A 54,662-nucleotide genomic window follows, 5' to 3' on the forward strand; every position below is an offset into this window, starting at 1 on the left:
CTCAATCTAGGGTCTGTTAACATTTCATAAATGGCTTGCGTTGTAGGTTAAAATTGAGCAGGCAAGGCAGGAAACGAGGAGAATAGCGAGACTATTTTCGAGTTTCATAACGTAGGCTGAGATAATTTTAGCCACAACCCTTCGGGACTAGTGTGTTTTTTGCCGCTACTTCGTTACGAACTACTCATTTAGAATGACTAAATTTCGTATTTCGTGCCTAGTATCGTCTAAAAAACACACGTAGTCGCAAACATAGACGAATTGTCAACAGACCCTGGCTTTATTTTTGCCGCAATGGTTTGGCTTATCCGTGAGGAAAAATCATGATTCATCGATTGTTCTAAAGGTTAGATTAATCCGAGCCGTATGCACTTTCTTTGTTGGGGCTAAGCGGTGCAACCAATATGTTTGTGTGGTGTCTTTCATGACCAGCAAACTGCCATTTTCGAGAAAAACCTCAATCTTTTCTTGGCTATTTTTATGTTTAAAGGCAAATTTTCGAACCGCGCCTAGGCTTAAAGACGCAATTGCACCATTCTTTTTTAGATCTGTTTCACCATCACTGTGCCATGCCATACCCTCTTCACCGGTATGGTAAAGATTCAGCAAACAAGAATTAAATGTTTCCCCCGTGATCAATTCAATCTGTTGTTTCAGTTCGAGTAATTCTTCAGTCCATGGCAAGGCATATTTGGAGCTATTTGAATAAGTGTATTCAAAAGCACGATCTCCATACCAAGCCACTTTCCGTTTGGTGATGATCTTTTTGCCAAAGATAATCGCTTGGTCATTTTGCCATTCAATATGCGTAAGCAATTGCTCAAAATAATCATTGGCGATGGCTTCATCCATGATTTTTCCGAAATAATTCACTGTTCCATCTTGTGGAAGCAAATTCTCATGGGGATCGGTTAGAAACTCAAGTTGTTGCATTTTTCCATTTCACATAGGCTGATTTCATACAATGTCCACACGGGCGGAATTGCAATGCCAAGGCTTCGGCTTCACTACTAAAGAACACCCGATTGGCTTTTAACATACGCTTGCCCGAACCACAGTTTAAACGTCCATAAATTTTTAGCTTTTGATTGCCTGCAAATAAAATTTCAGCATTCCTGATTTTTCGATATAACGCCAAACGCTCAATGTCATCATGCTTAATCATCATTTAACTCACAGCATCATGAAAAATAATCCCCAATGTATAACGCTCCCCTGTACGCACCTGACTGACAGCATGCTTCATATTGACTCGATAATAGCCATGAGTGCTTTTCTTGGGTCTAAACTGCGTGGTAAAAATTAACACATCCCCTTGATCAGGTTGTAAAACAATGGCTTTTGACTGTGCTCGTGGTACTTGCTCAGTCAACACCAACTCACCACCGGTAAAATCGCTATTGACTTGACTAAGAACAAATACCATTTGGATCGGAAAATAGACCTCGCCATATAGATCTTGATGTAAGGTATTAAACCCATCTTGCTGATAGTGCAAAATCAAAACAGTGGCCTTATTTTGACCCGCTTGTTGGCATTGTTGTAAAAATTCAAGATGTGAATCTGGATATTGTCGATCCAACTTTAAAGCATCAGACCAAGCATTGGCGATAGGAACCAGATAGGGATAAAACTGAGTTCGAAGCTGTTGAAGCAAGTTTGGTAGTGGATAATTAAAATATTTATACTCGCCATATCCAAAACGATGTTGCTGCATAGTGACGGTTTTTCGATACAGTTGTTGATGGTTGTAATGACTTTTGATCAATTCACACAATTCATCAGATAAAAAGTCTTTAAGGATTGAGTAGCCTTGCATATGCATCTGAGCACGGATTGACTCCCAATCTAAACCCTCAATTTTATTGAGCAACGCTGTTGCTTGTTGTGAATTAAACGCTGGCATGTACGTGTACACCTTCCCAGCCAATCATTGCAGCTTTACGTGTTTTACCCCAATGGTATTCACCTAAAACACCTGTCGCTTGAATCACACGATGACATGGAATTAAAAAAGCCACTGGATTATTGCCAATCGCAGTACCGACTGCACGGGAAGCTTTTGGATTTCCAATCTGTTCTGCAAGGTCTGCATAGGTCGCCAATTGCCCCATCGGGATTTTAAGCAAACTTTCCCAAACTTTAAGCTGAAAATCAGTACCTTTTAGATGCAGCTTAATTTGGCTCCATGGTTTTTGTTCAGATGAGAAAATGGCCAAAGCATGTTCATGTAAGGCATCTGCTTGCTGATAAAATCTTGCTTTAGGAAATTTTTCAACGAGTGCACTATAGGCATCTTGCTCTTGTTCCACAAAAGACATAAAGCAAATCCCTTTGGCTGTTGAAGCCACTAAAACCATTCCAAAGCGTGTTTCAGCATACTGGTAGTGGATGGTTAAGTTTTCCCCACCACTTTTGTATTCAGCAGGTGTCATCCCTTCAATTTGTATAAATAGATCATGCAAACGACTGGTGCTCGATAGTCCTGTGTCATAAGTCGCATCAAATACCGAATGCTCTTGTTTTAACAAGTTTTTTGCATGTTCAATACTAATATATTGCAAGAACTTCTTCGGACTGGTTCCAGCCCATTCTGTAAATAAACGTTGAAAATGTGCAGGGCTTAAATGAATATGCGCAGCCACCTCATCTAAATTCGGTTGTGCTTTAAAATTGTGTTTAATGTATTCAATGGCTTTTGCAATACGTTCAAACTGATTGTGCTGTTGCATCGCATTTCTCCTCACTTTTCTACATCTAACTTAACAGTTGTTATGCAATGAGCAAATCCGAATCGTGCTGAGTTTAGTGATTCAATATCGTTAAAAACCTCCACAATAAAAAACCGTTAGTCATTAAAACTAACGGCTTTTAAATGGATAAATCTATTCTTCGAAATTACGTTCGTCAAAAAACAAGTAGTCCATACGCAATCTATATAAATTTACCTGATTCTTTGTATTATTGAATCGTACATGGTCGATCTATCGTGTGGCGACATGGATGTCGCTGTTGGGCGGGGGTACAGGACGTACCCCTCGCCCAACGGAAGATTTTTGTCACCTTTTCATCTCTGAAAAGTGAGGCATCGCCTACGCAAAGCTATTTAAACTTTAATTGTAAAGTGTGGCATTGCAAGCGTTATAACCATATGAATCACGTTAATGAAAGTATATAAATATATGATTTATAATTTTGACCTTATTTATAAATCGTCTAAATGCATATTTGCGCAATAAGACTATTGATAGATCTTATGCCCTTGATCACGTATTTCAGCAATTTTCTTGCCTTCCATTTTGGCATGATCTAAATGACCGCCTTTGACTAGCGCTTGAGTCTTATCAATTTGCGCAATCAATTGATCATATAATTGAGTCGAAGTCGGAGCACTGGCATCACCACGACCTTTAAGTTTGACTTTTTTAGCGTCCGTTGCAGCAGCACGCATATTATCTAAAGCTTTATTTGCTTCAGCGGCATTATTGGTTTGATTAAATGCTTTATAGTTTTTACCTAATGCCTGCATATTTTGTTGTAGCGTCGCAGCAAAAGTCATTGAGCTGAAACCTAAAGCAGAAATCATCATGACGGTGGCTAAAGTTTTTTTGATCATTATGATCTTCCTTAAAACTGTGGCTATTGTTGGGTGTAAAAAAGCCCATTGTGGCTATTGTCCATTTCCAAGATTAAACATAGTTTAAAAGCACAAAAAATAGCAAATAAAAATGCAACGAATTCGTTGCATTTTTATATTCAGAAATAATCAGAAAAAGACTTAAATTGGTTCAATCTCATGATGTAAGGCATCGTGGATCGCTTCAACCAATTGTTGTGCAATCTCTTGTTTCGAGGCTTTTTCTAAATCACGCTTTTCCATCTGGTACTGTTCTGCAAAAAACACGGTCATCGCATTTTGATCAGAAGCAAAACCAATATCAGCACGCGAGACATCATTGCAGGCAATCATATCGAGTTTTTTGGCAACCAGTTTTCCTGCTGCATATTCCTCTACATTACGAGTTTCAGCCGCAAAACCCACCATAAATGGGCGCTTTGACTGTTGCGCAATGGTCGCCACAATATCGGGGTTTTTTACCAACGAAACATTCAGCTCATCACCTGCTTTCTTGATCTTATGTTCCGCAACTTCTGCCACACGATAGTCAGCGACAGCCGCAGTTGCAATAAACACGTCACAGCCTTCCTCAAGCTGGTGCATGCTTTCATCAAGCATTTTTATCGCAGAAGAAACATTGATACGACGCACACCATTCGGGGTATCTAAACTGACTGGACCAGCCAGTAACGTCACTTTTGCCCCTGCTGAATAGCAGGCTGCTGCAATGGCAAAGCCCATTTTCCCTGTACTGTGATTGGAAATATAACGTACAGGATCAATCGCTTCACGTGTTGGTCCCGCAGTAATCACTACACGTTTTCCAGCAAGCAAGCCAAACTTCTCAGCAATCGCACGTTGTGCTTGATGGAAGTAGTTTTTAACTTGTTCAGCTAAATCTTCAGGTTCAGGCATACGTCCTAAACCGACATCACCACAAGCTTGTGAACCCGCTTCAGGCATAATCACATGTACGCCATCTTCAACTAAGGTATTTAGATTACGTTGTGTCGGCTTAGCTGCCCACATTTGCTGATTCATTGCAGGCGCAACCCAAACAGGTGCTTTGGTTGCCAAATACAAGGTACTGAGCAAGTCATCAGCCAAACCCGCGCCAAACTTTGCAATGGTGTCACAACTTGCAGGTGCAACTAAAATTAAATCAGCCCAACGCGCCAATTCAATATGCCCCATTCCCGCTTCTGCTTCAGGGTCTAATAATTCGGTATGAACTGGATTGCCTGATAAGGCCTGAAAAGTTAAAGGGGTAATAAATGCCTGTGCACCTTTGGTCATTACCACGCGTACATTAAAGCCGTAATCCTTTAAACGGCGTACCAGGATTGCACTTTTATAGGCGGCAATACCGCCTGTTACAGCGAGGATAATATTTTTATTAGAAAATACACTGAGATCAAAACTCACTATCAGGCTACCTTTCAGTTGCAGTGGCGCTCACAATATCATTAAATAGTCTATCTCCCAAGTCATTCAAGGGAGAAAAATCAGAAGTAAAATAATTTTAAAATGTGAAAAATAATGAATCATTCAATCAAACAATGGCCTGAACAAGAACGTCCACGTGAAAGATTACTCTTACAAGGGGCACACAGCTTATCTGATGCAGAATTACTTGCGATTTTTCTACGTTCAGGCTCAAAACAACACTCTGCTGTTGAATTAGCGCGCTTACTCATTCAACATTTTGGTCATTTAAATGCTGTATTTGATTCGTCTTTAGATGATTTAAAACAGTTTCATGGCATTGGCGAAAGCAAGTATTCACAACTGATGGCGGTGAAAGAATTGGGACGGCGTTACTTGAAACATCAACTAAACCAAGGTTTAGACTTGAGTCGTTCTGATTTAATCCGAGATTATTTACGTTATGAATTGATCGGAGAATCTCAAGAAGTCTTTGCTGTACTCTGTTTAGACAGCCAGTTACGTAAATTGAGTTTTAAAAAACTATTCTATGGTTCAATCAATTACTGCAATATTTCCATCAATCAATTATTACGATATGTCATACAAAAACATGCGACTTTTATCGTTATTGCCCATAATCACCCTAAAGGTTTTGCCAAACCTTCACGTGAAGATTACGATTTAACTCAAGAAATATTAAAAGCCTGTCAACTGCTTGAAATAGAATTATTGGATCATATGATCATTGCTGCTGAGCAAAGCTACTCCTTTGCTGAACACGGACTCATCAAACCCAAAACTTTCCCTACAAATGTGATTGACAAGCACCTTTGAAGCGGTGAAGATCACTAAAAAATATAGATTTAAAAGTATGATTGTCCGCGATCAAAACGATACCCTTAAAATATTACTCTCTTGGCGTGGTACGATTTTACCCAAAGTGCTGCCACCGCTTGGTTTTGTGATGCTGATTTCTGCAATTGTGGGTGGCATTGAGTATACCAATTTATATCGTTTTCCTGAATTACCCTTGGTTGGCTTTACCCTGATTGGTGTGGTGCTTTCTATTTTTCTAGGCTTTAAAAATACCGCCTGTTATGACCGTTGGTGGGAAGCGCGTAAACTTTGGGGAATGCTGATCGCCAATGCACGTCACTTTGACCGTGATTGTCGTATATTCCCTCAAGGGCGTCGTGAACGGATCATTCAACATGTGATTGTATTTGCAAACTTATTAAGAGATCGTCTGAGGCATCAAACAGCAAATCCAGATGCGCTGGTGGAAACCAGTGGTATGAGTCAACAGGCACTGACACAGTTGTATCAACAAACCAATGCGCCGCAATACACGCTGAGTTTGATCCAATGGGAATTGATGCAAGCGCTCAAAGAAGGCGAAATTTCCGACATTATCTATACCCAATTAAACGAACATGTAAATGAGCTCAGTTTGGTACAAACCGGTTGTGACCGTATTGCAACCACACCTTTGCCTTTTGCTTATTCAGTTTTATTAAATCGTACAGTCTATTTTTTCTGCTTTATGCTGCCCTTTAGCTTAGGTTCATTACTGGGTTTAGCAACACCTTTGCTGGTGGGTATTTTAGCCTATACTTTTCTGGGGCTAGATGCTTTAAGTACCGAGATAGAAGAACCTTTTGGTACGCAAAGTAATGATTTACCTTTAGATTCAATGGTAAGAATGATTGAAATTGAATTATTGGGAACTCTAGGGAAACCGACTCCTCCACCGATTCAAGCCCATGATCACAATTTACTTTAATACATCAGTTTCTGATTTTATTGCCCTTTTTAAAGAGAAGTTAAAGTAAAGGCCGAGCACTGAAAATGAAATATGTGGTTATCTTTAAGGCACAGATCAATACGCTTGATCAACAGTATTTTCAAACTGCACAACTTTTACGAGAGAAAGCATTGAGCCAGTTTAACTGCCAAAAATTTGAGTCTCTTTGTGAAAATGATTTTGAAGTTGCGCTTTCTTATTGGAATACACTTGAAGATATCCAGGCTTGGCATAAAGATGCAGAACATCAAGCAGCTCAACGAATTGGTAAACAACAGTGGTATAAAAAATTTAGTGTTGAGATTTGCCAAATTCAAAAAAGCTATTAACTCTAGATCACTTAAAAATCGGTCTATTTAGGAATGTAGATACTAAAAAATAGAATCAAGATAATCCCATTACATCTTGTTCAGTTTCTAGCGCACTTCAAATTCAGATTCAGCTGGATCAAAACGCCAAGTACGCACGATCCGCAGTTCAGAAATATCTTTCATTTTTGAATCAAAACGTCCAAAAGGTGCACCTTTACGCACTGAGTTTTTGGCAGCTTCATCGAGGATTGAATGACCTGAGCTTTCAATCAATCGTATAGCACGAATCCCACCCTCATTATTGAGAATGACCATTAAACGGACCTCACCCGAAAGACGCTGCTGTTTGGCAAGATCTGGGTAATATCGGTTTCCATACATCTCAACTTTTTCGCGAAATTTATCTAAATATCCAGCAGATGCATCTTGTTTGGCTTGAATACCATCTAAGGTTTTAATTTTTTGTTGTTTACTAAAATTTTGTTGTTTCTGTAAATATTGAGCTTCTAAACTCGCCACCATTGCCGTTTTAGCCTGCATCTGGCTCTGCAACTCTTCCATGGCCTTTTTACGATCGTTTTGTTCCGCCTGCTTTTGCCAGCTAAGAACCGTCATTAATACTTTTTCTTCGAATTTCAATTCTCGTTTTTGCTGTATTTGCTCTAAAGCTTCGAGTTGCTGATCACCCGCACTCTTGTCTTCTGCTTGCGCGGGCATATCACTTGAAATACGATGCTCTTTACGGAATGTTCCAGAACCTTGCTGATTTGCTTGCGCTAAAAAGTCTGCATCTTTAATTTCATCTTCACTTGGGCGAATACTGATTGCGATTTCTTTTGTGCTGGTATTATTTTCTTGTGGCATTCCAAATTGAACAGATAAAAAAAGTACATGTGCAATGACAGCTGCAGAAACAGCTCCAACAAATAATGCGTCTTGCCACCAGTACTCAGAATGCTGTGTATTGGCAAATAATTTTTTTATCATGACATTAATCCGACAAAATTCCCCAATCGCCAAATTTAAAATTTATTAAAATAAGTTTAACTTTACATTATTCACAAACTTTGTGACTTATTTAGTAAAAGTAAAAACGTAATTTTAAAACACTCAAAATGGTGCAATGTTTTTTGTTAAACTGCAATCGTTAGACTTGTATTTTTTTAATAATCGACAAGTTTATCGCCTTAAAAAATGATGATGATTTGGGACAATACTTATGCCGACGCTACTTTCTAACATTGTTAAACGTATTCGACAAGTATACCAAAAAGCAGAAGGTTTTATAGAAGAAGAACGCGAGTTTCCAGTATCACAAGTATTTTTAAATGCGACCTTTAAACGTTTTGTCACCGACAACGTCAAAATTTTAGAAGATTTACATGCCGACCTGCATGATGATTGGTTAAAACTTTATGCCACACTCAATGTAAAAGGCATGCATTTGGTTCTTTCGGTGGATCTTAAGTTAGTTCAAATGGAACTCAACAAAGATATGCAGTTGATTGTTTTTGAACAAATCAGTAACACCCAAGTGATCGAAGCCAGCTATCCCAGTGTTTGGTATAAGATGGGCGTAAATACTGCTTTATTCTTCTATCAAAAAGTACTGAAAAAAGATCCTTTGGGGATGATCCTAGAAAAATTTAATGTCATTACCGTAAAAGATGAATTACTTCATTTAGACCTGAATCGTTGGTTAGGAAAAAATCGTTCTATTATGGACACTTTAAACAAAGTCCATGTGAACCATGCAGAATTACGTGAAACTGAGTTGGTGGTGATTGGTAATGTAAACCTAACCGCTTTATTGAGTAAATTTAGAGAAGATAAAGACCCAGACTGGGACGAAGATGATTATCTTGAAACTGAAGTTACACCAATTGAGCAAAAGAATTAAGTCTCAAATTGCAGATTAGATTTCAAGTTATCGCAATCAAAATGTATACATAAATTCACAGGATTAGCAATAAAGTGAATATTTTCTCTTTAATTACACCGCATAATAGGTGTCATATCCAAAAATACTTTTAAATGCATAGGACATTTAATGATGGCAAAAACGTTATTTAAAACATTAAGTATCGCAACTGGTGTTTCAACTGCAATGTTATTGGTTGGATTTTCAAGCAATGCTCTTGCCATGAGTCCGTTCCAAGCAAGCTACCAGTTTGCCTATAATGGTAAAAACTTAGGTACTGCGACCCGTACATTGAGTCAAAGTGGCAATAACTGGACCTATGTATTTGCAGCAAAAGCAGCAGCAATTGCTTCTGCAAGTGAAACAAGCCGTTTTAGCTTTACCAATGGTCAAATTAACTCAAGTAGTTTTAGTCGTACCAGTAAAGTGTTGGTACATAATGACACCATGACCATTAACTTTAATCCAAACAGCAAAACCATTAACACCAAGAAAAAAGATCAGGCACGTTCTTTCCCATGGAAATCAGGTGCTTTAGATGAGTTAAATGCTGAATTACAAGTACGTGAAGACTTAAAAGGTGCCGGTCTAAAATCAAGTTATTTGATTGCAGATGCAAAAGGTTTAGATGCGCGTCGCTTTGTTAAACAAGGCACAGAGTCAATTAAAACCCCTGCGGGAACCTATAACACGGTCAAAGTTGTACTCACCCATGACAATGGTGAAAAGAGTTCAATTTTCTGGTTAGCGCCTCAATTAGACTATTTACCCGTGAAAATGTCACATGTTGATGGTAAAACATCTTATAACCTAACCTTGACCAGTTACAAAAAGTAAGACATTTTTCACCTTTTGATCAATTTCAGCTTGCATTTTTTTTAGTGCTTTTTAAAATACGCCTTTGCTTTAAAAAGCACCTTGCCTCTAGAGGATTCTCCCTGTGCACGCACTAGAACAGAAAATCTTAGCTGAAGGTATCGTTCTATCTGATCAAGTTCTGAAAGTCGATTCTTTCTTAAATCACCAAATTGACCCTGTGATGATGCAGCTCATCGGTCAAGAGTTTGCTCGTCTTTTTAAAGATGCCGGCATTACCAAAATCATCACAATTGAAGCATCAGGCATTGCGCCTGCTGTGATGGCTGGTTTGGAACTTGGTGTACCCGTTATTTTTGCACGTAAATATCAGTCTTTAACCCTTAAAGATGATTTATATCGTTCAAAAGTATTCTCTTTTACCAAGCAAATTGAAAGCACCATTGCGATTTCTAAGAAACATATTAGCAAAGGCGATAAAGCTTTGGTTATTGATGATTTCTTAGCGAATGGTCAAGCCGCTTTAGGTCTTGCTGACTTGATTCATCAAGCGGATGCAGAAGTTGTGGGTATTGGGATTGTGATTGAAAAATCTTTCCAACCAGGCCGTCAATTGTTATTAGATAAAGGCTACCGTGTTGAATCATTGGCACGTGTTGAATCTTTAGCAAACGGTACGGTAAGCTTTGTAGAAGAATAAGCTGGTCTTACTTCAAAAATTTCCATTAAAAAGAGTGCCTTAGGTGCTCTTTTTTATGCTTTTTGATCAGTAGCGTCTTTGTTTTGCCTTTTATTTTGATCAAGCCCTCAGCTATATTGTGTAAATAAAGAGATAACTCAGGTAAATAATAAATGAGATCAATCACTCAAAAATTAGTTGATCTACTCGACGTACAACAATTGGATGATGGTCTATTTCAAGGGCAAAACACACGTTTATTTGGATCACACCTTGTGGGTGGGCAATTGGTGGCACAAGCATTGATTGCCGCATCAAAAACCACCACTCGACCAGCACATTCATTACATGCTTATTTTATTCGCAGTGGTCGCACAGATATTCCGATTTTATATAAAGTTGAAAATTTAAGAGATGGCAAAAGTTTTTCGACTCGCCAAGTTCATGCTTGGCAAAACGGCCATATTATATTTTCGGCCATGGTTTCATTTGCCAATATTGAAGAGGGTTTAGAAAATCAGATTGAACCGCCTCTCTACCCTTCGCCAGATGAACTGATCCCAGAACAACAACTTAAACAAATGATTTATGAGGATGTTCCTGAACCTGCACGCGCAATATTTATGCGTCAATTTTTTATCAACATCCATCCTGTACAGCCATTCAATCCATTTAAACCGATAAAATTAGACACAAATTATGCTGAATATTTTCAAACCTTTGAAACTATTCCCACTCAACAAGATACACCCATGATGCACCAAGCCATTGCTGCATATTATTCTGACTATAACCTGCTGACGGTTTCACTTAGACCGCATGGTGTCAGCTATGCGAACGGCGGTGTACGTAGTGCAAGTTTAGACCATAGCATTTATTTTCATACAGATTTTAGAGTAGATGAGTGGCTACTTTATGATATGAATGCCACAGTATCTAGCCAATCCAGAGGGCTTAATTTCGGCCGGATGTGGCAAGATGGTCGATTGGTGTGTAGCGTTAATCAGGAGAGTTTAATGCGGCTGAAGCAATAACAAGATGTTTCTATAAGCTTGTGTCAATCATTCTAGCGATTACATTCACACAAAATATAAAGACTGGTCACGGTATTCAGTTACAATCAAAATCATGTCATATCCCTGACATGATTGTAACGATAGCGATAAGCATGACAAAAATGCCAGTAGTGAACGTGAATATAACGCTTAACCATAACTTAACGAAGACAAATGGACTTTGTTGAGTGAGTAAAAATCAATGACTGATGAACAAACAGTAAAGTGCCCAAAGTGTGGCGCTACAGACTTAGAACGCCGTGATCATGAACAACTTTTAGGCAAAGCAGGCAGTGTATTATTGACTTCTGCGGGTGCAGCAGCAGGAACTGTAGGTGGCGCTGCCTCTGGTGCTTCTATTGGTGCGGCTATCGGAACGGTTGCAGGTCCTTTAGGCGTTATTGTTGGTGGAACTGTAGGAACCTTCGTAGGCGCAATCAGTGTTGGAATTACAGGTGGATTTCTAGGAAATCGCTTTGGTAAACGAGCAGGTGTGATTGTTGACCAAAATATCTTTTTTGATTACCAATGTAAAAAATGTAATCATCGCTTTAATCTAAAATAACAAAATATAAAATATCAATATGATAAAGAACTTCTCTTTTAATCGATTAGAAACGAGCAAAAAGAGAAGTCTTTGAATTATTATCTAGATCTCACAAGAGCATCAAAAATTATGGGTTTAACTTTTTAACCATTTCACCTAGACGTTTGCCCTGTTCTGCACATAAAGCTTTTTCATCAGAACTTAAGTTTTGGTCATGACGTGGTCCACTGACATGACTGACGCCATACGGCGTACCGCCTGATTTGGTATTGGATAAGGCTGGATTGGCATTGGTCAGCCCCATGATCATCATGCCATGATGGAACAATGGCGGTAACATCGTTAATAATGTACTTTCCTGTCCACCATGCATTGACCCTGACGCGGTAAATACACAAGCAGGTTTATCGTGTAATGCACCATTTAACCAAAGGCTAGTGGTTTGATCCCAAAAGTATTTCATTTCAGATGCCATATTGCCAAAACGTGTTGGTGAACCTAAAGCCAATCCTGCACAATTTTGTAAATCATCCAATGTACAATAAATATCGCCATGTTCTGGAATACTGGCTTCCGCTTCTTTCACGACAGTGGAAAGATTCGGCACAGTTCGAATTTTTACTGCGACACCCGCTGCTTCTACCCCGTTGGCAATCAAGTGTGCCATCTCTTTGGTAGATCCATATTTACTGTAATAGAGTACGAGAACATAAGCTTGCATAGAGATTTCTTGATTTCAACATAAGAAAATAAAACTATACGGTATTTTTCTGCTTTTTTGGGTAAGCTAGACAATGAAAATGCAAGATATGCCGAAAAATAATTGAGATCAAAGATATATATGCTTGAATTACTTAAAAAACTACCCTTCTATGAAAAAACTTGGTTTCAATTCATTCTTTTTGTACTTGGTCGTTTTGAAGCAGATCGTTGTCGTGAACAAGCGGGATCGCTAACCTATACGACATTATTTGCTGTTGTTCCAATGTTGACTGTTTTCTTGGTTATTATCTCATCAATCAAAGCCTTAGAGCCTGCTAGACAGCAACTCCAGCAGATGATTTATAGTAATTTCTTGCCGAAAACCAGCATTGCTTTTGATAAAGCTTTTAATGTCTTTACCGAGAACTCAAGTAATTTAACTGTTATTGGTGTGCTGTTTTTATTCATTACCACAGTACTGATGCTTACCAGTATCGAAACGGTTTTTAATCGGATTTGGCGTGTTCAAGAAACGCGTAATGGCATCATTGGCTTTATGCGTTATTGGACCATTATTTCTTTAGGCCCGATTTTATTGGGGAGTGCCTTTGTCATTTCATCAACATTGGCCTCTATGAATGTTTTAAGTAATAACTTTGCTGGTTATGAAGTTGATGGTACAGCGTTACTTGGGGTCATTTCGTTTGCACTGACCACTTTAGGCTTTTTCATTTTATATTGGACGATTCCAAATCGCAGTATTCCTGTTCGAGCGGCCGCGATTGCAGGTCTTTTTGGTGCGATTGCATTTGAGCTACTTAAAAACCTATTTGGTTTTGTTATGGCAAATTTCACCAGCTATACCCTTGTTTATGGTGCTTTTGCTGCTGTACCAATTTTCCTATTATGGATCTTTTTATCGTGGAATATCGTCTTATTGGGTGTGGAAATCAGCTATGCCCTTACCGCATTTCATACAGGTAAAATCCAAACCCGCCATCCTGTGTTGATGATGCTCGATATTCTGGAATTATTTTATAAAAAACAGAAAACGGGTGAAGTGGTGACTGATGCAGAAGCATTAAATATTTTAGGTCGTGGTGAAATTGGACGCTGGCCAGTTTATATCCAACTTCTAGAAAAACAGAATTTGGTTAAATGTACTGACAATAATGAATATGTGCTGGTCAGAAATTTAGATGAAATTGATTTCTGGTCATTCTATACATCATTGCCTTATACCCTCCCTCGTCGTCATGATGTTGAACATGTCCATGATGATGATGTATGGATGAAGCATATCGGTCCAACCTTAATCGAATCCGATGAATATTTGGCAGCCAAGTTATCAATTCCGCTTTCGACCATTTTGGATGATAAGTAATTTTAACCAAGATAGATAAACAACTTCCCTTTCCAAGCAGTGCTCATTGGAAAGGGAAGTGATATTCCTTTTTCGATGAATCGTTATAATTTCGCAATAGCAAAAACCACTGCATAAAGCGGATAAAAGACACCCCAATGGTATGAACCTGTCTTTTTTATAGGATATAATTCAAAGTAGACAAAAGATCTTTTTATTCAGGCAATCTTTGCATGACGATAACAAAAACCAGCGATAAAAATATACTGACTCAACTCAGTACCAATGATGAAATTGTTGCACCGCTGTGGCTTATTTTTCGACATGATCCTGCACTGTCGGTTTATCCTGAACATGGGCATGCTTGGGGCGAATTTATTTATGCTTTTAATGGGGTGATGGAAGTCAATATTGATCAAATTAATTATATTACGCCACCTCCATATGGAGTTTGGTTACCGCCAAATACGCAACATAGTGGTTTGAATCGGACTCCTGTTTCCCATGCAACTTTGTATATCCACCAATCGTTATGTAGTGCCTTACCTCAACAAGCAGGGATTCTCTTAACCTCGCCTTTGGTTTCAGCGATTTTACAGCACATCAAACAACATCCAATGCAAGCATCTGAGCCTGAATATTTGCGACTATTACAGATATTACTTGATCAATTACAACATGCTGAGTTAATCGGTAGTTATTTACCCCATACCAATCATACTGCCTTAAAACAAGTTTTGGATTTTTTACATGCCCACCCTGCTGATCACAGTACGCTAGAGGCTTTAGCCCAACGGATTAATATGACTGAACGTACCTTGGCAAGACTGAGTCAAAAAGAGTTGGCAATGTCACTCAATGAATGGCGACAACGGCTTAAAGTCATGAAAGCGATGTCTATGCTCAATGAGGGGAAAACGGTTGAAAGCATTGCACTGGATTTAGGTTATGCCAATGCTTCTGCTTTTATCAATATGTTTAAACGTTGGATGATGCGTACCCCAGATCAGTTTAGAAAATTGTTGCATCACTAAATCAACTTTTTACATTTTAAATAGATGAAGTGGAGCGATCTAAATATTGATAATCAATAATCTTCCCGACCAATCTATATGTCGATCTAAAAAGGCATGGGCTGAATTTAACTTTGCTTTATGTATTGATTCACCAAAGTCATCCATTGCTAATTTTATTATGACGAGCCAATTGGCGATTTTAATACGATTCAAACAATAGCTAAAAAATAGCAATACTGTAAATTTTAACTGGCTGTAAATTTCAACGGATAAATCAAGTGGGATATATCGTAAAAGTTAACGATGAATTGTTATTTTATAAAACTGTAGATAATAAAAAACCCAATGCGTATTGATTATAAATAAACATTGGGTTGATTGCATTTTAAATACTTACTTTACAAAGGTTTTCCAAACAAAATCTTGGCTTTGACCATGTAAAGTCATACTCAATTGATCACCAGAAGCCAATGCTGCAACACCTGCAGGTGTCCCTGTCATCACCACATCCCCTGGTTCTAAAGAGAATACTTGGCAAATGTCTGCAAGTAAGTAAGCAATATCAAAAATCAATAAAGCAGTATCGCCCTTTTGACGGACTTCATCATTTACTGCAAATTCAAATGTAACAGCCGACCAATCTTTAATCTCATCCACACTGACCCAATCTGCCAGTACACATGAGCCATCAAAAGCTTTTGAACGTTCCCAAGGCTGGCCTTTGCCCTTTAAGTCATCTTGGAGATCACGTAAAGTTAAATCTAAGCCTAAAGTCACCGCACCAATCGCATCCAATACTTTATCTAAATTGGTTTCGCCCTTAAGTGGCTTGTCGATACGTAACGTCAGTTCACATTCATGGTGACAATTTCCCCACGCCTCATTCCAAGAGATACCGTCTTGCAATGAAATCAAACTACTGGGCGGCTTGATAAATAAGACTGGACGATCTGGAATTGCGTTACCTAATTCTGCTGCATGCGCTGCATAACTACGACCGACACATACAATCTTAGATGGACGTGTACTCATATGGTTCCCTTCTTATTGATCAGCGTTAAAAACTTTATAATTCCAAATTACTTTTTAAAAGTATTGATAAAAATCGTTTGATCTGCGGGTGTCGCAAATGCTCGTTTAGGCACAATCACCACAGTACGATTTTTTAATTCGATCATATAGGTAAGCTTGCCTTCTGCAAATTTATCTACATCTGAATAATGATGAACTTGCTTTGGGCGGCCACTACTGAATAATTCCATATAGTCTTGAAATAATTCAATACCTTGTTCGCTTTTACCAAATTGATATTTAACGAATTGGCGTTTAAACATCATCGGTAAAAACCAATACCGCATCAGCATTTGCAGAATTAAGAAAAAAGCACCTAAGCAAACATAATATTTACCCACACCCTCTAAACCGAGGTAAATCCCCCAAACCATGATTCCGATGCTGACCAAAGGCGTGAGAAATTGGCTAATTTGCTTTTTACCAAAAGTTGCCAGTTTAAAACCGTCTTGAGATTCTTCTAAATTAAGATAATAACGTGCAGATAATGCAGGCTGGGTGTCTGACATAGTTGCTTCAATACAAATATTTTACGATGCCAAGATATTACACTAGATTTTTCCAGCGAGATGCGGATTTTCATCTTGTTTTACAGAACACCTCTATTTTTTAAAAGTGAATCCTTTTAGGGTCTTTCATACAAATGGTTTTTATAAAAACAAAAGATTGCCGCTTATCAAGGCACAAAAGGAATTGTGATGAAAGCTTTTTATTTAAATATCAGTCTCGTGCTCTTAATCGGTATCAGTCAAATCAGTTTCGCGAAATTGGTCACTTGGAGCGATAATATTCCCAGTGCGTTAAAACCATTTGACAATAATGCCCAGCAAATCGCGGCAATTGCACAAGACAATATTTTAATTTATGCCCATCCAGCGACCAAGACGTCGCTACCAACATTCAGCAAACAGCCCCAACCTATAGCTAAATTTTCAACAGCAGCCATTGTTGTGCCTGTAAGTAGCCAAGAAGTGGCTAAAACCTTAAGCCATTACACGCAATATGTTGGGTTATTCCCGACTTTAAAATCAGCAAAAGTCATCGAAACAGCAGGACCTGTCAGTCAATTGAAATATCGTATTTCTATCCCGACACCGATACCTGTATTGAATTTTAATGAAGATGTGGTGATGCAGCATCAAATTGGACAAAATAGCATTTCAACCATGGTGATTGATGGTCCAATTCCTTATGCATTAGGAAAATTTGAATGGTTCAATTTAGCTGACAACAAAACCTTAGTCACCCTGACACAATGGGGCGATTTAAACCAACCGCAGGGTTTCCTATTTAAGAAAATTTTAAATGCTTTCCCTGAAGTAAAACTGGCAATTCCAAATGGTTCGAGCGCCTTTGTTTTAGAAGCACTCAAAAATAAATATACGGCTAAAAAAGTGACGGCATTAAATGCAGGGCAGCTACCTAGCCCACAATTAAATACAGCTCAAATCAATAAAATTGTTCAGGTCAGTGCCAACGCGCAACAGCCCGTCAGTATTGTACTTAATCCTGTCACTGTACCTTATACCCATGGTCGTGAAGTTTTACGTTTTACCACAAGCTATCAATATTTAAATGCCACCCCGCAACAATTACAACGTTGGACACAACCCTTATCCTATAAAGAAATTTTTCCAAAACAAATCAAAAGCATTAAAACCACAGCGATCAACACACAAGGACAAGATGCAGACTTTAAAGTCAGTGTCGGATTGGGGGTTATTAGTATTCCTTTTGATTTTAAAATGCGTTTTAGCTATCCCAAAGCCACCGAAAATAACTTCTATGCCAATGGCGGTGATTTACGTTATCTCAAAGGTCAAATTCAATTTTTACCCCAAGGCAATAACACCTTACTCAAAATGACCACCACCATCAAAATTGATGAAAAAGCACCATTCCTACTCAAAGCAGCACGCAGTTTACCCTACCATGAAATGTTACCTGCGCTGGGTGCAAATGCAATTTTTGCTCAAAAAGTAAAGTAGTGCTGATTGAACTTTTAAAACTCAATTAATCAGCCAGATGTTTAATTGTTGTACCAATATTAAATAGGAAATATAACGGGATTGCGACCAGATCACCGACTAAAGTGACTGGGGTTAAGGCGATTTTCTGCAACAATGTTTTAGAATGTAGTGAGTATTTGGTTTTTCCTTGTGTATACATTTCAATCGTATAATTTTGACTAAAGTTCTGAAATTTCATATTTTTAATTTCAGCATTTAAGCCCACAACACGCCCAACCAATCCAATTTTTCTTTGATAAAATTCAGAGTTTTCCTGACCATACTCGTACTGACTCAGTCCAAGTCGAGATAACTTATTTTCTTCCTGTCGAGTTAAATTGTTTTTTGCATAATACAGTTCAATATCACCGCTAAATTGAGCTGCTTGTGGATTTTTTTGATCATCGCTTTCAGGCATTAAAGACAAGCTAAAATGCTTGTCACTCGGACGGACAGGTTTGATCCGCCAATACTTGGGGTCTAAATCAGATTGAATGGTCTCTAAAATTTCCTTATTTCCAATATCAATCATATACGCATATTTTTGCCCAACCACGATTAAGGAGCGATCTACATTGTTTCTATCATGGCTATTTTTTGAGGAAGCATTTTCTTTTAAATAGGCAAAACCGACAATTTGATCCTGATCTACAATCACACGATCTGCATGGGTTGAAACCACTTTACCCGTCGCCAACCTGCCAGAGTCACTGTTATTCCACAGAATGGCGGTACATCCGATCATTTGACTGATGACCAGCACGATAAACAATGAGAAATATTTATGCATGAATGATTGGCCTTATTTTTATTATCTCGCTCATTGTGCCATTTTTTAGGCACAAAAAAACCGCAATAAAGCGGTTTTTTTTAAATATTTTATCAAGTTGGTGCGCTCAGAGAGATTCGAACTCCCGACCCCTTAGTTCGTAGCCAAGTGCTCTATCCAGCTGAGCTATGAGCGCGACGTCTTGATGGGACGCATTATACGCCTTTTCATTTTTTTGTTAAGGATTATTTCAATAGTTAAACACCAAGTGTTTAGTATTTGGGCTATTTATCTTTAAATCGACAAAAAAACCTAGGATTTATGCATTTATTCACTGCTTGCATGCTGTTTCATTTGAAATTGAATTAAATATTTTTCAGTAAGCAACCAAAATAAATAGCCAACTACACTCAATAATATTCCAGCCGTACACACGGCATACCATCCCCAATGACCATAGAGTGTTGTTGCCAGTAATGATCCCACAGCACTGCCCAATGCATAAAACAACATATAAGCACCGACCAATCGCCCATGTAATCGAATATCCGCTTGGAAGATCAGACTTTGATTAATCACATGAACTGATTGAATAGCCACATCCAATAAAATAATCGCTAAAATAAAAATCCAAATTGAAAAATATAAGCAGGTTAAAATGACCCAAGCTCCGATCAGTAATAGAAACGCATATTGTGTAACACGCTGCGCATAGCCTCGATCAGCCAACCCACCAACACGGATTGCCATAACCGCACCAATAGCACCAATGATGCCTAAAAAACCAATCAAGCTATGTGAATATTCAAAAGGCTGAACAGATAAAGGAAATACCAGAGCATTCCAAAACAGATTTAAATTGACGAAAATGATGAAAGCAAGTACGCCTCTAATCTGTAACACTCTATTTTTAAACAATTGTTCAAACAATGAAAAGATTATCTGGGAATAAGTGAATTGCTGAGTAGGATCTTTTTCGATGCGGATAACAGCTAAGTATTTCCATAAAAACACACTGATCATACTCATACATAATACTGAGAATATATATACCCCTTGCCATCCAAACCAATCGGCTAAACTACCAGACAGTACCCGAGATAAAAGTATACCAATCAACACACCTGCTTGGACTGTACCCACGATTTTGCCGCGTTCATCAGCAGTTGCCAAAACCGATGCATAAACTATTAAGCCTTGGGTCATCGCTGTGCCCAACATGCCCACAATCAGCATACTCAATAACAACGTGAAAATATGATCTGAAAAAACCAACGAGATTAAAGCGAGGCATAAAATGATGGACTGAAACAACATCAAAGATTTGCGTGGTAATAAATCGCCTAAAGGCACAATAAAAATTAATGCAATGATTGATCCCACTTGAGTCAATGAAACAACTAACCCCACCCACGAATAATCTAATTTAAAATCTTGGGCAATCAAATCCAGCAATGGCTGTGCATAATAAACATTTGCAACACTCAATCCAGCAGCACACGCCAACAGCATCACCAAGGCTGGAGAAAGATGGGATTGCTGTTGCTCTCTTGTTTTATTGCGCTGATGATAATTTGTTTTGTTCATTTTGCACCAATCTGGTTTTAATTTGCAACCAGATTAAATTACGCAATCTTGTTTTAAATTACAACTAGATTTATAGTCTATTTTTAAGATGAAAGATGGAACAGCTGATGAATCAAGACAGATATGAAGCTTGCCCAGTTGCACGGTCAGTGCAACTGATTGGAGATCGTTGGGCTTTATTGATCATTCGCGAAGCTTTTGATGGAGTGAAACGATTTAGTGATTTTCAAAAAAATTTAAATGTCGCCAAAAATATTTTATCTGATCGTTTGGCTAAACTTATTGATGCTCAAATTCTAAAGAACCAACCTGCTTCTAATGGCTCAGCCTATTTGGAATATGTGCTCACTGAACAAGGTTATGCACTGTTCCCGATCATCGTGGCATTACGTCAATGGGGTGAGCAATTTTTATTTGCTGAGGATCAACCACATTCTATTTTACTCGAGAAAAATACAGGTGATGAATTGGCACTTATGCAACCTATGACAAAAAAAGGAAAACATCTACTTGCACAAGAGACCTTTGTGAAAAAGATCAATTAAATGCAAATTATGTTTTCCCAGTTAAAGTCGATGATATTTTTTAAAGAGCAAACTTAAGTTTTAAGGGTTTTACTCAACCAATAAATCTTTTGGATTAATGCTATCACCGTAGACAGGTTTTAACGTCTTTTCATAGGCTTGCTGGATAACCCCTGCTTTAGATAATTTTTCTAAGTCTTGATTCAACCAATCCAATAATTCTTTATCGCCTTTTTTGACTGCAGGTGCAATTAAATCATGCTGACCTAAGCTGGTAATACCCACGGTATAATTTGGGTTCTCTTTTGCCCAAGCCAGTACCAATAAATTGTCATGTGCCAAAGCCACACCACGTCCATCTTTCAGCGCATCAAAGGTCTCTGTATTCTGCTCGTACTTTTGTAATTTAATTTCAGGATGTGATTTGCTAAAGAATGAGTCTGCTGTCGTGCCTTTATTGACCAATAAAGTCTGGTCTTTAAGCTGTGCAATATCTGTAATCGGCTTAGCTTTAGGTGATACAACGCCCAAAGAAACCTTTAAATAAGGCTTGGCAAAATCAACAACTTCCTTGCGTTCAGGTGTCACGGTGAAATTAGCAAAAATAATATCCACCTTATTGGCTTTAAGGTACTCCACACGATTGGCAGCTTCCGTTAAAACAAATTGAACTTTGTTTTCATCTCCCAATAGGTCTTTGGCAACATGCTTGGCAATTTCCACATCAAACCCCTGGTTTTTACCTTGTGCATCCAAGTAACCAAAAGGCGGTTTATCACTAAACACCCCGATACGAACCACACCATTTTTCTTAATTTGCTCAATACTTGAGCTGGTTTTTTCAGGTTCAGCAGCTTTTTCAGTTGTTGACGCGTTTTTATTACACGCCGCTAACCCTAAGCTAAGCACTGAGGCCGCAAGTAGATGAGTCAGCTGTTTTATTGATATATTCATTTAATTTTCCTCTGATCTATTTTCATATTTAAACAATGATTTCTTTTCGTATTTAAACGCTTTGATGCAATTTTTATTTCGGTGTCACATCCAAAAAGACTTGAGCATCCACAGTTCCACCGTAAACAGGCTTTAAGGTCTGATCATAAATCTTCTGAATTTCACCTGTTTTTTGTAAGCTTGAAATTTCAGTATTGAGCCAATTTAGAAGTTGGCTATTGCCCTTTTTCACTGCAGGTGCAATAAAGTCTTGATTACCAATTTGTTGAATTCCCGCCGTAAATGTTGGATTCTCAGCTGCCCATGCCAAGGCATAAGTACTGTCTTGAGAAATTGCATCACCACGACCATCTTTCAATGCATTAAAGGCATCAGTATTTTGTTCAAACTTTAATAAATTAATTTTTGGGTAATTCTTAGTGAAATAAATATCTGATGTCGAGCCTTTATTGACGATCAAGGTTTTGCCTTCAAGCTGCTGAATATCTGTAATCGTATTGGCTTTAGGCGATACGATGCCTAAAGCAGCCTTTAAATACGGTTGAGCAAAATCAACCACTTGTTTACGTTCAGGAGTGACTGAAAAGCTGGCAAATACCGCATCTGCTTTACCCGATTTTAAAAACTCCACTCGGTTAGCAGCCTCAGTCACCACAAATTCAACTTTATTTTCATCCCCAAGCAAATCTTTGGTCACTCTTTTTGCTAAAGCGATATCAAAACCTTGTGGTTTACCTGCACTGTCCACATAACCAAATGGTGGATTATCTGCAAAAACAGCCACACGAAACACGCCCTGCTTTTTAATCTGATCTAAAGATTGATCATTCTGGGCATTTTTCTCCGCTGATGCATTTGGTTCAGTTGACTGACTACATGCGCTCAATATTCCCATACATAAGGCCACACTCAATGTTCGAACAACGTTGGAAATATTAAAAAAATTCGATGGTTGAGTTAAATAAGATAAAGCCATACATCCTCATTTTTATAGATCATTATATGTTGCTATTAGGGTGAATATTGATGTCTAAATTACCGTTAGTAATTCAACATATTTAAAAAGGCTTTTGCCCGTTCAGTCTGTGGATGCTCAAAAAATTGTTCAGGTGTGGCTTGCTCAATAATTTTGCCTTTATCCATAAAAATAATTCGGTCTGCGACTTTTCTGGCAAAAGACATTTCATGAGTCACGATCAACATGGTCATTCCTTCATGTGCAAGTTTTAAAACCACATCTAATACTTCACGGACCATTTCAGGGTCTAAAGCAGCGGTGATTTCATCTAGCAGAATCACTTGAGGCTGCATCACCAATGAACGCACAATTGCGATACGTTGCTTTTGCCCACCCGATAACTGTCGCGGATAATCTCGCTTACGATCGTATAAACCGACACGTTTCAATAATTCGTCTGCGACTTTCTCAGCTTCAGCTCTTGTTCGTTTTTGAACTTTTAAAGGGCCTAATAAAATGTTATCAATCACATTCATATGCCCAAAAAGTTCATAGTTTTGAAACACCATGCCAATTTTTTGACGTACATCCACCCACGCTAAATCTTTGCCCAATACACCTGAGCCAGCTAAATTGATTGTGCCACCCTGAATTTTTTCCAAGCCATTGATACAACGTAACAATGTGCTTTTCCCACATCCCGATGGACCAAGGATCACCACAACTTCACCCTGTTTTACGTCCAAATCTATGCCTTGTAAAATATGACTTTCTGCAAATGATTTCTGTAAATGTTGTATAGATAACAAAGTCATGATTACTCCCAAACTTTTTCTAAATGCGTCGCTAAACGGGATAAGGGATAGCAAATGATGAAATATAAAAGAAAGATCAAACCATAAATCCAAAGAGATGCATTCGGAACAATTAACAGCGAATTTTCAATAATTTGCTGTCCAACTTTAATCACTTCGACCACACCAATCAGCACTGCCAAGGAGCTGGTTTTAATCATACGCGTGAATAAATTGATTGCGCCCGGTGTGACTCTTTTTAAACTCTGCGGGAAAATCACATAGCCCAAAGTTTGGATAGGACTCAGGCCAAGTGCATGTGCAGAATCGCGTTGATGTTGATCTATCGATGTGATGGCAGCACGGACTAAATCGCCCATTTCAGCAGTCCCCCACAATACAAAAACCACAATACATACCAGTACCGCTGAGAGCTGCCAGTTAAACCATGTTGCAAAGCCAAAATAGAAAACAAACAATAAAACCAGAATTGGAATAATCCGAATCGCTTCTAAATACAGTCGACACAAACTTTTAATCAGTAAATTTTTCGACGTCATAATGACACCGAAAATCGTGCCAAAAATTGCTGAAAAAAATACTGATATAAAGGCAATTTTTGCAGTAACCCACAGCCCTTCCAGTAATCGTGCAAGGTGGCTAGGTTGAAACAAATAATCAAATTCCATGGCTCACCTTCCGACTGCGGTATTCCAGATAACTGGTGAGAATAGACACAGGCAATAAAATAATCAGATAAGACATGATCAAGAGAAACAATGCTTCTGTGGTTTTATAATCCATACCAATTAAGTCTTTGGTGACAAACAATAGTTCCACCACTGCGATGGCACTCACCACAGAACTTTCTTTAATCAGAAATAAACAATTTGCACCAATTGCAGGAATTGAAATTGCTAGAGCTTGAGGGAAGATCACATATTGAAAAACTTGCAGTGGATTCAGTCCAATACTTTCACCCGAATCAATTTGCCCTTTGGCCACAGCTTGTAAACCCGCACGAAAGGCTTCAGCCATATAGCTTCCACCTAGAAAAGTTAGACCAATGACCCCACAGCTAAATCCATCAATTTTAATCCCCAGTTTTGGTAAACCGTAATAGAGAAAAAATAACTGAATCAATAAGGGCGTATTGCGTGATAATTCAATGTAAATTTTGGCAATTTTGTCAAAGACCCGTACCCGATAGGTAATGAGAATACTGCAAATTAAACCAACCAATATTGCGAGAATAATACTGATGACTGAGATTTTGAGTGTGGTCACCATTGCCGAAGCAAACTGTGGCATCACACTGTAGATATATTGCCAATTCAAAGAAATCGTCCAAAATAATTATTTTATTGTTACGCTCTAAAGCAGAAAAAATGATTTGGAACTATCTTACAGTGAGAATTTTTTCTAAATAAATATGATTATCAGATAAGCTTTTCTATAAAAATAATGCTGGATAATGCTTACTTTTTGCGATGAAAAAATAAGCGAAGTTAAAATTGAACAATCATCGACCCGAAGCAATTATTCGGCATTCACCACGTCTAACAATTCCATACATTCAGCACAGAAGATGACAGATTCATTTTCTAAACTTTGGATTTGCAGTTCATAGACAAAACCTGTCAGCGTGCGATTACAGCCATCACACTGTTGCAGGTTGAAATGACAAATAAAATCAACATGCTGGTAAATATAATATCCATCTGTATATTTCTTCATGTTCTTCTTTCTAAAGCTTCGGTTATTTTATTATTTTAAAGTTTTTAGCTCTAGAATAGATGTTGCAATCCTTACTCTGCGACAAGAATAGACGTGCAAAAAATAATAAAATTCATTTTATTTAAATTCCACATCAATCAATCCTGTACTATTATTTCATAAATATTCCTATAAAAATTCAGATGATAAAAGGAAACAATGGGACATTACTCAACGCTTTGGATTTCATCCGATCTCGATAGAACCACGGGTGAAATGGATGAAAATGAAACCTATCAAGAAGTTAAATACTCGATTCCATTATTTTGGTTGGCCTTATTTAAAGTTGAAGACATTACCACTCTTCAAGATGAAGATGGCTTAAGCTATTACGTCTTTCGGACAACGATCTTAAAAAGCTGTGAAACGTTTAAATCCAGACTCAATATATGGTCAGCACTCTATAATGATGAAAAAGTAGCAATTTTAGCGCAATCATTTTTACAATATTTGCAACGTACTCCAACATTTTCAGTCGAGCTTAATATTACCGATATTATGGCAATGATGATTGATCCATTTAGCCTAGAAGCTAACAATGAAATGGTGAATATGATCCATTTCATCGAAGAAAAACATCGAGATCCCAAAAGTCCATCACCATCCAAATATTGGCTGCCAAAATCTTTTGAACTTAAAACACCCCAAAATCGATATTTAGATATCGATGGTTTTGGAGAGTCTTTACTGCCCTGTTTTGAGGTGGATAGATGGTTAAATAATCATGAAAAGACACAACAGCCTGTTAAAAATAAACTCAATGCGTCTTTTGATGAGATCCATTTTTATCGAATGCTGCTGTCCAAAGCTGAAATCTCGCCAAATAGTTCATTCGGTTTTAAACATCGGTTTTTATTTCTGACGCGAATTAAAAATAAGGCATTACGCAAATGGCTCTTTCAAGTATTCTTCTTTAATGAAATGCTATTTTTCTGTTTATTGTGGCTTAGTCTAAGTTTAATCAGCATCTTTTTTCTTTTTAAAATTAAAACTTTTTCCTATTTAGAGATCACTGGCATTATTATTGGGCTTATTGCATTTAGCTATTTTATTTTTCGAAAAATAGCCAAGAGAATCAAGATATTCAAAGACTCAAATTAAAATCAATTTTGCCTGAGCAATTTACTATAGAACTCGCACTTATCAACTTAAACTGATCAAATAACGACTATGCTTAAAGATACTGAAAATTTTTTGGGAAAGATTGGAACTACACTTGCCTTCTCTGGATTTTTCTTCATCATAATTACCAACAACCATCAATTTTTTTATCAAAATCTTAGGAATATTATTGCATTACAAAATTTAAAATGGAAAGCCATTCATATCGATGTTGGAAATGACTTAAGCTATAATATTGTTAACTATCGTAATAATACTTCTTCTTTAGCAATTACTCTAAATTCAACCACCATCACCGAGGAACCATGCGCAGATTACATCTCAACATTTTGTACAAAAGTAAAAGACGACTTATACACACCAAACAGTTTTAGCTTTTATGCCAGTTATGATCCAAATGATCAGCCCATTTTCTTCTACCATTACATATTAAAAGACATTCACTTTACAAACGATAAAAATGAGCAGCAAACTTTACCTTACTTAGAAGAAATGCCAAACAGTCAAGCTAACATTCTAAAAGCTAAAAGCCATTTATTAAATTCAATAATATATACAGGCATCGGTTACTTTATTTTAGTTTTTACTTTATGGGCTGTTTTCAAACACATTGCCCTCAGATATAAAAAGATAACTCAGTTTTTGGCCACTGTATTAACAGCCACTTTAATCATTCACTTTGTACATTTTATTATTCAATTTATGATTAGTATCTAAACTCCAGACACAAAAAAACCGCAATGTATGCGGTTAATTCTTCAAGTTGGTGCGCTCAGAGAGATTCGAACTCCCGACCCCTTAGTTCGTAGCCAAGTGCTCTATCCAGCTGAGCTATGAGCGCAATACTTGTGTTGCCAAAAGGCATTCGTTACATCATGATTAACTTATTGGTGCGCTCAGAGAGATTCGAACTCCCGACCCCTTAGTTCGTAGCCAAGTGCTCTATCCAGCTGAGCTATGAGCGCGTCATAAGTAATCGTTGGCGGTGAGAGAGGGATTCGAACCCTCGATACAGTTACCCGTATGCATCCTTAGCAGGGATGTGGTTTCAGCCACTCACCCATCTCACCGTAACGAGCCGCCATAATACAAACTAAAACCCGATTCGGCAAGTGATGACATTAAAAAAAATAGAGAAATTTACTCAATTAAATACTTTTTAAGCGATTTTCATCATTTTGTTGTTTTTTTATGCTGTAAAATAATCACAATCTACAAATACCAAGAAAAATTCTCTAAAAACTAAATTAAAAACACAATATTGCAATCAATTACGTGCAGTATTCCACTGTATGTCTTATGCTAATCCTATCTTCTGACTAGAAACCAAATACATCATGAAAAATTGGGTCGATCCTGAAGCCAAAGCTGAAGCTGAGCGTTACGACAATCCCATTCCAAGTCGTACCCTTATCCTAGAAATCATTGAACGAAAACAAGAAGCATTGTCACATGCAGATCTTGTTGAACTGCTTGAAATTGTCGATCAAAAAAGTATAGATGCGCTCAGCCATCGTTTAAGTGCAATGGTGCGTGATGGTCAGTTGATGAAAGATGGTTTTAAATATCAGCTGATGGCAGATCAACCTACCCTAGACGCTACTGTTTATGTCAACGCTAAAGGTTTAGGCGTTGCAAGCTTAGATGGGAAGAAAGATGAATTCCTTCTGCCTGAGCGCGAATTACGTCAAGTCTTCCATGGTGACCGCGTTAAAGTCCAACAAACTTCTGTAGACCGTAAAGGTAAAGCTTGGGGCTATATTACTGAAGTGACTCAACGTCGAGTTAAACAACTGATCGGTAAAGTTGCAGAATTTGAAGGTGAATACTTTATTCAACCTGCACCGCCCAATGCACATCAACCCATAACTTTAGAAAAAGAACTGATTGAACATGCCAAAGCCAAAGTCGGCGATGCATTACGTGTTGAAATTGATGACTATCCAACACGAGATGAATTTGCGACAGGTCATGTGATTCAATCAATGGCGGATAAAGCTGATACTGAAATCATTATCCCACAAACCATTTTAGAATATGGTTTACCTTATGAGTTCCCAGAAGAAGTCATCAAAGAAGCTGAAGCATTTAAAGAACCTTCTGCAAAAGATCGTCAAGGCCGTATAGATTTACGAGATTTGCCTTTAGTCACCATTGATGGTGAAGATGCACGTGACTTCGATGATGCAGTCTATGCGGAAAAACGTCCTGGTGGTGGCTATCGTGTCGTTGTCGCGATTGCAGATGTCAGTCATTATGTCCGTGTTGGTAAACCTTTAGATGATGAAGCGCAAGAACGTGGTACATCAGTGTATTTCCCACACTATGTATTACCAATGTTGCCTGAAGCACTTTCAAATGGCTTATGTTCTTTAAATCCACATGTTGACCGTTTATGTATGGTGTGTGATTTAAATTTAAGTCGTGCTGGTAAAGTGACTAAATTTGAATTTTATCCGTCAGTGATGCATTCAAAAGCACGTTTAACCTATACCCAAGTTGCACAATATTTGGATGGCGACAGCAATGCAATTCCTGAAGATCGTGATGTCCGTAAGTCAGTCAATACGCTCTACCAATTGTATGAAACTTTAAAAGGTTTACGTGCACAACGTCATGCAATGGAATTTGAAACCGTTGAAACCTACATGACTTTTGATGAATTGGGTGGAATTAAAGAAATTTTACCGCGTTCACGTAATGTTGCGCATAAGCTTATTGAAGAATGTATGTTGCTTGCTAACGTTGCAGCAGCGGAATATTGCTTAAAAAATGAAGTTCCAATGTTGTACCGTGTGCATGAAGCACCAGAGTTTTCACGCATTCAAAAAGTAAAAGACTTTGTGAAATTATTGGGCTTTAAATTCCCTGACCAACCGACACAAGCCGATTATCAAACGGTGATTGAAACAACCAAAGATCGTATTGATGCACCGAGTATTCATGCGGTGTTATTACGTTCAATGATGCAAGCCTACTATGGTCCAAAAAATGTGGGGCACTATGGCTTGGCTTATGAAGCATATACCCATTTCACTTCACCAATTCGTCGCTACCCTGACCTGCTATTACATCGTGCGATTAAAGCCAGTTTAACCAACAAAAAGTATCCACTTTCAGGTGCGGCGTTAGAAGATGCAGGTGAACATTTCTCTGCAACTGAACGTCGTGCAGATGAAGCCTCGCGTTCGGTTACTTCATGGCTGAAATGTCACTATATGCAGCAACATTTAGGCGAAGAATTTGTTGGTGTGATCAGTGCAACCGCTGAATTTGGTTTATTTGTAACCCTAAAAGACTTATATGTGGACGGTATGATTCACGTGAGTCAATTGGGCGATGACTACTTTGTTTATGACCAAGTTAGTCAAAATTTAGTCGGTCAAAATCGTGGTCAAGCCTTTGGCTTGGGTGACGAAGTCAAGATCAAAGTTGCTGGGGTTAACCTAGAAGAACGTAAGATTGATTTTGAATTGTTACAACAACTGTCGCATGCGGGCCGTGTAATCCGTAGTCGTGCACCACGTGTTGCAAAACCCGTTGCCAAAGAAGAAGTTTTTTCTGAACGTCCTGTCAAAGTTAAATCTGAATCTGACAGTGGGAATGCCAGCGAAGATGGGGAACGTCCCATTCGAAAGAAAAAGCCCAAAGGAAAACCCAGCTCTTACAATAAAAAACCTGGAAAAAGTGCTGCAACTCAGCCTGAAACAAAGGCTAAAGATAAAGTGAAGAAAAAGGCTAAAGCAAAAAAGAAAAAGTCGAACGCAAAAGCAAAGACTGAGTAATTTTACTTACCACAAAATCAGAGAGCTTCGGCTCTCTTTTTTATCATTAAAATTTTAAATTTGAATACGTCTAAAAATACTTTTCTTGTACCCTCATATAGTCTTCCTTGTTTTATAATGCATCTATAGCGACTCAAATAACTCTAGAAATAACAGCATGAAAATTAAAAATATACTATCACTCTCAATACTGCTACTCAGCTGTGTAGCTTCTGCTGAAACCATCACCTTTAAAACCCAACCTATTCCCTCAAAATATACGAATTTTTCAGGAAATATTCCCTTTATCCAAAGCAAAGGTTTTGAAAAAATCAACCAACAGATCAAACACGAACTTTTGGCAGATGATGCTACACGTATCGACTTTAGTTCAGGAAAGATCTATCAGGATCAAAACTATTTAAGTGTTTATACCCATTTAGAAATTGAAGGCGGACGAAGCTATTTTCGTGAAAAGTATTACGTGATCGATTTAAAAAATAAACAGTTCGCAACATTGTCACAAATTCTACAAAAATATCAATTGTCCGCAGCACAAATCTCAAATGAAATTGCTCAGCAACTTGACCCATGTATTGAAAATAAAACAGCAACACTTTCTAAAACGTCTAATGACTGTGATAGCGCAGATCTGCAATACCTATACCGATACTATGCTGAAGATCGAAATTTTATTGCGCTAAAAAATGCAAATGGCTTTTATCTTAAAAAAGATATTTTAGGCATCAGTTTTGATGCGGGCGCATATTCTATCCCTTTTGAATACAACCTCAAAACCAAACAAGTCCATTAACATCTGTGTTAATTTTATTGTCACACCTTGATTTCCCCTGCCAGAAGCCCTACATCTATCTATAACTTAAGAAATGATTTGGCATAAAGCTCATGACACTAGAACAGGCAACGTTGCCAGTACCGCAATTTGATCAAATTAGTTTAGATCAACTCAAACAAAATATTGAAAAAGCCATCCAAGACGGTCAAAAATTTTTAAATGACTTGGTCCAAGTCCCTGAAAGCATTCAACAACAACTTGCAGTGATCGAAAATGTAGATTCACTTGAAAATAACATGAGTGAATCTTGGGGAATTTTGTCACACCTCAACGCAGTGATGAATAACACTGAAACGCGTGAAGTCTATCAAGCCTTATTACCAAGTCTAAGTGAATACTACACTCAGATCGGTCAACACGTTGCCTTATTCCAAACTTATCAAAATGTTTATGATCATACGATTTTTAGCGACTTGCCAACGGCGCAACAAAGTGCAATTAAGCTGGCTTTACGTGATTTTAAACTTTCAGGTGTTGCCCTCGAAGGTGAAGCTAAAAAACGCTATGCAGAAATTTCAGCACGATTATCCCAATTGTCTTCTGATTTTTCTAATCATGTTTTGGATTCAACCCAAGCCTATAACAAAACTTTAACCACGGATCAGCTTAAAGGTCTACCACAAGGCAGTATTGAATTACTCAAACAATACGGTCAACAACGCGAACTAGATCAGCCTGTTGCTACCTTAGATATTCCATCTTATTTGGCCATCATGACCTATGCAGAAGATCGTGCGCTCCGTGAAGAAATCTATCACGCTTATGTTACACGCGCCTCAGATCAAGCCAGCGATACGCAATTTGACAATGCACCCGTGATGGTTGAAATCCTCAGCTTACGTCAGGAAATGGCCAAGCTTTTAGGTTTTGACAATTTTGCAGAATACTCACTTGCTTCAAAAATGGCACCCGATGTGGCCACTGTTGATCAATTTCTGGTTGATTTAGCAGAACATGCACGTATACCTGCATTAAAAGAAATTCAAGAACTCAAAGCCATTGCCAAACAAGATGGCATAGATGAGCTAAAACCTTGGGACAGCAGTTATTATTCTGAAAAACTAAAAGTTCAACAGTTCAACCTTTCTCAGGAAGATTTAAAACCATACTTCCCTGCGCCTAAAGTGATTCAAGGCTTATTTAATGTGGTCAATCGTTTATATGGGATTCAAGTCATTGAACGCCAAGCACCACTTTGGCATGCAGATGCCCATTATTATGAGCTAGAAGACCAAGGCACTGTGATTGGTGGTTTTTACTTTGATCTCTATGCACGTAACGGTAAACGTGGTGGTGCATGGATGAGTGGTTTCCGCTCGCGTATGCAAACCGAAACGGGGTTACAAAAACCTATCTGTTATATGGTTGGGAACTTTACCCCACCTGTCGGTGATCAGCCTGCCCTATTAACGCATGATGAAGTGAATACCTTATTTCATGAGTTTGGTCATGGCTTACACCATATGTTGACCGAAGTAGACAATATTGCAGTTGCTGGAACACACGGCGTTGCATGGGATGCCGTGGAGTTACCTAGCCAGTTTATGGAATTTTGGACATGGGATACGGAAAGCTTGGCTTTAATCAGTGAACATATTGAATCTAAAGACTCACTTCCTGAGCATCTTTTAAAAGCCTTACTCAATGCTCGTTTCTTCCAGTCAGGTATGCAAACTTTACGACAAATTGAGTTTGCACTGTTCGATTTAACCATTCATAAACTTACACCGGCACTAAATGCTGAACAAATCCAAGCAACTTTAGATGATATTCGCCAGAAGTATGCCGTTTTAGCAACAGCACCTTATAACCGCTTCCAAAATGGTTTTAGCCATATTTTTGCGGGCGGTTATGCTGCTGGTTATTATTCTTATAAATGGGCAGAAGTTTTAGCAAGTGATGCTTTTGACCGCTTTGAAAATGAAGGTGTGTTTAATACCCAAACTGGACAAGAGTTCCGTAAGGCAATCCTTGCAGTTGGCGGAAAAGATACAGCACTTGATGCATTTATCAATTTCCGTGGTCGTGAACCTAAAATAGATGCATTATTACGTCATCAAGGTTGGACGAATAGCTAAAAAAACGCTTAAACTAGCGGTCAAAATTGTTTAAAGTGTGGTGGGTGTATGAATATTAGACGTCGTTTCATTGCTGGTGCAAAATGTCCAAAATGTGAAGCGATGGATCGTATTGTTATGCTCACCCAAGGCGATGCTGAATGGATTGAATGCATCGAGTGTGGATATTCTGAAAATCGCCCTACCCATGTAGATGCGCCTGAAGAACCTGCTATACCTGATGAAATTGGGGTCATTCAATTCAAGCCTCGCTCTTCAAAATAGATCGGACCGAATAAAATGCATATAGAACAAAGAAACAATTCAAAATTAATGTGGATTATTGCAGGCGGGTTGGGGGCAGTTATCGTTTTAATTGCTATTTTTTTCTGGTTGAATAACACCTCTGAAAGCACCCAAATCAATGAGCAATTGAATCAGACTACACCTGCTGCGAAGAAAGTGGAAGCGGCAGCAACGCCTGTTGAACAAAGTACAGCCTCAGAGACTGCCAATGTAGAGTTGGTCAAAGCATCCATTTTAAAAGATAAAATTCCTGAAAATGCCAGTTTAGCGAAAGAAGAAGTGGCTAAACTAGAAGACATCCAAAAACAACTTGATGATCAGCAACAAAACCTCAAATCACAACATGCTGATGCGGATCAATTGATTAAACTTAAGGAAGAGCAAATCAAGCTACTTCAACAGCAAATGGCGGCACAAAATCAATAATTTTTGATCATGTGCAAAAATGACGATCTGCTATCAGAAAGCCTTAACCTCTTTATAAGTTAAGGCTTTTTTCAATTTGAACAATAAACATTTCAATATTTTAAAGTGAGTCCAATGACTGCTGTGTTGATTTTTTCCATTGGATTGGCTTTTGGATAATTTGCGCCAATAAAATTCCACAGAGTGTTAAACCACCACCAATCAAATGAAAAACTTGTAAATGTTCACCCAAGAGCACCACGGCAATTAAAGCTGTAAACACAGGCAATAAATTCATAAAAATACTATTTTTATTGGGTCCCAAATGTCTTACACCTTCAATCCATAGATAAGACAATAAAATCGATGAGAAAATACTGGCATACAAAATCAAAGGAATGGTCTGTTGATTCAGTTGCATTTGTGATGCCGGTAAAAAGATAAAAAATGGCAAAACATATAAGATGGCAAAGCTCGACATCACAAAATTCGATTGCCATGCAGGGATCGGCATTTTCCAACGTTTTAACAGCACACCATATAAGGCGTAGCCGATTGCGGCAAGTAACATCAAGCCATCGCCAAGATGCATCCCTTGGCTAAAAACTTGAGCAATATGCCCATGACTCAATAAATACAAGATGCCATAGAATGATAAGAAGCCTCCGATCACTAAGCCATAACTAATCTGATCCTTTAAAATCCATGTACTTAAAATAATCGTTAATAATGGAATCAATGCTGTCACAATCGCCATATTGGTCGCTGTCGTGGTTGTCGCTGCTTGATAAGACAAAAATTGGAATAAGGATACAGAAAGAAATCCACCTAAAGCCAAATGTTTCCAATACTGCCGAATAATATGACGATTTTTCCAAGTAGGAATCAACACAAAAGTACTCATCACCGCGAGCGCAAAAACCAAACGATAAAATGTAATCGCCACAGGTGAAATTGCATGACTTGCCATTTTAGACACAATCACATTTCCAGCCCAAAATAAAATGGCAAACAATGGATAGAAATAAGCTTTTTGAAACATGCTGCTCTGCCTATACAGAAAGATTCAACCATGTTAAAAAATAATCATTTTGTATTTGTACGACAAAATGACAATAACTATCGCAAAAAGGACATTATGCTTGAGGACTAAGCCAATTCCACGAATATATGATTGGCAGTGCCGTATTGATTGAGGAGTAAATCGTGGGGAATAATTATGATCATGGATTTTTAGATTATCCAATTTATGCCTTTACTGAAAATTATTCCCATGGGCATATTGAAGATTGGCATAGCCATGAGCGTATCCAACTGATTCATACGCTTTCTGGGGTTCTCCGTATTCAAACGACAGAAGGAACATGGGTCACGCCACCGGGACGCGGTGTATGGATTCCAGCATATAAGGCTCATGCCTTACTGATCAGTGGGGATGTGCAAGCTTATGGTGTATTTATTCAGCCAGACGCACGTTCAAAATTAGTCAATGAATGTCGTGTTGTCACGATCTCGCCCCTGCTAAAAGAGCTTATTCGCTCCGCGATGCAGATTCAAACCACGATCCATCCTCAAAGTCGTGAAGCACGATTGCTTGAACTGATTTTAGATGAGTTGGAGCTTCTCCCTGTTCTACCATTTAACTTACCTGAGCCACAAAATATTAAATTGCAAAAGCTTTGTGCTGAAATCAAACTTGATCTTAGCCATACATGGACACTCGAACACGCAGCCCAATTTTTACATGTTAGTCCGAAAACCCTCACTCGACATTTTCAGAAAGAAACCAATATGCATTTTAGTCATTGGGTACGGCAGGCAAGGCTGATGCAAGCCATGACTGATTTGGCAATGAATAAATCTATTTTCAACGTTGCGCTGGATCTGGGTTATGACAGTGCCAGTGCCTTTAGTGCCATGTTTAAACGTGAAACCAGTTTGACGCCGAGTGAGTACATTCAGCAGTTTCAATTTAAAGATCACTAAATCTATTCAAAATCCGTAGACTGAAAAAAAGCGCCCGAAGGCGCTTTTTAGACATTCAACTATTTACTGGCATACCAGTCAAACAAGTTAAACATGTACGGCGCATAGGTCACAATCACCAATGCTGAGAACAGCACCACGATTGGTAAGATCCAACGCTCATAACGATAGTAGAAGCTTGTATATTTGGCTTTTGCCTCTGCATCGGCGGCGGCAACCTCTGCATCACCGACCGAGAGCCTCGTCAGCAAATGGTTGAGCGCAACAGGCGGCGTAACATAACCAAACTCAAATGCAACCAATACGATCATCCAGAAGTGAATCGGATGGATACCATTTTCAAATGCAACTGGCGCAATCGTTGCAGCAACGAGAATCACCGCACCAAATGGATCTGTTGTCATACCAATTAATGCAAGTAACAATGCCATAAAGCCAAGTGTCACCAAGATACTACCCAGATGCGTTGGAACCATGGTCACGATTTCACTACGTTCAATCAGGCCACCAACACTTGCAGACAATGCCATTAGGATAATTAACGCACCAATATGACCAACACTTTCCGATGTTGCAAAACGAATTGCGCTACGGAAGCCACGTTTCGTTTCAGCGGTATCACCATGCTCACGTAAGTATTCAGAATTTTTTTCATGCTCTAGAGCAAGCGCTTTATTTGGATTTTCTGGTATCGGTAATTTATTACCCAATAACTTATCAAATAAAATAAATGCCAATAACATGATTGGAAGAATTACAGGTGCAGTAAATTCATCCATTTTCGTGTCCAGACCAAACTGATAGAAGCCAATCACGACAGCAACAATCAAGATATATGGAAGCACTGGAACGAAAGCACGCAACATACCTGGGACAGCAGTTTTCGGTGAGTTAATACGGAACTTATTCTCTGCAAGGAATAACGACACCCCTAAGAAAATAAATGCGGTTAACCAGAATACATAAATACCATGATCAAATAACTCGTCTGAAGTTACATGACGGCTATCCAGCATTGAAATTAAGATCACCAAGAGACATGGACGTAATACAACACCCAGTGAACCTGACATTGCCGAAACTGCAAGTGCATATTGACGACGTGCACCTGAATTCCACACTTCTTTATAGATAATTGCACCAGCAGCAACAACGAAGATTCCCGAAGCGCCTGTATATGCGGTTGGAATTGCAGCACCAATCAAAATGATCCACGTCAACGTTTCAGGCGCTAAGTTCCAAGGACGAAGAATCGCCAAGAAAAGATCCATCACACGTGTTTGGGTCAATAACATACCCGCCCAAATAAACAGTGCTAAGTTAAGGAAGATATTTGAAAATTCAGTCAACAAGCCAAGGTAAATACCTTGCCCCATTGGGTAGTCCATAAAGAAAGTAAACGCAATACCTGTCACAATTGCCATAAAGGCATATAAAGGTATGCTCAGCAGCGCAAGGCCAAATTTACCGCCTTCTTCAGCATTTTCTGGTGTACGGAATAATTTAAACAGGCTGATGACTGTTAAGACCACAAATAGGATCATCCATAACCAATAGACCCCAATCGTTTCAAGGGTCGATTCAACACCAGAATTGAGTACTGAGCGATATTGGCTAATGACCGAGAAGCTCAGTAAGGCATTCCCCAGCACCATCGCAATGTTATAGACTTTAAAATCAAGCTTGGTACGCGCTGGACGTAGCCCAATATGATGCATCTTCAATGATGCTGTAATTGCCGCGATCACCACCATCAAAATCAGGATGAGTACGCGATGTTCAGAGCCCCATTTCAATATCCAGAAGAAACCCGTTTCCATCGAACGATATGTACGAAGGGATGGATGATCTTCCATATGTTTGATCGACTTATCATAGAACGCATATTTCTGTTCACAATCCGTTTGAGCTGAAACGAATGAAGCGCGAACATCTGCTTCTGGTGTTAAACCAAAAAATGCCGCATCAGGATCACTGGCTTCCTGTTGCATTTTTTCTTTGACAAGCTTATCGATATCTACATTGCGGTCACATGAAGGTTTGTTGGGCTCAGCACGTAAAAAGGAATATTGCATTCCTATTTTTTCATCTCCATATAGGCGTTCACCTAAACGAAGCATTTGCCCATGAATCATATCCCCTGTCCCAATGATCAAGGTCAGGAGAAGCAGAATAAGGATGGAAAAGGTTGAGAACCACTCATTCCAGAGATAACTGAGTAGACCTAATCCCGATCTATTATTTACAGGTTCTTGCATTGTTATTCCAGTTTTTATAACCAGTGTACAATCGCTTGCACAGCTTATCTTTTATTATTAGGTGAGAGGTAAAATCCTTTACCAATACCCATTCCTATCATCACCACTCAAATTTGCCCTAATTTTCCTAAGAAAAACATGACAAAGATTAATTTTTTTGGCGAGCTTTTTGTCAACTCATCTATAGTCTTAACATTAAATGTGAAAAAACAACTCAGTACTTATATTTTTTACAACTAAAATAGATGTAACATTCACATAATTAACCACAAATGAGAATCAGCATCCATTCATTACAAAGTATTCATTCAAATTTATTTTTTAAATATCTTTACACTTCGATGTGCTTAACCTCATAAAAATAATGAAATTTTATAGAATAATACTTCATACAAATAATATTCTTGATTCATTTTCTATTTCATAACATTAAGTCGAAAAATTAAGCTCAAGATGGCACAAATACTTCCAAAAATCACCCCAAGCAAATGCGCCTGTATTAAAACAGGATGACCTATTAATTGTTCAGTTTGTAGTGCACCAAAAAAATGTTCCCATGTAATTTTGCCGAGGATGCATAACAATACAATGAAGGCAAAATTTCGTTCTGGCTTTTCTTTTAAACTGACGATTGCACAAAATACAAACAGGCCATGAAGAATCCCAGACAAACCTGCATAAGCAAAAATATGAGGATAAATCAGATAAAAACAGAGACTGAGTAAAGGCGGTAAAATAAGCAATAAAGCAATAAAAACTTGCTTTTTAATGTTTGGAAATAAAAAGGGTAAACAGGCCAAAGCCAAAACATTTAAAACATAATGAATCCACCCCACATGAACCCAATGCCCTGTCCACCAACGCCAAGGCTGGCTTAAAAAAACATCATGCTGGTAAATGAAATGATTTTGAAAAAGCTGAAGAATTGCAAAAAAAATGATACAGGTTGCAATAAACAATATATTTTTATCTAACTTGTGTTGTTCCATGCTACACCATAAAAAAAGAAGAGCTGTCGCTCTTCCTCAATTCTAACCAATTCATGCAATTGAATACTATGGATTTGCTACAGGTTCGTCAGCTGAAGCACTTGGCTCTTCAGTTGGTGCAGGTAAATCATTAAACAATTCATCATCACCCGTAGATGCTTGTTCATCCCAGAATGTGGTCATTCCATCATCTGCTGCACGAACACCAGTATGTTCAGTCCAATAACGATCTGCAATACCTTGAACCATTTGACCTGCCATACCATCTAACAATCTAAATTCAGGGTTTACTGGCTTATCATCTGCACGCGATGCTGCATAAGCTTTTAACGCCGCTCTTAATTTAGCGTCATCACCACTGGCTTGTGCTGCAACTGCATTCATTGCAAATGCTAGACGAACACCTTTTTGTTCTGCGATTTGCATTGATTGTTTTAAGGTCTGGGTTGGATCAGGCTTACCGTCTCCTGCACCTGGTAACAATATCCAAATCACTGCACGGGTCGCCATTGGCGCACCCCAGAATTTGTTATTGTCTAAACATGCCATACCACGTTCAACAATCGCAGCAATATCTTTCGGTACATTGACTGCACCGCCAGAGTTAATGTCATTGGTCATCGCTTGCAAACCACTGAGCATACCAATTAAATAGATGGTTTGATCTAAGTCCTTACGCATGGTTGGACAAGAATCACCTAAAGTATATTTATATTTTGCTTGCCAACGTTCTGCAAATAATTGATAACCCGTGTATTGACGTTCTGCGGCAAGGGCCGCCCAACGCTTTTGTTCTATACGAGCATCTTGCGCTTCAGTCACTTTACCGTCTTTTGAAGCACGTAAATATCTGAGTTCTGCATCCAAAGCACGATTTTCTGCACACATCCCCGCAGCTGAATATAACAATACCGCCATACGGGTGGGGTCGGCCCCCATATCTTTTGTTGCCATAATCGCTGGCGTTAATGCATTGCCTGAGTTGCACGCCATATCTGTATCATTGCCCGCCAAAATGGGTGGGACGATATGTTTTTCACTAAAGCCAAGCGCAACATTCGCACCTGATTTTACAACATATGAACAACCTGATAACACAGATGAGGCAACAACAGCGGTCAGCATCAATTGACCAAGCTTGTGGACCTTAGACATACTTCCTGTCCTCTATATAATTGTGTTTATATCCCTTTTAAAATAACAATATCAGATGCAATCTCTGAATAACAGAGTAATAGCTCTAATTTCATCTGAAGAATTTGCCACAATATAGAAAGTATTCAATTGACCTGATCTGGTTTTTATACAAATTTTAAGCAAAAAAAAGTAGCATTGCGACGGTTCAGCACATGCTACTTGTTAAAAGGTAAACTCTTTAAGAGAGTTTATTGGTTTTAAGTCTTTTAAATTTGCTACCGTTAACACTGTTAGCGTTAGCTTTCTCAATCTGTTCCCTCAGCATAGTTCCTAGTCTTCCAAATATAATTGCAAAAACAATTGCAACCACTAAGAACCAAAACGTATGAATTTCACCCATTTGGAAATTCCTCCTCGCTGTTGGTAGTTTTAATTTACATGCAAGATCAGATTTTTACAGAGATAATTGTCGGACAATTTTACAATTGCGCTATTTTGTATATATTTGGTCTAACAATGGATATTAAATAAGCAAAAATATAAATAAGAGTATGTTTTATTTAGATTAAATTTAAATTAGATTTTTTATATTTGTTAGACAATTAACTTAATTTTACCCGAGATTTTAAAGATTTCCACTGTATTTTGCTCACTTGATCTTGCCAAATAATTAAACTTTTATTGTTTTTCTCAGCAAAATACACTGCGATATAAAATCGATGATCAATCATTTGCTGAATTTGCACATGATGAATTTGATTGGAATCCTCATATTGTAGGGTCCACTGATCTAAATCAAAATGTTCTAAACTTCGGACTTGTGGACGCATTCTAAATATTTTTAGACTGAAGCACGCCAACAACAGCAGTAATACACTTATCCATACAGTGATAATGGAGTACAGCACTATAAAAATAATTGTTAAACACAAAAGCTGAAAACCCAGTGCAATACGACTGGGTTTGAATTGATATCGTTGGTGAGTCTTTAACTCATCCGTGGACATAATCTTTAAGTTTATTAATCAAGCTTCTAAGTTCAGGTCGAGGTGGCTCTGAAACTTCCATAAACCAATCCAATAAATCTGGATCTTCCTGATCAACTAACTCTTTAAACAAGGCTTTTTCCTGCGCACTTGCTGCTAAGTAATATTGTTTTACATATGGGTCAAAATATACATCAATCTCTTTTAAACCGCGACGAGCACGATAAATCACTTTACGTTCTTCTAAAGTAAGTTCTTCTGACATCATTTTCCCCCAATGGTTAATTCTGACTTAGTTTACCCGATTCCCGATCAATTTCTCGCTAAATTCTTCTAAATGACCAAATTCATCATTTAAAAATGAGTTTTGAGCATTCATCTCATTGCGACAAATAAGCAATTCACATAATTTCAACTCACTAAAACTCATATGGATATTATAAAAATGCAATCAGGTGCTATCCGACCTTTAACCAATATGTTGCCTCGTAAATTGTTTAATTCCGATCACGATGCTTTTCGTGAAACAGTACGTAAATTTTATGAAAAAGAAGTTGTGCCAAATATTGCCAAATATGAACAGCAACAACATGTAGATCGCGATTTATGGAACAAAGCAGGTGAAATGGGTCTGCTCTGTGCAACCATGCCTGAAGAATATGGTGGCTATGGCGTAGATCGCCTCTACAGTATGATTCTGATTGAAGAACAAGCCTATGCAATGGATTCTTCTACAGGTTTTTCTTTGCACTCGGATATTGTTGCCAACTACATCAACAACTTTGGTAATGAAGAGCAGAAAAAACATTGGATTGCTAAAATGGCTTCTGGAGAAACCGTCACAGCCATTGCGATGACAGAACCAGGAACAGGCTCAGACCTACAAGGTGTTCGCACCACCGCCGTTTTAGACGGAGATGAATATGTGATCAATGGTTCTAAAATCTTTATTACCAATGGTTATCTATGCGATATGGCAATTGTCGTATGTAAAACAGGCAGTTCAGAGAAAGGTTCTGCCAACCTATCTTTGATTATCGTTGAAGCTGACCGTGCTGGCTTTAGCAAAGGAAAACCACTCAATAAAATTGGTATGAAAGGACAAGATACTTGCGAATTGTTCTTTGAAGATGTTCGTGTACCAAAAGAAAATTTATTGGGTATGGAAGGCATGGGTTTTATCATGCTGATGAAAGAGTTGGCATGGGAACGTATGCTGGTCGCGATTATCTGCCAAGCAGGCGCAGAAGCAGCGCTGGCACATACTGTTCAATATACCAAAGACCGTAAAGCGTTTGGTAAACCGATCGGTGCTTTTCAAAATACACGTTTTAAACTTGCTGAAATGCGCACAGAAATTGATTTCTGCCGTGCTTACCTCGACCGTTGTATGGAATTACAACTTGAAGGTACATTAGGTGTTGATGCTGCAGCTGCCGCAAAATACAAAATTTCAGAAGTATTCTCTAATGTGGTTGATGAATGCCTTCAATTACATGGTGGTTATGGTTATATGCTGGAATATCCAATTGCACGCGCTTATATCGATAATCGGGCAAATCGTATTTATGCAGGTACAAACGAGATTATGAAAGAACTGATTTCCCGTTCTTTATAATTTATCTGATCATTGTTAAAGGAGCTTTGGCTCCTTTTTCTATCACCAAGCATTCTTTTTATATCAATTTTTATGTCGCAATAAATAAGGAGCTTTCGCTCCTTATTTATTTCATAGCTTGTTTATTTTGCTATTTCTTAATTTGGTTGCTTCTAGGTTTGATTAAGAAACCAGTTTAGGCTTTTTTGCGAGTTGCGCTTCACGCTTATGAAATTTTAAAACACCATCTTCAAACTTGGCATTTTTAAGTTCTTTACGATCTGCTAAATAGTTATTCGACACTTTCCAAGGTGCATGCTTACCTTGTTTCGGCATCACATCCGCCGCACGAGCAATATAACCTGAGCTTAAACTGCCCATCACCGTATCTTCCATCAATTCAGTTGCATCACCTTGTGGAATAACTTCGTCATAGCCTTTCTTGTCCATATAGTTTACAAGACGGCAAATATACTCACCTGCAATATCAACCTTCAATGTCCATGACGCGTTGATATAACCAATGATCATTGCCATATTTGGCACATCGCTAACCATTACACCCTGATACAGCATGTGTTGAGACGTATTCATTGGCTTATTATCAATTGTAGCTTTGATACCACCCAAGATTTGGATTTCTAAACCTGTTGCTGAAACGATGATATCCGCATCTAAATGCTTACCAGATTTTAATTGGATACCTGTTGCGGTAATTTTCTCAATTTGATCTGTTTCAACGCTGGCTTTACCAGAACGTAAAATCTTAAATAAGTCACCATCTGGCACAACACATAACCGCTGATCCCACGGATTATATGTTGGGGTAAAGTGTTTCATATCCACTTTACCTTTTAATTGCATTTCAATCGATTTGAGTAAAAACTTACGCAGTAACTTCGGTTGTTTTTGTGCAAGTGCGTAGATACCGCGTTGCATACCAATATTACGTGCACGGGTTAACTTATAGGCCACATCTTCAGGTAAAACCTTACGCATTTTGTCATAAACAAAATCAATAGATGGGATTGAAGCAATATAGGTTGGTGAACGTTGCAACATGGTCACATGCCCTGCACCACCTTTTGACATCGCAGGCACTAAGGTAATAGCTGTTGCACCACTACCAATAATCACTACTTTTTTACCCGTATAATCTAAGTTTTCAGGCCAAAATTGTGGGTTAATAAATTCGCCTTTAAAATCATTTTTACCTGGATAATCAGGTTGATAACCTTGGTCATAATTATAATAACCTGTACATCCGATTACAAAGTTTGCAACCCACGTATTGAGTTTTTGATTTTCATCTTCAATTTGTACGACCCATTTTTTAATTGAAGAATCATAATTTGCAGTACGTACACGCTGATTAAAATGAATTTTATCTTTTAATTTAAATTCATCGACAACTTCAGCAACATAACCTTTAATCGAAGCGCCATCTGCCAAGACATTGGCTTTTTGCCATGGTTTAAAATTAAACCCAAAAGTAGACATATCTGAATCGGAACGGATACCAGGATATTTAAATAAATCCCAAGTTCCACCGAAGCTCTCACGACGCTCAATAATTTCAAATGAACGTTGTGGTGAGTGTTTTGAAAGATGCGCAGCTACACCAATACCAGAGATACCTGCACCAACGATAAGAATATCAACTTGCTTTTCCATGTTGTTTTTATAACCTTTTTAAGAGTACTTTTTTATTAAAGCACAAATCTGACAATACGCAATGTCAAGTTTGCATTTTTCTGACGAAATTTAAGTCAATTTGGGACAAAACCATAAATTGTCCAACAAAAAGGCATAAAAAAAGGCCGGTGAAACACCGACCTTTTTCGAACAACCGATTGTTCTGTGACGTGAGTAATTAGTTTACTTCACGATCCACAAGTTCTACATAAGCCATCGGTGCAGCATCACCTGCACGGAAACCAGCTTTAAGAACACGTAGATAACCGCCGTTACGTTCTTTGTAACGAGGGCCAAGAACGGTAAATAATTTACCAACTGTTGCTGCTGAACGAGTACGAGCAAACGCCAAACGACGGTTTGCTACAGTATCGTTTTTAGCTAAAGTGATTAAAGGCTCAGCTACACGACGTAACTCTTTTGCTTTAGGCACAGTAGTTTTAATTAACTCATGCTCAAACAAAGAATTAGCCATGTTTTGAAACATCGCTTTACGATGGCTGCTGGTACGGCCTAATTTCACACCACTATTACGATGACGCATGGTGATAGTCCTACTTAATTAACGGCTACGATAGGCGAAACGATCGTCCATACGGAGACTAGCTGGTGGCCAGTTCTCTAAACGCATGCCGAGCTGTAAGCCCTTAGAAGCCAGAACATCTTTGATCTCAGTAAGCGATTTTTTACCAAGGTTAGGAGTTTTAAGCAACTCAACCTCAGTACGCTGTACTAGATCACCAATGTAGTAAATATTTTCTGCTTTCAAACAGTTAGCAGAACGAACAGTAAGCTCTAGATCATCAACTGGACGAAGCAAGATTGGATCAACTTCTTCACGTGGCTCTTGAGCAACTGGAGCTTGATCTTTCTGAAGATCAACAAAAATTGCAATTTGTTGTTGCAAGATTGTTGCCGCTTTGCGGATAGCTTCTTCAGGATCTACAGTTCCATTCGTTTCAAGATCAATGACGAGCTTATCAAGGTCAGTACGTTGTTCTACACGAGCATTTTCAACTGTGTAAGACACACGTTTAATCGGGCTATAAGAAGCATCTAACTGTAGACGACCTACAGGACGCGTTTCGCCTTCAGGGAAACGTGAGTCAGAAGTTTCATAACCACGACCTTGAGAAACTTTCAAGCGCATTTTTAATGAGCCTGAAGCACTTAAAGTACCAATCAGATGTTCAGGGTTAACCACTTCAACATTATGTGGTAAACGAAGGTCAGCAGCAGTTACATCGCCAGGACCTTGTTTTTCCAATGTCAAATATGCTTCGTTTTGATCGAACAGCTTAATAGACAATCCTTTTAGGTTCAGCAAGAGCTCGACGATGTCCTGCTGCAAGCCTTCTAAAGTACTGTACTCGTGCTCGACACCCTCTATCTCTACTTCAACCACGGCTGCGCCAGGTAAAGAAGACAAAAGGATGCGACGTAAAGCATTACCAAGAGTATGACCAAAGCCACGCTCTAATGGTTCAAGAATCACTTTTGCCGAGGTCCCGCTTGCCGCTTCGACCTTGATCGCTTGCGGAGTTAGAAACTCGTTTGCAGTACGCGTCATTATTGCTACCTCAAGGATTATTTAGAATACAATTCTACAATCAAGCTTTCGTTGATTTCAGCAGGTAAATCAGAACGATCTGGTGCAGCTTTAAATGTACCTTCAAGTTTTGAATGATCTACTTCAATCCAAGCAGCTGTTCCACGTTGAGCAGCTAATTCAATTGCGTTTTTGATACGTAATTGTTGTTTAGCGCTTTCGTGAACTGCAATCACGTCGCCCGCTTTAACTTGGATAGACGCGATGTTAACACGACGACCATTTAAAGTGATTGAACGGTGAGATACCAGCTGACGAGCTTCTGCACGTGTAGAACCAAAACCCATGCGATAAACAACGTTATCGAGGCGGCTTTCAAGCAATTTCAACAAGTTTTCACCTGTTGCGCCTTTAACACGAGCAGCTTCTTTGTAGTAGTTACTAAATTGACGCTCTAAAACACCGTACATGCGACGTACTTTTTGTTTTTCACGTAATTGTAGTGAATACTCTGATTGTTTAGCACGGCTTTGGCCATGTTGACCAGGAGCTTTAGCAGATTTTTTTGTTTTGACGTCAAATGGTTTAACGCCAGATTTTAATTGCAGGTCTGTCCCTTCGCGGCGAGAGAGTTTGCATTTTGGACCAATATAACGAGCCATGAATGTTTCTCCTTACACGCGACGTTTTTTAGGTGGACGGCAACCGTTGTGCGGAATCGGTGTCACGTCGGTAATGCTGTTAATTTTATAACCCACTGCACCTAATGCACGAACCGCAGATTCACGACCTGGACCAGGACCTTTTACAAGGACGTCCAAGTTTTTCAAACCGTAATCTAAAGCAGCTTTACCAGCAACTTCAGCAGCTACCTGAGCAGCAAACGGAGTTGATTTACGTGATCCACGGAAGCCTTGTCCACCTGAAGTAGCCCAAGCCAATGCATTACCTTGACGATCAGTAATCGTAACAATGGTGTTATTAAAAGAAGCGTGAATGTGTGCAACACCTTCAGAGACGGTACGAGTGACCTTCTTGCGTGTGCGAGTATCTTTAGCCATCTTTTAGCTTCCAGAAATCTTATTTCTTAATAGGTTTGCGCGGACCTTTACGGGTACGTGCGTTAGTTTTGGTGCGTTGTCCGCGAACAGGCAAGCTGCGACGATGACGAAGACCGCGGTAGCAGCCTAAATCCATTAAACGTTTAATGTTCATGGAAATTTCGCGACGTAAGTCACCTTCGGTCGGAACCTTAGCAACTTCTGCACGAATCGCATCAAGCTGAGCATCATCTAATTCACGAATTTTAGTAGTAGTCGTAATACCTGCAGCAGCTAAAATGTTTTTAGCTGTGTGGCGGCCAATACCAAAAATATACGTGAGAGAGATAACAGCATGCTTGTTATCCGGAATGTTTACACCGGCAATACGAGCCATTCAAATTTCTCCAAAAAGGCAGTAGAGATAATCAACCGCCCCACAAAAATCTTGAGGGGCGGATAATAACCTAATTAGCCTACTGAAATCAACAGGTCTTAATTAAATTAACCTTGACGCTGCTTATGACGAGGTTCTGCGCTGCAAATTACGCGAATAACCCCATTACGACGGATAACTTTACAGCTACCACAAATTTTCTTTACAGAAGCTTGTACTTTCATGATGAAACCTTCTAAGTGCGCTTATCCCTTAGGATGAGCAGTCGTTTTTCTCATTAACGATTGATCGTCATACTGATGTGATGTCAAATGGGCTTGAAGCTGAGCCATAAAGTCCATAACAACAACAACTACGATAAGTAATGAGGTACCACCCAAATGGAATGGAATACCAAAAGAACTTTGTAAAATCATCGGCATTAAACAGATGACTGTAATGTAGATTGCACCAATAAACGTCAAACGATTAAGAATATGATCTAAGTAACGAGCAGTTTGCTCACCTGGGCGAATACCAGGTACATAAGCTCCACTGCGTTTCAAGTTCTCTGATACTTCTTTCGGGCTAAAAACAAGCGCCGTATAGAAATAACAGAAAAAGATAATTAACGCACCGAAGAGCACTAAATACAACGGTTGTCCAGGCGATAATACCAATGCCAAATCTTGTAGGCTACGTTTTACAATTCCTGCATTTGGATCAGCACTGCCTAACCATTGACCTAAACTTGCAGGGAACAACAATAACGAACTTGCGAAAATTGCTGGAATAACCCCTGCCATGTTGATCTTCAATGGCAAATGCGTTTGCTGTGCAGTGAATACACGACGACCTTGCTGTTTTTGAGCATAGTTCACAGGTATACGACGTTGAGCTTTTTCAATAAACACAATCGCTGCTAAAACAGCAACTGATAGCAATCCAAAGATAGCCAAACCAATTAAACTTGATTGGCCATTATCTACTGAAGTAAATGCTTGAATCACTAAGTTTGGTAAACCAGCAACAATACCTGCAAAGATAATCATTGAGATACCGTTACCAACACCACGTTCAGTAATTTGCTCACCTAACCACATTAAGAACATGGTACCTGCAACTAACGATGTTAGCGCTGGAATGTAAAAAGCCAGTCCTGAAGTCAAAGTAATACCTTGACTGATTAGACCAGCACACATCCCGATACCTTGGACTAATGCGAGTAAAAGGGTGCCGTAACGCGTATATTGATTAATCTTACGCTTACCTTGCTCGCCTTCTTTCTTCAATGCTTCTAACGAAGGCACCACGGTCGACATCAACTGCACAATAATAGATGCAGAAATGTACGGCATGATACCTAACGCCAGAATGGACATTCGTTCTAATGCTCCACCCGAGAACATATTAAACAAACCTAAAAAAGTACCTTCATTAGCTTTGAAAAAACGTTCTAGAGCAACATTATCAATACCTGGCAGCGGAATATGCGCTCCTAGTCGAAAGACTACCAATGCACCAATCAAGAACATTAATCGGCGAATAATTTCACGATATTTCACATGAAATGGTTGACCTTTCATCATGTTAACATGACCTGAAGAACTAGGAGACATAGTCACTCGCGATTACTCCTCGACTTTACCGCCAGCAGCTTCAAGAGCAGCTTTAGCGCCTTTAGTCAATGCAACACCTTGAACAGTGAATGCACGAGTGATTTCACCAGAAAGAACAACACGAGCACGCAACATATCTTTACGTACAACATTCGCAGCTTTCAAAGTTTCAAGTGAAATAATATCACCTTCAACTTTAGCAAGTTCAGACAAACGTACTTCAGCAGTTTTCAAAGCCAATTGGCTTGTGAAACCGAATTTAGGTAAACGACGATATAACGCAGTTTGACCACCTTCAAAGCCTGGACGAACGCCACCACTTTTACGTGATTTCTGACCTTTGACACCACGGCCACCAGTCTTACCGACACCAGAACCGATACCACGGCCTAAACGACGATTATCACGTTTTGCACCTTCAGCAGGTGCAAGCTCATTTAAACGCAGAGTCATGGCTTATTCCTCTACACTAACCATATAGTAGACTTTGTTGATCATACCACGGTTAGAAGGTGTATCTATTACTTCTACTGTATGACCAATACGACGCAGACCTAAACCTTGTAGGCAAAGTTTGTGATTTTTCAAACGATGCGAAGAAGATTTAGTCTGGGTAACTTTAATCGTTTTCATGATTGATTACCCTAAAATTTGTTCTACTGAAAGACCACGTTTAGCAGCAACTTTCTCAGGAGACGTCATATCACGTAAACCATTAAAAGTTGCATTTACAACGTTAGCCGCGTTAGTAGAACCATAACATTTCGTCAATACGTTACGTACACCAGCAGCTTCTAAAACTGCGCGCATAGAACCACCAGCGATTACGCCAGTACCTTCAGATGCAGGTTGCATGTAAACACGGCTAGCGCCATGACGAGCATGAATAGGATGTTGTACAGTACCATCAACAAGATCAACAGTGATCATGTTGCGGCGTGCAGCTTCAAGTGCTTTAGAAATAGCAGCTGGAACTTCACGCGCTTTACCGCGACCAAAACCTACACGACCATTACCATCACCCACAACAGTTAATGCTGTGAAAGAGAAGATACGACCACCCTTAACAACTTTGGCTACACGATCAACGGCAACCAGCTTTTCAACAAGACCTTCGTTTTGTTCAACTTTAGCCATGATTAGAACTCCAAGCCGTTTTCACGAGCAGCATCAGCCAAGGCTTTGATACGACCATGATATTTAAAACCAGAACGGTCAAATGCAACTTTAGTTACACCAGCAGCCTTTGCACGTTCTGCGATTAAAGCACCTACTTTAGTAGCTGAATCTACATTACCTGTAGTTCCGCTACGTAAAGATGCATCCAAAGTAGAAGCTTGCGCTAATACTTTGCCACCATCTGCAGAAATAACTTGAGCATAGATGTGACGCGGCGTGCGGTTTACACACAAGCGAGTCGCACCCAATGCACGAATGTGCAAGCGTGTGCTTTTCGCACGACGCAAACGGGATTGTTTCTTTTCGTTCATAAGAACCTCGCGCCTTATTTCTTCTTAGCTTCTTTACGAAGAACAACTTCGTCAGAATAGCGAACACCTTTACCTTTATACGGCTCTGGTGGACGATAACCACGGATTTCTGCAGCAACTTGACCTAACAATTGCTTGTTAGCTGATTTCAAAATGATTTCAGTAGCAGTCGGAGTTTCAGCAGTTACACCTTCAGGAAGAGCGTAATCAATCGGGTGAGAATAACCAAGGTTAAGGTTCACAACTGTACCTTTAACCGCAGCTTTATAACCAACACCGATAAGTTGTAACTTACGTTCGAAGCCTTCATTAACACCTTTTACAAGGTTATTAAGAACAGCGCGAGCAGTACCAGCTTGCATCCAAGAATCGCGAGATTCTTTAACTGGAGCAATATGAAGTTGACCTTCTTCCTGTTTAAGCTCGACCAGCGCATGCAGGTTGAAAGACAACGTACCTTTGCTGCCTTTCACTTCGACCTGCCGGCCGTTCTGAGTAACTGCTACACCGTTAGGTACAGTTACTGGGGCTTTAGCCACACGAGACATGAGGAATCACCTATTAAGAAACAAAAGCAATAACTTCACCACCAACGCCTGCAGCACGTGCAGCGCGATCAGTCATGATGCCTTTGCTTGTAGAAACAATTGCAATACCTAAACCTTGCTTAACGCTCGGAAGTGCATCTTTACCGCGATACTGACGTAGACCTGGACGGCTTACGCGTTTCACAGTTTCGATAACTGGTTTGCCTTCAAAATATTTTAAAGTAATTGTCAAAGTAGCTTTGCCTTCAAGATCAGCAACTTCTACATTTGAAATGTAACCTTCTTGTTGAAGTACGTTTGCAATTGCAACTTTCAACTTAGAATTAGGCATAGAAACAGTTTGTTTCTTTGCCATTTGTGCGTTACGAACACGTGTTAGCATGTCGGCAACGGTATCTTGCATACTCATTTATAGTCGCTCCTTACCAGCTTGCCTTAACAACGCCCGGTACATCACCCTGCATTACTGTGTCACGTAATTTGTTACGGCTTAAGCCGAACTTACGGAAGTAACCATGAGGACGACCAGTTAAACCACAACGGTTACGAAGACGTACTGGAGACGCATTACGTGGTAATGCTTGTAACTTCATCATCGCTTCGAAACGTTCTTCATCAGATGCATTTACGTTTGCAATCGTAGCTTTTAATTCAGCACGTTTTGCAGCGTATTTAGCAACTGTAGTTTCGCGTTTCAATTCGCGATTAATCATACTTTTCTTAGCCATATCGACCTCTTATTTGAACGGGAAGCCGAATGCACGGATTAGCGCACGGCCTTCGTCATCAGTACGAGCAGTCGTAGTGATAGTAATATCCATACCACGAATACGATCGATCTTATCAAAATCGATTTCAGGGAACATAATTTGTTCCTTGAGACCCATTGAATAATTACCACGACCATCGAATGATTTCGCAGAAAAACCGCGGAAGTCACGAATACGAGGGATAGCGATAGAGATCAAACGGTCTAAGAATTCGTACATTTGTTCGCCGCGTAAAGTTACTTTACAACCAATCGGCCAACCATCACGGATTTTAAAACCAGCGATTGATTTGCGCGCTAATGTAAGAACTGGTTTTTGACCAGCAATAGCTTGCATATCCGCCAAAGCGCCATCTAACAATTTCTTGTCGGCTGAAGCTGCACCAACACCCATGTTGATGGTGATTTTAGTAATGCGAGGAATTTCCATCACATTGCCCAAACCAAGTTCTTCTTTCAACTTAGCTCGGATTTCGTCGTTATAACGTGTTTTAAGTCTGGCCATAGCCTAGTTCAACCTATTACTTCGCTACCGCCACTGATTCACCATTTGATTTATAAACGCGAGTTTTCACGCCTTCAATCACTTGGTAACCAACACGGTCAGCCTTTTGGGTTGCAGCATTAAAAACTGCCACGTTTGAAATATGAAGCGAAGCTTCTTGTGTAACAATAGCGCCTTCAGCACCTGTTGCACGGTTCGGCTTTTGATGCTTCTTAACTAAATTAAGGCCTTCAACCTTAACTTGGTCATTTGAAACAGACAAAACAGTACCCTGTTTGCCTTTTTCTTTACCTGCGATCACAATTACTTGATCGCCTTTTCTAATCTTAGCCATGATTGCCTCTATTATAGAACTTCAGGAGCCAATGAAATGATTTTCATGAACTGTTCAGTACGAAGTTCACGAGTCACTGGTCCGAAAATACGAGTGGCAATCGGAGCCTTGTTGTTGTTCAAGATAACTGCAGCATTATCATCGAAACGGATCACAGAACCGTCTGGACGACGAATACCGAATTTAGTACGAACTACAACTGCATTCATCACGTCACCTTTTTTAACACGGCCACGCGGAATTGCTTCTTTTACAGTAACTTTAATAATGTCGCCAACAGAAGCATAACGACGATGTGAACCACCAAGTACTTTAATACATTGTACGCGGCGAGCACCACTGTTGTCTGCTACGTCTAGCATACTTTCGGTCTGAATCATTGCCCTACTCCAAAACCGAGCATCACCGGTCGCAATTTCGAAAGGCTCAAAGAGTACTCGAAATTGACCGATGATGCAACAAGAACGTCTAATTACTCAGCAGCTGCTTCAATAACTTCCACTAAAGTCCAAGCTTTAGTTTTTGAAATTGGGCGGCTTTCTTTAATGGTTACAACATCGCCAGTTTTAGCAGTGTTGTTCTCATCATGAGCGTGTAATTTTGTTGAACGGCGGATTGATTTGCCATACAACGGGTGTTGAACGCGGCGTTCAATAAGTACAACAATAGACTTGTCCATTTTGTCACTTACTACTTTGCCTGTTAACGTGCGAACTGTTTGCTCACTCATTGTGCGTTCCCCTGTTTTTCGGTAAGGAGGGTCTTGATACGAGCAATAGTCTTACGAGTTAACGCAACTTCATGCGATTTACCCAATTGACCAGTTGCTTTCGCCATACGAAGACGGAATTGGTTAAGCTGTTGCTCATCAAGCAAAGCTGCCAACTCTTCTACCGATTTTTCACGTAGATCTTTAGTTTTCATTACATCACCGTCTTAGTAACGATAGTGGTTTTAAATGGAAGCTTAGCAGCTGCAAGCGTAAACGCTTCGCGTGCCAATTCTTCACTAACACCATCCATTTCGTACAAGATCTTACCTGGTTTGATTTGGCAAACCCAGTATTCCACAGAACCTTTACCTTTACCCATACGAACTTCTAATGGTTTTTCAGTAATTGGTTTGTCTGGGAAAACACGGATAAAGATCTTACCACCACGTTTAACACGACGGCTAATTGTACGACGCGCAGCTTCGATTTGACGAGCAGTCATTTGACCACGCTCAACAGATTTAAGTGCGATTGTACCGAAAGATACTGTGCTACCACGATGCGCTAGACCAGTGTTACGGCCTTTTTGCACCTTACGGAATTTAGTACGTTTAGGTTGCAACATGGATTATTCTCCTTTTTCAGCAGAACGATCATTGCGACGACCACGACGCTCTTGACCTTCACCACGACCGCGACCGCGTTTAGCTGGACGTTCTTCAGCAGGAGCAGGGTTCATGACTTGTTTCATGCCACCTAAGATCTCGCCACGGAAAATCCAAACTTTAACACCAATCGTACCGTAAGTAGTTTCAGCGCGCATAGTTGCATAGTCGATGTCAGCACGAAGTGTATGTAA

At 39.1% G+C, this 54,662-nt stretch carries 67 protein-coding genes, 4 tRNA genes and 1 pseudogene (1 of these 72 only partly in view); 21 read left to right on the plus strand and 51 right to left on the minus strand.

The annotated features are described in order from the left end of the window. Positions 1 to 321 precede the first annotated feature (321 nt). The 6 genes from M2R48_RS18555 to coaBC all read right to left on the minus strand — a co-directional run bounded on the left by M2R48_RS18555 (position 322) and on the right by coaBC (position 5,044). Entirely contained in the window at positions 322 to 933 is a 612-nt protein-coding gene (locus tag M2R48_RS18555) for an alpha-ketoglutarate-dependent dioxygenase AlkB family protein (RefSeq protein WP_244014144.1), read from the minus strand. Continuing rightward, positions 920 to 1,165 carry an Ada metal-binding domain-containing protein gene (locus M2R48_RS18560; RefSeq protein WP_056512381.1) on the minus strand — a complete coding sequence of 82 codons (246 nt, stop codon included), beginning with the start codon at positions 1,163 to 1,165 and terminating at the stop codon, positions 920 to 922. The genes M2R48_RS18555 and M2R48_RS18560 overlap by 14 nt, the downstream gene beginning before the upstream one ends. A 3-nt stretch (positions 1,166 to 1,168) precedes the next feature. After that, positions 1,169 to 1,906, minus strand: coding sequence for a 2OG-Fe(II) oxygenase (locus M2R48_RS18565; protein WP_262087099.1), 738 nt, complete (start codon positions 1,904 to 1,906; stop codon positions 1,169 to 1,171). Then, a complete protein-coding gene (locus M2R48_RS18570) occupies positions 1,893 to 2,732 on the minus strand; it encodes a methylated-DNA--[protein]-cysteine S-methyltransferase (protein WP_262087100.1) in 840 nt (279 codons plus the stop codon). The genes M2R48_RS18565 and M2R48_RS18570 overlap by 14 nt, the downstream gene beginning before the upstream one ends. Before the next feature lie 509 nt (positions 2,733 to 3,241). After that, the gene (locus M2R48_RS18575; protein ID WP_004725812.1) at positions 3,242 to 3,616 is read right to left on the minus strand and encodes a cytochrome b562; all 375 of its coding nucleotides are present in this window, start codon (positions 3,614 to 3,616) and stop codon (positions 3,242 to 3,244) included. A 162-nt stretch (positions 3,617 to 3,778) separates the two neighbouring features. Beyond that, the gene (gene coaBC / locus M2R48_RS18580) at positions 3,779 to 5,044 is read right to left on the minus strand and encodes a bifunctional phosphopantothenoylcysteine decarboxylase/phosphopantothenate--cysteine ligase CoaBC (RefSeq protein WP_262087102.1); all 1,266 of its coding nucleotides are present in this window, start codon (positions 5,042 to 5,044) and stop codon (positions 3,779 to 3,781) included. Between the two features lie 114 nt (positions 5,045 to 5,158). Here coaBC and radC point away from each other — a divergent pair, with 114 nt between their 5' ends. From radC to M2R48_RS18595, 3 genes are all read left to right on the plus strand, one after another. Then, entirely contained in the window at positions 5,159 to 5,881 is a 723-nt protein-coding gene (radC, locus tag M2R48_RS18585; RefSeq protein WP_004725808.1) for a RadC family protein, read from the plus strand. 37 nt (positions 5,882 to 5,918) lie between these two features. Beyond that, positions 5,919 to 6,830 carry a bestrophin family protein gene (locus M2R48_RS18590; RefSeq protein ID WP_004725806.1) on the plus strand — a complete coding sequence of 304 codons (912 nt, stop codon included), beginning with the start codon at positions 5,919 to 5,921 and terminating at the stop codon, positions 6,828 to 6,830. Between the two features lie 65 nt (positions 6,831 to 6,895). Beyond that, positions 6,896 to 7,180 carry an antibiotic biosynthesis monooxygenase family protein gene (locus M2R48_RS18595; RefSeq protein ID WP_056512243.1) on the plus strand — a complete coding sequence of 95 codons (285 nt, stop codon included), beginning with the start codon at positions 6,896 to 6,898 and terminating at the stop codon, positions 7,178 to 7,180. A gap of 87 nt (positions 7,181 to 7,267) precedes the next feature. Here M2R48_RS18595 and M2R48_RS18600 read toward each other — a convergent pair whose 3' ends face one another. Continuing rightward, positions 7,268 to 8,149, minus strand: coding sequence for an energy transducer TonB (locus M2R48_RS18600; protein WP_004725801.1), 882 nt, complete (start codon positions 8,147 to 8,149; stop codon positions 7,268 to 7,270). Positions 8,150 to 8,381: 232 nt separating this feature from the next. Between M2R48_RS18600 and M2R48_RS18605 the strand changes: the two genes are divergently transcribed. From M2R48_RS18605 to M2R48_RS18625, 5 genes are all read left to right on the plus strand, one after another. Then, positions 8,382 to 9,062 (plus strand): hypothetical protein, encoded by a 681-nt coding sequence (locus tag M2R48_RS18605; protein ID WP_209827969.1) that lies wholly within the window; start codon positions 8,382 to 8,384, stop codon positions 9,060 to 9,062. A gap of 153 nt (positions 9,063 to 9,215) precedes the next feature. After that, positions 9,216 to 9,920: a DUF3108 domain-containing protein gene (locus tag M2R48_RS18610; protein ID WP_262087534.1), complete on the plus strand. Its 705-nt coding sequence runs from the start codon at positions 9,216 to 9,218 to the stop codon at positions 9,918 to 9,920. 103 nt (positions 9,921 to 10,023) lie between these two features. Continuing rightward, positions 10,024 to 10,599, plus strand: coding sequence for a xanthine phosphoribosyltransferase (locus M2R48_RS18615; RefSeq protein WP_004725796.1), 576 nt, complete (start codon positions 10,024 to 10,026; stop codon positions 10,597 to 10,599). Between the two features lie 152 nt (positions 10,600 to 10,751). Continuing rightward, a complete protein-coding gene (locus M2R48_RS18620; RefSeq protein WP_262087104.1) occupies positions 10,752 to 11,612 on the plus strand; it encodes an acyl-CoA thioesterase in 861 nt (286 codons plus the stop codon). Positions 11,613 to 11,835: 223 nt separating this feature from the next. Further along, entirely contained in the window at positions 11,836 to 12,198 is a 363-nt protein-coding gene (locus M2R48_RS18625; RefSeq protein WP_004725792.1) for a hypothetical protein, read from the plus strand. Positions 12,199 to 12,307: 109 nt separating this feature from the next. On the opposite strand, the gene wrbA is transcribed toward M2R48_RS18625, so the two are convergent. Continuing rightward, a complete protein-coding gene (wrbA, locus tag M2R48_RS18630; RefSeq protein WP_096735197.1) occupies positions 12,308 to 12,901 on the minus strand; it encodes an NAD(P)H:quinone oxidoreductase in 594 nt (197 codons plus the stop codon). A 120-nt stretch (positions 12,902 to 13,021) separates the two neighbouring features. Here wrbA and M2R48_RS18635 point away from each other — a divergent pair, with 120 nt between their 5' ends. Together M2R48_RS18635 and M2R48_RS18640 are read left to right on the plus strand one after the other, a co-directional pair. Next, the gene (locus M2R48_RS18635; protein ID WP_244014156.1) at positions 13,022 to 14,266 is read left to right on the plus strand and encodes a YihY family inner membrane protein; all 1,245 of its coding nucleotides are present in this window, start codon (positions 13,022 to 13,024) and stop codon (positions 14,264 to 14,266) included. Positions 14,267 to 14,478: 212 nt separating this feature from the next. Continuing rightward, the gene (locus M2R48_RS18640; RefSeq protein WP_262087105.1) at positions 14,479 to 15,279 is read left to right on the plus strand and encodes an AraC family transcriptional regulator; all 801 of its coding nucleotides are present in this window, start codon (positions 14,479 to 14,481) and stop codon (positions 15,277 to 15,279) included. Positions 15,280 to 15,654: 375 nt separating this feature from the next. On the opposite strand, the gene M2R48_RS18645 is transcribed toward M2R48_RS18640, so the two are convergent. After that, positions 15,655 to 16,293, minus strand: coding sequence for a fumarylacetoacetate hydrolase family protein (locus tag M2R48_RS18645; RefSeq protein ID WP_004725784.1), 639 nt, complete (start codon positions 16,291 to 16,293; stop codon positions 15,655 to 15,657). Positions 16,294 to 16,340: 47 nt separating this feature from the next. Beyond that, positions 16,341 to 16,841, minus strand: a complete 501-nt coding sequence (locus M2R48_RS18650) for a YcxB family protein (protein ID WP_004816919.1) — start codon at positions 16,839 to 16,841, stop codon at positions 16,341 to 16,343. A gap of 189 nt (positions 16,842 to 17,030) precedes the next feature. Between M2R48_RS18650 and M2R48_RS18655 the strand changes: the two genes are divergently transcribed. After that, entirely contained in the window at positions 17,031 to 18,320 is a 1,290-nt protein-coding gene (locus M2R48_RS18655) for an SRPBCC family protein (RefSeq protein WP_262087106.1), read from the plus strand. Between the two features lie 25 nt (positions 18,321 to 18,345). Here M2R48_RS18655 and M2R48_RS18660 read toward each other — a convergent pair whose 3' ends face one another. From M2R48_RS18660 to M2R48_RS18670, 3 genes are all read right to left on the minus strand, one after another. Further along, on the minus strand, positions 18,346 to 19,131 hold the full coding sequence (locus M2R48_RS18660; RefSeq protein WP_262087108.1) for a hypothetical protein: 786 nt from the start codon (positions 19,129 to 19,131) through the stop codon (positions 18,346 to 18,348). A 98-nt stretch (positions 19,132 to 19,229) separates the two neighbouring features. Then, positions 19,230 to 19,306, minus strand: a tRNA-Arg gene (locus M2R48_RS18665). A 131-nt stretch (positions 19,307 to 19,437) separates the two neighbouring features. Then, entirely contained in the window at positions 19,438 to 20,697 is a 1,260-nt protein-coding gene (locus M2R48_RS18670; protein ID WP_262087109.1) for an MFS transporter, read from the minus strand. A 107-nt stretch (positions 20,698 to 20,804) separates the two neighbouring features. On the opposite strand from M2R48_RS18670, the gene M2R48_RS18675 reads away from it, so the two are divergent. Continuing rightward, the gene (locus tag M2R48_RS18675; RefSeq protein WP_004725772.1) at positions 20,805 to 21,242 is read left to right on the plus strand and encodes a winged helix-turn-helix transcriptional regulator; all 438 of its coding nucleotides are present in this window, start codon (positions 20,805 to 20,807) and stop codon (positions 21,240 to 21,242) included. Between the two features lie 69 nt (positions 21,243 to 21,311). On the opposite strand, the gene M2R48_RS18680 is transcribed toward M2R48_RS18675, so the two are convergent. The 6 genes from M2R48_RS18680 to M2R48_RS18705 all read right to left on the minus strand — a co-directional run bounded on the left by M2R48_RS18680 (position 21,312) and on the right by M2R48_RS18705 (position 25,664). Continuing rightward, the gene (locus tag M2R48_RS18680) at positions 21,312 to 22,175 is read right to left on the minus strand and encodes a cysteine ABC transporter substrate-binding protein (protein ID WP_004725770.1); all 864 of its coding nucleotides are present in this window, start codon (positions 22,173 to 22,175) and stop codon (positions 21,312 to 21,314) included. Positions 22,176 to 22,248: 73 nt separating this feature from the next. Continuing rightward, a complete protein-coding gene (locus M2R48_RS18685) occupies positions 22,249 to 23,070 on the minus strand; it encodes a transporter substrate-binding domain-containing protein (protein WP_262087536.1) in 822 nt (273 codons plus the stop codon). Positions 23,071 to 23,216: 146 nt separating this feature from the next. Further along, complete coding sequence (locus M2R48_RS18690; RefSeq protein WP_004725765.1) at positions 23,217 to 23,948, minus strand: amino acid ABC transporter ATP-binding protein; 732 nt, start codon at positions 23,946 to 23,948, stop codon at positions 23,217 to 23,219. 2 nt (positions 23,949 to 23,950) lie between these two features. Next, on the minus strand, positions 23,951 to 24,616 hold the full coding sequence (locus tag M2R48_RS18695; protein WP_262087110.1) for an amino acid ABC transporter permease: 666 nt from the start codon (positions 24,614 to 24,616) through the stop codon (positions 23,951 to 23,953). Next, entirely contained in the window at positions 24,606 to 25,265 is a 660-nt protein-coding gene (locus tag M2R48_RS18700; protein ID WP_262087112.1) for an amino acid ABC transporter permease, read from the minus strand. The genes M2R48_RS18695 and M2R48_RS18700 overlap by 11 nt, the downstream gene beginning before the upstream one ends. A 201-nt stretch (positions 25,266 to 25,466) precedes the next feature. Beyond that, a complete protein-coding gene (locus M2R48_RS18705; RefSeq protein WP_004816901.1) occupies positions 25,467 to 25,664 on the minus strand; it encodes a hypothetical protein in 198 nt (65 codons plus the stop codon). 198 nt (positions 25,665 to 25,862) lie between these two features. On the opposite strand from M2R48_RS18705, the gene M2R48_RS18710 reads away from it, so the two are divergent. Further along, positions 25,863 to 26,804, plus strand: coding sequence for a hypothetical protein (locus M2R48_RS18710; protein WP_262087114.1), 942 nt, complete (start codon positions 25,863 to 25,865; stop codon positions 26,802 to 26,804). Between the two features lie 69 nt (positions 26,805 to 26,873). After that, positions 26,874 to 27,542, plus strand: coding sequence for a hypothetical protein (locus M2R48_RS18715; RefSeq protein ID WP_262087116.1), 669 nt, complete (start codon positions 26,874 to 26,876; stop codon positions 27,540 to 27,542). Positions 27,543 to 27,589: 47 nt separating this feature from the next. On the opposite strand, the gene M2R48_RS18720 is transcribed toward M2R48_RS18715, so the two are convergent. From M2R48_RS18720 to M2R48_RS18730, 3 genes are all read right to left on the minus strand, one after another. Beyond that, a tRNA-Arg gene (locus tag M2R48_RS18720) sits at positions 27,590 to 27,666 on the minus strand. Positions 27,667 to 27,713: 47 nt separating this feature from the next. Next, positions 27,714 to 27,790, minus strand: a tRNA-Arg gene (locus tag M2R48_RS18725). 15 nt (positions 27,791 to 27,805) lie between these two features. Continuing rightward, positions 27,806 to 27,895: transfer RNA gene (locus tag M2R48_RS18730), tRNA-Ser, on the minus strand. Between the two features lie 264 nt (positions 27,896 to 28,159). Between M2R48_RS18730 and rnr the strand changes: the two genes are divergently transcribed. The 5 genes from rnr (at position 28,160) to M2R48_RS18755 (ending at position 34,234) form a co-directional block, all read left to right on the plus strand. Further along, positions 28,160 to 30,610, plus strand: a complete 2,451-nt coding sequence (rnr, locus tag M2R48_RS18735; protein ID WP_262087537.1) for a ribonuclease R — start codon at positions 28,160 to 28,162, stop codon at positions 30,608 to 30,610. Positions 30,611 to 30,767: 157 nt separating this feature from the next. Next, positions 30,768 to 31,403 carry a hypothetical protein gene (locus M2R48_RS18740; RefSeq protein ID WP_262087118.1) on the plus strand — a complete coding sequence of 212 codons (636 nt, stop codon included), beginning with the start codon at positions 30,768 to 30,770 and terminating at the stop codon, positions 31,401 to 31,403. 92 nt (positions 31,404 to 31,495) lie between these two features. Next, positions 31,496 to 33,523: a M3 family metallopeptidase gene (locus M2R48_RS18745; protein ID WP_262087119.1), complete on the plus strand. Its 2,028-nt coding sequence runs from the start codon at positions 31,496 to 31,498 to the stop codon at positions 33,521 to 33,523. Between the two features lie 54 nt (positions 33,524 to 33,577). Further along, positions 33,578 to 33,787: a YheV family putative zinc ribbon protein gene (locus M2R48_RS18750; RefSeq protein WP_171066870.1), complete on the plus strand. Its 210-nt coding sequence runs from the start codon at positions 33,578 to 33,580 to the stop codon at positions 33,785 to 33,787. Positions 33,788 to 33,802: 15 nt separating this feature from the next. After that, positions 33,803 to 34,234, plus strand: coding sequence for a hypothetical protein (locus M2R48_RS18755; protein ID WP_262087120.1), 432 nt, complete (start codon positions 33,803 to 33,805; stop codon positions 34,232 to 34,234). A 100-nt stretch (positions 34,235 to 34,334) separates the two neighbouring features. Here the strand turns inward: M2R48_RS18755 and M2R48_RS18760 are convergent, their stop codons facing one another. Further along, the gene (locus M2R48_RS18760; RefSeq protein ID WP_004725746.1) at positions 34,335 to 35,255 is read right to left on the minus strand and encodes a DMT family transporter; all 921 of its coding nucleotides are present in this window, start codon (positions 35,253 to 35,255) and stop codon (positions 34,335 to 34,337) included. A gap of 164 nt (positions 35,256 to 35,419) precedes the next feature. On the opposite strand from M2R48_RS18760, the gene M2R48_RS18765 reads away from it, so the two are divergent. Continuing rightward, positions 35,420 to 36,199 (plus strand): AraC family transcriptional regulator, encoded by a 780-nt coding sequence (locus M2R48_RS18765; RefSeq protein ID WP_224964327.1) that lies wholly within the window; start codon positions 35,420 to 35,422, stop codon positions 36,197 to 36,199. Between the two features lie 59 nt (positions 36,200 to 36,258). Here M2R48_RS18765 and M2R48_RS18770 read toward each other — a convergent pair whose 3' ends face one another. The 6 genes from M2R48_RS18770 to M2R48_RS18795 all read right to left on the minus strand — a co-directional run bounded on the left by M2R48_RS18770 (position 36,259) and on the right by M2R48_RS18795 (position 41,834). Then, positions 36,259 to 38,457 carry a TRAP transporter large permease subunit gene (locus M2R48_RS18770; RefSeq protein ID WP_262087121.1) on the minus strand — a complete coding sequence of 733 codons (2,199 nt, stop codon included), beginning with the start codon at positions 38,455 to 38,457 and terminating at the stop codon, positions 36,259 to 36,261. Positions 38,458 to 38,873: 416 nt separating this feature from the next. Beyond that, positions 38,874 to 39,446 carry a rhombosortase gene (gene rrtA, locus M2R48_RS18775; protein ID WP_262087123.1) on the minus strand — a complete coding sequence of 191 codons (573 nt, stop codon included), beginning with the start codon at positions 39,444 to 39,446 and terminating at the stop codon, positions 38,874 to 38,876. A 66-nt stretch (positions 39,447 to 39,512) separates the two neighbouring features. Continuing rightward, positions 39,513 to 40,601 (minus strand): hypothetical protein, encoded by a 1,089-nt coding sequence (locus M2R48_RS18780; protein WP_262087125.1) that lies wholly within the window; start codon positions 40,599 to 40,601, stop codon positions 39,513 to 39,515. A 220-nt stretch (positions 40,602 to 40,821) separates the two neighbouring features. Further along, positions 40,822 to 40,983 (minus strand): hypothetical protein, encoded by a 162-nt coding sequence (locus M2R48_RS18785; RefSeq protein ID WP_004725737.1) that lies wholly within the window; start codon positions 40,981 to 40,983, stop codon positions 40,822 to 40,824. Positions 40,984 to 41,185: 202 nt separating this feature from the next. Beyond that, on the minus strand, positions 41,186 to 41,413 hold the full coding sequence (locus M2R48_RS21620; protein WP_209827930.1) for a hypothetical protein: 228 nt from the start codon (positions 41,411 to 41,413) through the stop codon (positions 41,186 to 41,188). A gap of 163 nt (positions 41,414 to 41,576) precedes the next feature. Continuing rightward, entirely contained in the window at positions 41,577 to 41,834 is a 258-nt protein-coding gene (locus tag M2R48_RS18795; protein WP_004816878.1) for a succinate dehydrogenase assembly factor 2, read from the minus strand. A gap of 180 nt (positions 41,835 to 42,014) precedes the next feature. Here M2R48_RS18795 and M2R48_RS18800 point away from each other — a divergent pair, with 180 nt between their 5' ends. Then, positions 42,015 to 43,187 (plus strand): acyl-CoA dehydrogenase family protein, encoded by a 1,173-nt coding sequence (locus M2R48_RS18800; RefSeq protein ID WP_004725731.1) that lies wholly within the window; start codon positions 42,015 to 42,017, stop codon positions 43,185 to 43,187. A 162-nt stretch (positions 43,188 to 43,349) separates the two neighbouring features. Here M2R48_RS18800 and M2R48_RS18805 read toward each other — a convergent pair whose 3' ends face one another. The 22 genes and pseudogenes from M2R48_RS18805 to rpsC all read right to left on the minus strand — a co-directional run. Then, complete coding sequence (locus M2R48_RS18805) at positions 43,350 to 44,840, minus strand: flavin-containing monooxygenase (RefSeq protein ID WP_004725729.1); 1,491 nt, start codon at positions 44,838 to 44,840, stop codon at positions 43,350 to 43,352. A 199-nt stretch (positions 44,841 to 45,039) separates the two neighbouring features. Beyond that, positions 45,040 to 45,405 (minus strand): 50S ribosomal protein L17, encoded by a 366-nt coding sequence (gene rplQ, locus M2R48_RS18810; RefSeq protein ID WP_004281488.1) that lies wholly within the window; start codon positions 45,403 to 45,405, stop codon positions 45,040 to 45,042. Between the two features lie 18 nt (positions 45,406 to 45,423). Continuing rightward, entirely contained in the window at positions 45,424 to 46,431 is a 1,008-nt protein-coding gene (locus M2R48_RS18815; protein ID WP_004816876.1) for a DNA-directed RNA polymerase subunit alpha, read from the minus strand. 17 nt (positions 46,432 to 46,448) lie between these two features. Continuing rightward, entirely contained in the window at positions 46,449 to 47,072 is a 624-nt protein-coding gene (rpsD, locus tag M2R48_RS18820; RefSeq protein WP_004725725.1) for a 30S ribosomal protein S4, read from the minus strand. A 12-nt stretch (positions 47,073 to 47,084) separates the two neighbouring features. Continuing rightward, complete coding sequence (rpsK, locus tag M2R48_RS18825) at positions 47,085 to 47,471, minus strand: 30S ribosomal protein S11 (protein ID WP_001040166.1); 387 nt, start codon at positions 47,469 to 47,471, stop codon at positions 47,085 to 47,087. A gap of 19 nt (positions 47,472 to 47,490) precedes the next feature. Beyond that, complete coding sequence (gene rpsM / locus M2R48_RS18830; protein WP_004725722.1) at positions 47,491 to 47,847, minus strand: 30S ribosomal protein S13; 357 nt, start codon at positions 47,845 to 47,847, stop codon at positions 47,491 to 47,493. 107 nt (positions 47,848 to 47,954) lie between these two features. Further along, on the minus strand, positions 47,955 to 48,071 hold the full coding sequence (gene rpmJ / locus M2R48_RS18835) for a 50S ribosomal protein L36 (protein ID WP_000867907.1): 117 nt from the start codon (positions 48,069 to 48,071) through the stop codon (positions 47,955 to 47,957). Positions 48,072 to 48,092: 21 nt separating this feature from the next. Then, entirely contained in the window at positions 48,093 to 49,412 is a 1,320-nt protein-coding gene (gene secY, locus M2R48_RS18840; RefSeq protein ID WP_171066869.1) for a preprotein translocase subunit SecY, read from the minus strand. A gap of 45 nt (positions 49,413 to 49,457) precedes the next feature. Further along, a complete protein-coding gene (rplO, locus tag M2R48_RS18845) occupies positions 49,458 to 49,898 on the minus strand; it encodes a 50S ribosomal protein L15 (RefSeq protein WP_004725719.1) in 441 nt (146 codons plus the stop codon). A 3-nt stretch (positions 49,899 to 49,901) separates the two neighbouring features. Continuing rightward, positions 49,902 to 50,078, minus strand: coding sequence for a 50S ribosomal protein L30 (gene rpmD, locus M2R48_RS18850; RefSeq protein ID WP_004725717.1), 177 nt, complete (start codon positions 50,076 to 50,078; stop codon positions 49,902 to 49,904). 6 nt (positions 50,079 to 50,084) lie between these two features. Continuing rightward, on the minus strand, positions 50,085 to 50,582 hold the full coding sequence (gene rpsE / locus M2R48_RS18855; RefSeq protein ID WP_004725715.1) for a 30S ribosomal protein S5: 498 nt from the start codon (positions 50,580 to 50,582) through the stop codon (positions 50,085 to 50,087). A gap of 2 nt (positions 50,583 to 50,584) precedes the next feature. Beyond that, complete coding sequence (gene rplR / locus M2R48_RS18860; RefSeq protein WP_004725713.1) at positions 50,585 to 50,935, minus strand: 50S ribosomal protein L18; 351 nt, start codon at positions 50,933 to 50,935, stop codon at positions 50,585 to 50,587. A gap of 14 nt (positions 50,936 to 50,949) precedes the next feature. Then, the gene (rplF, locus tag M2R48_RS18865; protein ID WP_004725711.1) at positions 50,950 to 51,483 is read right to left on the minus strand and encodes a 50S ribosomal protein L6; all 534 of its coding nucleotides are present in this window, start codon (positions 51,481 to 51,483) and stop codon (positions 50,950 to 50,952) included. Positions 51,484 to 51,496: 13 nt separating this feature from the next. Then, positions 51,497 to 51,892, minus strand: coding sequence for a 30S ribosomal protein S8 (gene rpsH / locus M2R48_RS18870; protein ID WP_004725709.1), 396 nt, complete (start codon positions 51,890 to 51,892; stop codon positions 51,497 to 51,499). A gap of 13 nt (positions 51,893 to 51,905) precedes the next feature. Then, a complete protein-coding gene (gene rpsN, locus M2R48_RS18875; RefSeq protein WP_004725707.1) occupies positions 51,906 to 52,211 on the minus strand; it encodes a 30S ribosomal protein S14 in 306 nt (101 codons plus the stop codon). A 9-nt stretch (positions 52,212 to 52,220) separates the two neighbouring features. Then, positions 52,221 to 52,757, minus strand: a complete 537-nt coding sequence (gene rplE / locus M2R48_RS18880) for a 50S ribosomal protein L5 (RefSeq protein ID WP_004725705.1) — start codon at positions 52,755 to 52,757, stop codon at positions 52,221 to 52,223. 16 nt (positions 52,758 to 52,773) lie between these two features. Next, positions 52,774 to 53,091, minus strand: a complete 318-nt coding sequence (rplX, locus tag M2R48_RS18885) for a 50S ribosomal protein L24 (RefSeq protein ID WP_004725703.1) — start codon at positions 53,089 to 53,091, stop codon at positions 52,774 to 52,776. A gap of 11 nt (positions 53,092 to 53,102) precedes the next feature. Beyond that, positions 53,103 to 53,471: a 50S ribosomal protein L14 gene (gene rplN, locus M2R48_RS18890; protein WP_004725701.1), complete on the minus strand. Its 369-nt coding sequence runs from the start codon at positions 53,469 to 53,471 to the stop codon at positions 53,103 to 53,105. A gap of 92 nt (positions 53,472 to 53,563) precedes the next feature. Continuing rightward, positions 53,564 to 53,821, minus strand: a complete 258-nt coding sequence (gene rpsQ, locus M2R48_RS18895; RefSeq protein ID WP_004725698.1) for a 30S ribosomal protein S17 — start codon at positions 53,819 to 53,821, stop codon at positions 53,564 to 53,566. Then, positions 53,818 to 54,015, minus strand: coding sequence for a 50S ribosomal protein L29 (gene rpmC / locus M2R48_RS18900; RefSeq protein WP_004725696.1), 198 nt, complete (start codon positions 54,013 to 54,015; stop codon positions 53,818 to 53,820). Before rpmC ends, rpsQ begins: the two co-directional genes overlap by 4 nt. After that, the gene (gene rplP / locus M2R48_RS18905; RefSeq protein WP_004725694.1) at positions 54,015 to 54,428 is read right to left on the minus strand and encodes a 50S ribosomal protein L16; all 414 of its coding nucleotides are present in this window, start codon (positions 54,426 to 54,428) and stop codon (positions 54,015 to 54,017) included. The genes rpmC and rplP overlap by 1 nt, the downstream gene beginning before the upstream one ends. Continuing rightward, a pseudogene (gene rpsC / locus M2R48_RS18910) lies at positions 54,368 to 54,662 on the minus strand (30S ribosomal protein S3); it runs 522 nt beyond the window's last position. The gene rplP and the pseudogene rpsC overlap by 61 nt, the downstream one beginning before the upstream one ends.

Origin of the sequence: Acinetobacter sp. I-MWF, assembly GCF_025433935.1 — a bacterium.
Classification (GTDB): Bacteria; Pseudomonadota; Gammaproteobacteria; order Pseudomonadales; family Moraxellaceae; genus Acinetobacter; species Acinetobacter guillouiae.

What these genes read in the sequence shown, in the direction of transcription:
- M2R48_RS21620 (WP_209827930.1), bottom strand. Translation starts at nt 41,413, where the DNA reads ATGCGTCCACAAGTCCGAAGTTTAGAACATTTTGATTTAGATCAGTGG.
- rplQ (WP_004281488.1), bottom strand. Translation starts at nt 45,405, where the DNA reads ATGCGTCATCGTAATAGTGGTGTGAAATTAGGCCGTACCAGCAGCCAT.
- M2R48_RS18565 (WP_262087099.1), bottom strand. Translation starts at nt 1,906, where the DNA reads ATGCCAGCGTTTAATTCACAACAAGCAACAGCGTTGCTCAATAAAATT.
- rpsK (WP_001040166.1), bottom strand. Translation starts at nt 47,471, where the DNA reads ATGGCTAAAGATACTCGCACACGCAAGAAGGTCACTCGTACCGTCTCT.
- M2R48_RS18610 (WP_262087534.1), top strand. Translation starts at nt 9,216, where the DNA reads ATGGCAAAAACGTTATTTAAAACATTAAGTATCGCAACTGGTGTTTCA.
- rpmD (WP_004725717.1), bottom strand. Translation starts at nt 50,078, where the DNA reads ATGAAAACGATTAAAGTTACCCAGACTAAATCTTCTTCGCATCGTTTG.
- M2R48_RS18655 (WP_262087106.1), top strand. Translation starts at nt 17,031, where the DNA reads ATGAAAGCTTTTTATTTAAATATCAGTCTCGTGCTCTTAATCGGTATC.
- rpsQ (WP_004725698.1), bottom strand. Translation starts at nt 53,821, where the DNA reads ATGAGTGAGCAAACAGTTCGCACGTTAACAGGCAAAGTAGTAAGTGAC.
- M2R48_RS18695 (WP_262087110.1), bottom strand. Translation starts at nt 24,616, where the DNA reads ATGGAATTTGATTATTTGTTTCAACCTAGCCACCTTGCACGATTACTG.
- rplR (WP_004725713.1), bottom strand. Translation starts at nt 50,935, where the DNA reads ATGAACGAAAAGAAACAATCCCGTTTGCGTCGTGCGAAAAGCACACGC.
- rpmC (WP_004725696.1), bottom strand. Translation starts at nt 54,015, where the DNA reads ATGAAAACTAAAGATCTACGTGAAAAATCGGTAGAAGAGTTGGCAGCT.
- M2R48_RS18560 (WP_056512381.1), bottom strand. Translation starts at nt 1,165, where the DNA reads ATGATTAAGCATGATGACATTGAGCGTTTGGCGTTATATCGAAAAATC.
- M2R48_RS18770 (WP_262087121.1), bottom strand. Translation starts at nt 38,457, where the DNA reads ATGCAAGAACCTGTAAATAATAGATCGGGATTAGGTCTACTCAGTTAT.
- M2R48_RS18645 (WP_004725784.1), bottom strand. Translation starts at nt 16,293, where the DNA reads ATGAGTACACGTCCATCTAAGATTGTATGTGTCGGTCGTAGTTATGCA.
- M2R48_RS18670 (WP_262087109.1), bottom strand. Translation starts at nt 20,697, where the DNA reads ATGAACAAAACAAATTATCATCAGCGCAATAAAACAAGAGAGCAACAG.
- M2R48_RS18755 (WP_262087120.1), top strand. Translation starts at nt 33,803, where the DNA reads ATGCATATAGAACAAAGAAACAATTCAAAATTAATGTGGATTATTGCA.
- rpsD (WP_004725725.1), bottom strand. Translation starts at nt 47,072, where the DNA reads ATGGCTCGTTATATTGGTCCAAAATGCAAACTCTCTCGCCGCGAAGGG.
- rplX (WP_004725703.1), bottom strand. Translation starts at nt 53,091, where the DNA reads ATGGCTAAGATTAGAAAAGGCGATCAAGTAATTGTGATCGCAGGTAAA.
- M2R48_RS18690 (WP_004725765.1), bottom strand. Translation starts at nt 23,948, where the DNA reads ATGACTTTGTTATCTATACAACATTTACAGAAATCATTTGCAGAAAGT.
- M2R48_RS18800 (WP_004725731.1), top strand. Translation starts at nt 42,015, where the DNA reads ATGCAATCAGGTGCTATCCGACCTTTAACCAATATGTTGCCTCGTAAA.
- M2R48_RS18675 (WP_004725772.1), top strand. Translation starts at nt 20,805, where the DNA reads ATGAATCAAGACAGATATGAAGCTTGCCCAGTTGCACGGTCAGTGCAA.
- M2R48_RS18555 (WP_244014144.1), bottom strand. Translation starts at nt 933, where the DNA reads ATGCAACAACTTGAGTTTCTAACCGATCCCCATGAGAATTTGCTTCCA.
- wrbA (WP_096735197.1), bottom strand. Translation starts at nt 12,901, where the DNA reads ATGCAAGCTTATGTTCTCGTACTCTATTACAGTAAATATGGATCTACC.
- rplE (WP_004725705.1), bottom strand. Translation starts at nt 52,757, where the DNA reads ATGGCCAGACTTAAAACACGTTATAACGACGAAATCCGAGCTAAGTTG.
- M2R48_RS18650 (WP_004816919.1), bottom strand. Translation starts at nt 16,841, where the DNA reads ATGTCAGACACCCAGCCTGCATTATCTGCACGTTATTATCTTAATTTA.
- M2R48_RS18805 (WP_004725729.1), bottom strand. Translation starts at nt 44,840, where the DNA reads ATGGAAAAGCAAGTTGATATTCTTATCGTTGGTGCAGGTATCTCTGGT.
- M2R48_RS18620 (WP_262087104.1), top strand. Translation starts at nt 10,752, where the DNA reads ATGAGATCAATCACTCAAAAATTAGTTGATCTACTCGACGTACAACAA.
- M2R48_RS18715 (WP_262087116.1), top strand. Translation starts at nt 26,874, where the DNA reads ATGCTTAAAGATACTGAAAATTTTTTGGGAAAGATTGGAACTACACTT.
- M2R48_RS18780 (WP_262087125.1), bottom strand. Translation starts at nt 40,601, where the DNA reads ATGTCTAAGGTCCACAAGCTTGGTCAATTGATGCTGACCGCTGTTGTT.
- M2R48_RS18590 (WP_004725806.1), top strand. Translation starts at nt 5,919, where the DNA reads ATGATTGTCCGCGATCAAAACGATACCCTTAAAATATTACTCTCTTGG.
- M2R48_RS18705 (WP_004816901.1), bottom strand. Translation starts at nt 25,664, where the DNA reads ATGAAGAAATATACAGATGGATATTATATTTACCAGCATGTTGATTTT.
- rplF (WP_004725711.1), bottom strand. Translation starts at nt 51,483, where the DNA reads ATGTCTCGTGTGGCTAAAGCCCCAGTAACTGTACCTAACGGTGTAGCA.
- M2R48_RS18785 (WP_004725737.1), bottom strand. Translation starts at nt 40,983, where the DNA reads ATGGGTGAAATTCATACGTTTTGGTTCTTAGTGGTTGCAATTGTTTTT.
- M2R48_RS18760 (WP_004725746.1), bottom strand. Translation starts at nt 35,255, where the DNA reads ATGTTTCAAAAAGCTTATTTCTATCCATTGTTTGCCATTTTATTTTGG.
- rplP (WP_004725694.1), bottom strand. Translation starts at nt 54,428, where the DNA reads ATGTTGCAACCTAAACGTACTAAATTCCGTAAGGTGCAAAAAGGCCGT.
- rpsE (WP_004725715.1), bottom strand. Translation starts at nt 50,582, where the DNA reads ATGGCTAAAGTTGAACAAAACGAAGGTCTTGTTGAAAAGCTGGTTGCC.
- rpsH (WP_004725709.1), bottom strand. Translation starts at nt 51,892, where the DNA reads ATGAGTATGCAAGATACCGTTGCCGACATGCTAACACGTGTTCGTAAC.
- rpsN (WP_004725707.1), bottom strand. Translation starts at nt 52,211, where the DNA reads ATGGCTAAGAAAAGTATGATTAATCGCGAATTGAAACGCGAAACTACA.
- M2R48_RS18605 (WP_209827969.1), top strand. Translation starts at nt 8,382, where the DNA reads ATGCCGACGCTACTTTCTAACATTGTTAAACGTATTCGACAAGTATAC.
- M2R48_RS18640 (WP_262087105.1), top strand. Translation starts at nt 14,479, where the DNA reads ATGACGATAACAAAAACCAGCGATAAAAATATACTGACTCAACTCAGT.
- rpmJ (WP_000867907.1), bottom strand. Translation starts at nt 48,071, where the DNA reads ATGAAAGTACAAGCTTCTGTAAAGAAAATTTGTGGTAGCTGTAAAGTT.
- M2R48_RS18745 (WP_262087119.1), top strand. Translation starts at nt 31,496, where the DNA reads ATGACACTAGAACAGGCAACGTTGCCAGTACCGCAATTTGATCAAATT.
- radC (WP_004725808.1), top strand. Translation starts at nt 5,159, where the DNA reads ATGAATCATTCAATCAAACAATGGCCTGAACAAGAACGTCCACGTGAA.
- M2R48_RS18600 (WP_004725801.1), bottom strand. Translation starts at nt 8,149, where the DNA reads ATGATAAAAAAATTATTTGCCAATACACAGCATTCTGAGTACTGGTGG.
- rrtA (WP_262087123.1), bottom strand. Translation starts at nt 39,446, where the DNA reads ATGGAACAACACAAGTTAGATAAAAATATATTGTTTATTGCAACCTGT.
- M2R48_RS18710 (WP_262087114.1), top strand. Translation starts at nt 25,863, where the DNA reads ATGGGACATTACTCAACGCTTTGGATTTCATCCGATCTCGATAGAACC.
- M2R48_RS18815 (WP_004816876.1), bottom strand. Translation starts at nt 46,431, where the DNA reads ATGACGCGTACTGCAAACGAGTTTCTAACTCCGCAAGCGATCAAGGTC.
- M2R48_RS18685 (WP_262087536.1), bottom strand. Translation starts at nt 23,070, where the DNA reads ATGGGAATATTGAGCGCATGTAGTCAGTCAACTGAACCAAATGCATCA.
- M2R48_RS18595 (WP_056512243.1), top strand. Translation starts at nt 6,896, where the DNA reads ATGAAATATGTGGTTATCTTTAAGGCACAGATCAATACGCTTGATCAA.
- M2R48_RS18625 (WP_004725792.1), top strand. Translation starts at nt 11,836, where the DNA reads ATGACTGATGAACAAACAGTAAAGTGCCCAAAGTGTGGCGCTACAGAC.
- M2R48_RS18575 (WP_004725812.1), bottom strand. Translation starts at nt 3,616, where the DNA reads ATGATCAAAAAAACTTTAGCCACCGTCATGATGATTTCTGCTTTAGGT.
- M2R48_RS18570 (WP_262087100.1), bottom strand. Translation starts at nt 2,732, where the DNA reads ATGCAACAGCACAATCAGTTTGAACGTATTGCAAAAGCCATTGAATAC.
- rplO (WP_004725719.1), bottom strand. Translation starts at nt 49,898, where the DNA reads ATGACTCTGCGTTTAAATGAGCTTGCACCTGCTGAAGGTGCAAAACGT.
- M2R48_RS18635 (WP_244014156.1), top strand. Translation starts at nt 13,022, where the DNA reads ATGCTTGAATTACTTAAAAAACTACCCTTCTATGAAAAAACTTGGTTT.
- M2R48_RS18680 (WP_004725770.1), bottom strand. Translation starts at nt 22,175, where the DNA reads ATGAATATATCAATAAAACAGCTGACTCATCTACTTGCGGCCTCAGTG.
- M2R48_RS18795 (WP_004816878.1), bottom strand. Translation starts at nt 41,834, where the DNA reads ATGTCAGAAGAACTTACTTTAGAAGAACGTAAAGTGATTTATCGTGCT.
- rplN (WP_004725701.1), bottom strand. Translation starts at nt 53,471, where the DNA reads ATGATTCAGACCGAAAGTATGCTAGACGTAGCAGACAACAGTGGTGCT.
- M2R48_RS18740 (WP_262087118.1), top strand. Translation starts at nt 30,768, where the DNA reads ATGAAAATTAAAAATATACTATCACTCTCAATACTGCTACTCAGCTGT.
- secY (WP_171066869.1), bottom strand. Translation starts at nt 49,412, where the DNA reads ATGAAAGGTCAACCATTTCATGTGAAATATCGTGAAATTATTCGCCGA.
- rpsM (WP_004725722.1), bottom strand. Translation starts at nt 47,847, where the DNA reads ATGGCTCGTATTGCCGGTGTAAACATTCCGGATAACAAGCATGCTGTT.
- M2R48_RS18660 (WP_262087108.1), bottom strand. Translation starts at nt 19,131, where the DNA reads ATGCATAAATATTTCTCATTGTTTATCGTGCTGGTCATCAGTCAAATG.